Source organism: Clostridium sp. CTA-17 (assembly GCF_054767895.1).
The window spans coordinates 115344-173014 of sequence record NZ_BAAABF010000004.1 but is presented as its reverse complement, the minus strand read 5'-3'; the positions used below and the strand labels follow the sequence as shown (position 1 = coordinate 173014).

Annotated in this window: 44 protein-coding genes (1 of these 44 only partly in view); 35 read left to right on the top strand and 9 right to left on the bottom strand. The window is 28.2% G+C overall.

Going from position 1 to position 57671, the window contains the following annotated elements:
• Positions 1-133: 133 nt before the first annotated feature.
• Positions 134-994, bottom strand: a complete 861-nt coding sequence (locus ACYUCG_RS08925) for a 50S ribosomal protein L11 methyltransferase (RefSeq protein ID WP_208337523.1) — start codon at positions 992-994, stop codon at positions 134-136.
• Between the two features lie 261 nt (positions 995-1255).
• Here ACYUCG_RS08925 and ACYUCG_RS08920 point away from each other — a divergent pair, with 261 nt between their 5' ends.
• The 8 genes from ACYUCG_RS08920 to ACYUCG_RS08885 all read left to right on the top strand — a co-directional run bounded on the left by ACYUCG_RS08920 (position 1256) and on the right by ACYUCG_RS08885 (position 9334).
• On the top strand, positions 1256-3013 hold the full coding sequence (locus ACYUCG_RS08920) for an SUV3 family DEAD/DEAH box RNA helicase (protein ID WP_003451399.1): 1758 nt from the start codon (positions 1256-1258) through the stop codon (positions 3011-3013).
• Positions 3014-3024: 11 nt separating this feature from the next.
• Positions 3025-3315, top strand: coding sequence for a DUF503 domain-containing protein (locus ACYUCG_RS08915; protein WP_208337521.1), 291 nt, complete (start codon positions 3025-3027; stop codon positions 3313-3315).
• A 132-nt stretch (positions 3316-3447) separates the two neighbouring features.
• On the top strand, positions 3448-3843 hold the full coding sequence (locus tag ACYUCG_RS08910; protein WP_003482062.1) for a hypothetical protein: 396 nt from the start codon (positions 3448-3450) through the stop codon (positions 3841-3843).
• A gap of 201 nt (positions 3844-4044) precedes the next feature.
• A complete protein-coding gene (locus tag ACYUCG_RS08905; protein WP_025647521.1) occupies positions 4045-4743 on the top strand; it encodes a response regulator transcription factor in 699 nt (232 codons plus the stop codon).
• On the top strand, positions 4733-6181 hold the full coding sequence (locus ACYUCG_RS08900) for a sensor histidine kinase (protein ID WP_208337520.1): 1449 nt from the start codon (positions 4733-4735) through the stop codon (positions 6179-6181). The genes ACYUCG_RS08905 and ACYUCG_RS08900 overlap by 11 nt, the downstream gene beginning before the upstream one ends.
• 115 nt (positions 6182-6296) lie before the next feature.
• Positions 6297-7556 carry a hypothetical protein gene (locus ACYUCG_RS08895; RefSeq protein ID WP_460268461.1) on the top strand — a complete coding sequence of 420 codons (1260 nt, stop codon included), beginning with the start codon at positions 6297-6299 and terminating at the stop codon, positions 7554-7556.
• 18 nt (positions 7557-7574) lie between these two features.
• On the top strand, positions 7575-8396 hold the full coding sequence (locus ACYUCG_RS08890) for a hypothetical protein (protein ID WP_208337519.1): 822 nt from the start codon (positions 7575-7577) through the stop codon (positions 8394-8396).
• A gap of 521 nt (positions 8397-8917) precedes the next feature.
• Positions 8918-9334: a DUF86 domain-containing protein gene (locus ACYUCG_RS08885; protein WP_060794701.1), complete on the top strand. Its 417-nt coding sequence runs from the start codon at positions 8918-8920 to the stop codon at positions 9332-9334.
• 132 nt (positions 9335-9466) lie between these two features.
• On the opposite strand, the gene ACYUCG_RS08880 is transcribed toward ACYUCG_RS08885, so the two are convergent.
• On the bottom strand, positions 9467-10246 hold the full coding sequence (locus ACYUCG_RS08880) for an EFR1 family ferrodoxin (protein WP_283678176.1): 780 nt from the start codon (positions 10244-10246) through the stop codon (positions 9467-9469).
• Positions 10247-10418: 172 nt separating this feature from the next.
• Between ACYUCG_RS08880 and ACYUCG_RS08875 the strand changes: the two genes are divergently transcribed.
• Entirely contained in the window at positions 10419-11927 is a 1509-nt protein-coding gene (locus ACYUCG_RS08875; RefSeq protein WP_240298700.1) for an ABC transporter permease subunit, read from the top strand.
• 18 nt (positions 11928-11945) lie between these two features.
• Positions 11946-12683, top strand: coding sequence for an amino acid ABC transporter ATP-binding protein (locus ACYUCG_RS08870; protein ID WP_142710471.1), 738 nt, complete (start codon positions 11946-11948; stop codon positions 12681-12683).
• A 46-nt stretch (positions 12684-12729) separates the two neighbouring features.
• On the opposite strand, the gene ACYUCG_RS08865 is transcribed toward ACYUCG_RS08870, so the two are convergent.
• From ACYUCG_RS08865 to ACYUCG_RS08855, 3 genes are all read right to left on the bottom strand, one after another.
• A complete protein-coding gene (locus tag ACYUCG_RS08865) occupies positions 12730-13035 on the bottom strand; it encodes a PadR family transcriptional regulator (RefSeq protein WP_460268460.1) in 306 nt (101 codons plus the stop codon).
• Between the two features lie 361 nt (positions 13036-13396).
• A complete protein-coding gene (locus ACYUCG_RS08860) occupies positions 13397-14734 on the bottom strand; it encodes a lipid II:glycine glycyltransferase FemX (protein ID WP_003471016.1) in 1338 nt (445 codons plus the stop codon).
• 266 nt (positions 14735-15000) lie between these two features.
• Positions 15001-15678 (bottom strand): DUF624 domain-containing protein, encoded by a 678-nt coding sequence (locus ACYUCG_RS08855; RefSeq protein ID WP_283704763.1) that lies wholly within the window; start codon positions 15676-15678, stop codon positions 15001-15003.
• Between the two features lie 221 nt (positions 15679-15899).
• Here ACYUCG_RS08855 and ACYUCG_RS08850 point away from each other — a divergent pair, with 221 nt between their 5' ends.
• From ACYUCG_RS08850 to ACYUCG_RS08810, 9 genes are all read left to right on the top strand, one after another.
• Positions 15900-17636, top strand: a complete 1737-nt coding sequence (locus ACYUCG_RS08850; RefSeq protein WP_139933947.1) for a sensor histidine kinase — start codon at positions 15900-15902, stop codon at positions 17634-17636.
• A gap of 4 nt (positions 17637-17640) precedes the next feature.
• On the top strand, positions 17641-19164 hold the full coding sequence (locus ACYUCG_RS08845; protein WP_283704762.1) for a response regulator transcription factor: 1524 nt from the start codon (positions 17641-17643) through the stop codon (positions 19162-19164).
• A 290-nt stretch (positions 19165-19454) separates the two neighbouring features.
• Positions 19455-19946: a MogA/MoaB family molybdenum cofactor biosynthesis protein gene (locus ACYUCG_RS08840; RefSeq protein ID WP_060794707.1), complete on the top strand. Its 492-nt coding sequence runs from the start codon at positions 19455-19457 to the stop codon at positions 19944-19946.
• A complete protein-coding gene (gene modA, locus ACYUCG_RS08835) occupies positions 19931-20701 on the top strand; it encodes a molybdate ABC transporter substrate-binding protein (protein ID WP_060794708.1) in 771 nt (256 codons plus the stop codon). Before ACYUCG_RS08840 ends, modA begins: the two co-directional genes overlap by 16 nt.
• 3 nt (positions 20702-20704) lie before the next feature.
• The gene (gene modB / locus ACYUCG_RS08830) at positions 20705-21361 is read left to right on the top strand and encodes a molybdate ABC transporter permease subunit (protein WP_315647170.1); all 657 of its coding nucleotides are present in this window, start codon (positions 20705-20707) and stop codon (positions 21359-21361) included.
• A 36-nt stretch (positions 21362-21397) separates the two neighbouring features.
• Complete coding sequence (moaC, locus tag ACYUCG_RS08825; protein WP_460268459.1) at positions 21398-21874, top strand: cyclic pyranopterin monophosphate synthase MoaC; 477 nt, start codon at positions 21398-21400, stop codon at positions 21872-21874.
• Between the two features lie 230 nt (positions 21875-22104).
• Positions 22105-23073 (top strand): ABC transporter permease, encoded by a 969-nt coding sequence (locus ACYUCG_RS08820; protein WP_003454996.1) that lies wholly within the window; start codon positions 22105-22107, stop codon positions 23071-23073.
• Between the two features lie 17 nt (positions 23074-23090).
• On the top strand, positions 23091-24047 hold the full coding sequence (locus ACYUCG_RS08815; protein WP_060794711.1) for a carbohydrate ABC transporter permease: 957 nt from the start codon (positions 23091-23093) through the stop codon (positions 24045-24047).
• 317 nt (positions 24048-24364) lie between these two features.
• Positions 24365-27499, top strand: a complete 3135-nt coding sequence (locus ACYUCG_RS08810) for an alpha-mannosidase (protein WP_460268458.1) — start codon at positions 24365-24367, stop codon at positions 27497-27499.
• 66 nt (positions 27500-27565) lie between these two features.
• Here ACYUCG_RS08810 and ACYUCG_RS08805 read toward each other — a convergent pair whose 3' ends face one another.
• Positions 27566-28060, bottom strand: a complete 495-nt coding sequence (locus tag ACYUCG_RS08805) for an HdeD family acid-resistance protein (RefSeq protein ID WP_460268457.1) — start codon at positions 28058-28060, stop codon at positions 27566-27568.
• Positions 28061-28444: 384 nt separating this feature from the next.
• On the opposite strand from ACYUCG_RS08805, the gene ACYUCG_RS08800 reads away from it, so the two are divergent.
• From ACYUCG_RS08800 to fabV, 5 genes are all read left to right on the top strand, one after another.
• Positions 28445-29893 carry an ABC transporter substrate-binding protein gene (locus ACYUCG_RS08800; RefSeq protein ID WP_003482051.1) on the top strand — a complete coding sequence of 483 codons (1449 nt, stop codon included), beginning with the start codon at positions 28445-28447 and terminating at the stop codon, positions 29891-29893.
• A gap of 140 nt (positions 29894-30033) precedes the next feature.
• Positions 30034-30927: an ROK family protein gene (locus ACYUCG_RS08795; protein WP_060794714.1), complete on the top strand. Its 894-nt coding sequence runs from the start codon at positions 30034-30036 to the stop codon at positions 30925-30927.
• Between the two features lie 48 nt (positions 30928-30975).
• Positions 30976-33216, top strand: coding sequence for a glycoside hydrolase family 31 protein (locus tag ACYUCG_RS08790; RefSeq protein WP_460268456.1), 2241 nt, complete (start codon positions 30976-30978; stop codon positions 33214-33216).
• 273 nt (positions 33217-33489) lie between these two features.
• Positions 33490-34980, top strand: a complete 1491-nt coding sequence (locus tag ACYUCG_RS08785) for an amino acid permease (RefSeq protein WP_060795876.1) — start codon at positions 33490-33492, stop codon at positions 34978-34980.
• A gap of 236 nt (positions 34981-35216) precedes the next feature.
• A complete protein-coding gene (gene fabV, locus ACYUCG_RS08780; RefSeq protein ID WP_131336615.1) occupies positions 35217-36386 on the top strand; it encodes an enoyl-ACP reductase FabV in 1170 nt (389 codons plus the stop codon).
• A 168-nt stretch (positions 36387-36554) separates the two neighbouring features.
• Here fabV and ytaF read toward each other — a convergent pair whose 3' ends face one another.
• Together ytaF and uvsE are read right to left on the bottom strand one after the other, a co-directional pair.
• The gene (ytaF, locus tag ACYUCG_RS08775) at positions 36555-37163 is read right to left on the bottom strand and encodes a sporulation membrane protein YtaF (protein ID WP_004457690.1); all 609 of its coding nucleotides are present in this window, start codon (positions 37161-37163) and stop codon (positions 36555-36557) included.
• Between the two features lie 84 nt (positions 37164-37247).
• A complete protein-coding gene (uvsE, locus tag ACYUCG_RS08770; RefSeq protein ID WP_460268455.1) occupies positions 37248-38486 on the bottom strand; it encodes a UV DNA damage repair endonuclease UvsE in 1239 nt (412 codons plus the stop codon).
• A gap of 823 nt (positions 38487-39309) precedes the next feature.
• Between uvsE and ACYUCG_RS08765 the strand changes: the two genes are divergently transcribed.
• From ACYUCG_RS08765 to recJ, 7 genes are all read left to right on the top strand, one after another.
• Positions 39310-40710, top strand: a complete 1401-nt coding sequence (locus ACYUCG_RS08765) for a glycosyltransferase family 2 protein (RefSeq protein ID WP_060795878.1) — start codon at positions 39310-39312, stop codon at positions 40708-40710.
• 245 nt (positions 40711-40955) lie between these two features.
• Positions 40956-42026 (top strand): tRNA 2-selenouridine(34) synthase MnmH, encoded by a 1071-nt coding sequence (gene mnmH / locus ACYUCG_RS08760; RefSeq protein WP_240298689.1) that lies wholly within the window; start codon positions 40956-40958, stop codon positions 42024-42026.
• Entirely contained in the window at positions 42016-43962 is a 1947-nt protein-coding gene (locus ACYUCG_RS08755; RefSeq protein WP_460268454.1) for a DNA gyrase/topoisomerase IV subunit B, read from the top strand. Before mnmH ends, ACYUCG_RS08755 begins: the two co-directional genes overlap by 11 nt.
• A gap of 13 nt (positions 43963-43975) precedes the next feature.
• Positions 43976-46915 (top strand): DNA topoisomerase IV subunit A, encoded by a 2940-nt coding sequence (locus ACYUCG_RS08750; protein WP_460268453.1) that lies wholly within the window; start codon positions 43976-43978, stop codon positions 46913-46915.
• Between the two features lie 11 nt (positions 46916-46926).
• Positions 46927-47502: a DJ-1 family glyoxalase III gene (locus ACYUCG_RS08745; protein WP_139933925.1), complete on the top strand. Its 576-nt coding sequence runs from the start codon at positions 46927-46929 to the stop codon at positions 47500-47502.
• A gap of 213 nt (positions 47503-47715) precedes the next feature.
• Positions 47716-48927 carry a M16 family metallopeptidase gene (locus tag ACYUCG_RS08740; RefSeq protein ID WP_460268452.1) on the top strand — a complete coding sequence of 404 codons (1212 nt, stop codon included), beginning with the start codon at positions 47716-47718 and terminating at the stop codon, positions 48925-48927.
• 11 nt (positions 48928-48938) lie between these two features.
• Entirely contained in the window at positions 48939-50717 is a 1779-nt protein-coding gene (gene recJ / locus ACYUCG_RS08735; protein ID WP_460268451.1) for a single-stranded-DNA-specific exonuclease RecJ, read from the top strand.
• Positions 50718-50839: 122 nt separating this feature from the next.
• On the opposite strand, the gene ACYUCG_RS08730 is transcribed toward recJ, so the two are convergent.
• Complete coding sequence (locus tag ACYUCG_RS08730) at positions 50840-51016, bottom strand: alpha/beta-type small acid-soluble spore protein (protein ID WP_240298685.1); 177 nt, start codon at positions 51014-51016, stop codon at positions 50840-50842.
• A 162-nt stretch (positions 51017-51178) separates the two neighbouring features.
• Here ACYUCG_RS08730 and ACYUCG_RS08725 point away from each other — a divergent pair, with 162 nt between their 5' ends.
• The 4 genes from ACYUCG_RS08725 to gadC all read left to right on the top strand — a co-directional run.
• A complete protein-coding gene (locus ACYUCG_RS08725; RefSeq protein ID WP_283677992.1) occupies positions 51179-52252 on the top strand; it encodes an undecaprenyldiphospho-muramoylpentapeptide beta-N-acetylglucosaminyltransferase in 1074 nt (357 codons plus the stop codon).
• A 206-nt stretch (positions 52253-52458) separates the two neighbouring features.
• Positions 52459-52884: a flavodoxin gene (locus ACYUCG_RS08720; RefSeq protein ID WP_003451301.1), complete on the top strand. Its 426-nt coding sequence runs from the start codon at positions 52459-52461 to the stop codon at positions 52882-52884.
• Between the two features lie 110 nt (positions 52885-52994).
• Positions 52995-56504: a pyruvate:ferredoxin (flavodoxin) oxidoreductase gene (nifJ, locus tag ACYUCG_RS08715; RefSeq protein ID WP_025647475.1), complete on the top strand. Its 3510-nt coding sequence runs from the start codon at positions 52995-52997 to the stop codon at positions 56502-56504.
• Positions 56505-57170: 666 nt separating this feature from the next.
• Positions 57171-57671 carry the 5' portion of a glutamate:gamma-aminobutyrate antiporter gene (gadC, locus tag ACYUCG_RS08710; protein WP_460268450.1) on the top strand. Its footprint extends 918 nt past the window's final position, so the window shows 501 of its 1419 coding nt (coding positions 1-501); it begins with the start codon at positions 57171-57173; its stop codon lies beyond the right edge, outside the window.

Here is a 57671-nt window from a genome sequence, read left to right as displayed (position 1 = left end):
CATCCAGATATTCTCTTCATATTGTTTGTAAGCTTTATTAAAAGTTATTTGGATACACGCTAAATATAAAGTAAGATAGTAGATAATTTTCTGTAAAAGAAAAGATTATCTAATCTCTTTAAAGCTAGTTATTTTATTTTGAGAATATTGCAGTACACCATTCATTTGTTTGGAATTTTTTATTTAATTTAAAGCCTTTATTCTCAACTTTTTCTTTAACCCAATCAAAGCTCCACTCAACTAAGCCTGAAACTAGAAGTTTTCCAGTCTTTTCTATGTGTTCTTCAATAAAATCCATAAACATTGCAGTTTCTTCTCCTCCAATATTTATAAATATCCAATCAAATTTTTCATCTAATTTATAATCTTCATGAAGAACATTTCCAACTACTACTTCTATATTTTCTAGTTCATTTAAAGAAGCATTTAAAAGAACTTCATCTTCTACATCTCTTATATCTACTGCTACTATTTTTGAAGCACCTTTTACTCCAGCAGCTATAGAAAGTATTCCAGAACCTGTTCCTAAATCAAGAAGAGATTTTCCTTCAAAATCTTCTTCAACTATGAATTTTAATATATCTTGAGTAGTTTCATGTAATCCAGTTCCAAAGGCACCTTGAGGAGTAAAGAAAATTTCTTTTTTATTTTCAAAGTTATCAGTTGGAGCACATAAAACCCATTGATCATTTAAATGAATTGGATCAATATAAAATTCTTCAAATTCATTTTTTACTTCATCTATTGAAGAAGGACTTTCTTTAAGTAATGAAGAAACTTGAGATTTAAATTTTTCAAAGTCTTCTAGATTACCATCAAAGGCTACTTTTAAATCAACAATAACATTTTCCTTTTCTTTATAGCCATATCCAAACATATCTGTTGTTATGTCTAGTGGAGACTCATAATAAACATTAAATATATCATTGATTTGAAGTAATTCTATTTGTTCATCAACAAGTTCCTTTGGCATTTTATAAGTAATTATAAACATATATATGTATCTCCTTATATTAAGTTTTAATTATGTATAAGAAGATTATAGCATATTAAAATTAGTGAGGAGTTTTATTTAAGATAAGCTTTCAATAAAATAAATATTTACTTTTATAAAGGGACTAATATTAAAATATATTTTGAAGAAAATAAGAAAAGGGAGAGAAAAATTTTAACCGTTTGAGATATTTATAGAAAAAGATTACAATGAAAATATATAGGTTAAATCATTATAGAATTTTAACTTGGAGGAATTTTAATGAAAAAAAATGCGGCTCAAAGGGAGTATAAAAAATTATCAGGTCAAATAAATCAAATAGAAAACATAGTAAGACATTCAAAAGCAGGAGCACTTTTTGAACATGAATCAACCTTAAGAAAAAAAATATTGCAATTAAAAGAGATGAAAGATCAAGGGTTAAAAGGATATGAATCTCTTTATGATAGATATGAAGAATTATTAGAAGAGGTAGGAAAGAGAATTCTAGAAAATTATAATAAGAAAAATGATACTAATTTTGATTTTTATGAAGTCTTAAGAAACAATTACAATGTATTTCTTAATTCAGGAATTATGACTCTTCTTGTAAAACATCATATTCCAGAGTTAATATCTAAGGAGTTTGATGAGAAGTTTCCAGCAAATCCAAAGGATGAATATCTTCATACAAGAAGACTTAAAAGAAAGTTCTATCTGCATTTAGGAGAAACAAACACTGGAAAAACCTATACTGCTATGCAGAGACTTAAAGAGGTTAGAAAAGGTGTATATTTATCTCCTCTTAGAATTTTAGCCTTAGAAAACTTTGAAAGATTAAATAATGAGGGTGTTAAATGTAATCTTCTTACTGGAGAAGAAGAAATATTATTTGAAGATGCAACACATGTATCCTGTACCATAGAAAAAGCTAATATACATGAAAGATATGATGTGGCAGTTATAGATGAAATTCAAATGATAGATGATTCACAAAGAGGGTATGCTTGGACTAGAGCTTTACTTGGTTTATATTGTACTGAAATACATATATGTGGAGCCTTTAATGCTAAGAATATATTAAAAGAAATTATAGAAGATTGTGGAGATGACTATGAGATTATAGAATATCATAGAGATATTCCACTTATTGTAGAAGATGAAAGTTTTCATCCTAAAAATGTTCAAGAAGGAGATGCCTTAGTTTTATTTTCAAAGAAAAAAGTTCTTCAAATGGCTGAGCAATATTCACAGATGGGAATTAAATGCTCCATAATCTATGGAGATTTACCACCAGAGGTTAGAAAAAAGCAGTATGAAGAATTTATAACTGGAAAAAATAAAATTTTAATAACAACTGATGCCATTGGAATGGGAGTTAATCTTCCTATAAAGAGAATTATTTTCTTATCAATAAGCAAATTTGATGGAGAACAAATGAGAGAGTTAACTTCTCAGGAGGTTAAACAAATTGCAGGAAGAGCAGGAAGAAAAGGCATATATGATACTGGATATGTAGCTACCTATAGAGATAATAAGGAATTTATCGAAGAGAGATTAGAGGAAGAGGATATTAGTATAAAAAGAGCAGTTTTAGGACCTTCAGATGCAATATTAGAAATTGATAATCTTCCTTTAAATGAAAAATTAGCTTTATGGAGTACAAAGAAATGTGAAGTTCCATACTACAGAAAAATGGATATAAGTGAATATTTAATAATATTAGAAAGATTAAAATCATATAAACTTCTTGAAGAAATTCAATGGGAGCTTTTAAAAATTCCTTTTGATATATCTAAAGATGACTTAATGAATCAATTTTTAAATTTTGTTGATCAGCTATTTATAAATGATCAAGAAGAACTATTTAAACCTCAATGTTACTCAGGAACTTTATATGACTTAGAAACTTATTATCAAATGGTAAATATGTATTATTCTTTTAGCAAGAGATTTAATTTAAACTTTGACTTAGAGTGGATTGAAAATGAAAGACTTACTGTAAGTGAAGAAATAAACAATATTCTTATGAGAATTTAATAGGTGATTTTATGAGAGTTTTAAATTTAAAAATAACTTTAAGAGCATCTTGGGTACATTCTTTAAAAGAAAAAAGAATGGTGGTTAAGAGTATAGTTCAAAGATTAAAAAATAAATTTAATATTTCTGTAGGAGAAGTTCATGAGCAAGATATTCATCAGATTATAGTTATAGGAATTTCAGCAGTTTGTGGAGATCAAAAGCAAGTTGATTCAACCTTAGAGAATTTAATAGATTTTGTAGAAGAAAATACAGATGCAGAAATTATAAACATAGAAAGTGATAATTATATATTTAAATAAAGTTAAGAAAATAAATTTCAAACTTATAATATATGCTGAAAATGGAAAAGTATATTCCAAAACTATATAAGTATAAGGCTTTTAGGTGAGGGGAAACTAAAATAAAATAAACAAGAGTAGGAGGCGATTAGTATGAATCCATACGAAGCACCAGAAAATAACTATATTTTAGTTATGCCTGACGGAAGTGTAGTAGGCTTTGAAGAAAGTGATATGGCACAGGCATACATAAACAGATATTATCAAGAAAAAATCACTTCTTATTGTGATAAAGTAGATTATTCAGAATATGATATGACAGAGTGGAAATCAACAGAGAATATATGTACAGCTTTAGGAGCATATGAAGGTTTATGTATTTTATATAAGCTAGAAGACCTTATATCTAGTATTCAGCAATCATCAATATTTGAAGATGAAAAAAATGAATTAATAGCAAAATTAAGATGTAGAAATATAGATATAAATATAAATGATTATCAAATTGATGATATATTATCTAATATTGATGGAGTAATATATCAATAAAAGGATTAAAATTAAATTTAATAAAAGAGGCTTGTATCAAAAGCTAATAAAAAACTTACAAATAATATAAAGATAATGCTTTGTAAGTTTTTAAAATTTATTTGATACACGCCTTTTTTTTATTTTGGTAAAGAGTTGATAACAATTAAATTTGAAAAATATAGTAAAATTAATTTAACTATGTGGGTAGAGGAGAAAGATATGGAAGAAAAGATTTTAATAATTGAGGATGAACCAGATATACAAAATATTTTAAGATACTCCTTTATGAAAGAGGGATTTAAAGTTAGATGTGTTGATAAAGGAAGACAAGGTATAGATATCTTTAAAGAATTTAATCCTAGTTTAGTGATTTTAGATTTGATGTTACCTGATATTAGTGGATTTGATGTTTGTAGAGAGTTAAATAAATTAAATGCAAATATTATAATGCTTACAGCTAGAGATGATATTGTGGACAAGGTTCTAGGACTAGAGTTAGGAGCAGATGATTATATAACTAAACCCTTTGATATAAGAGAATGTGTAGCAAGAGTAAAGGTTGCATTAAGAAGAAAAGAGAAATTTTTAAAGGAAAGCAATAAAAGTACAGTTAAAGATGAATTCATAATTGGCCCTATTAAAATAAAAAGGCAGTCAAGAAAGGTTTATTTAAATGAAGAAGAGATAAGATTGAAGCCAAAAGAAATAGAACTATTACTATATTTTTTAGATAATCCTAATATAGCATTATCTAGAGATCAGATATTAGATGGGGTATGGGGAGATGAGTATTTTGGAGATTTTAGAACTGTTGATGTTCATGTAAGAAGACTAAGACAAAAGCTTAATAATGAAGAAATAATAGAAACTATTTTTGGATTAGGATATATGTTTAAAGGTGAAAAACATGAAAGTTAAACATAAATTCTCAGGAGGATTTTTAATAATATTTCTAATTGCCTTTATAATTTTAAACTGTTTTTTAGGTAAAGCTTTTATTAATTATCATGAAAATAAAATTAAAAATGAAATGGATTCTTTATATAAAAGTAGCTACAGTATTTTAAGGTTATATTTTCAAGTAAACAATTTGGAAGGAAACAAGGGAAATTTTAATAGATATATTCCTAAAATATCAAATGATATTAGTGAACAAGGAAAGTGCCAAATTGATGTTTTTAATGAAGCTTTAGAAAAGGAATATAGTTATTATTTAGATGATTTTTCCTTTGATTACGAAAAGGATGGGGGCTATGATGTTTTAAAAGAAGCAAATAAGAATAAGGCTGCATTAAACATTTATAGAGATGAAAATGCTGTTAAAGCATACTTAGCTTTTCCAGTTTATGTTGATGAGAGTTTTTTAGGAAATATACTTTTAAGCAAGGATTATTCAAAGGAATATTTAGAGTTAAGAGATTTAATGAGCAATATAAAATTCATTGTTTCAATAACATTTTTACTTATATTAATTTTCACATATTTTCTTTTTGAGAGAATAATAAATCCTTTAAATTATATAAAAAATTCTTTTAAAAGAATTGGTGATGGTGACTTTAAAATAAACTTAAAAGTTAATTCAAAGGATGAAATAGGAGATTTAGCCTGTGGAGTAAATAAAATGGCAAATAAAATTGAGGAACAAATTGAAAAAATAAATGAAGAAAAGGAAAAGGTTTTAACATTAGAAAAAACTAGAACAGAGTTTTTTAACAATATTACTCACGAGTTAAAAACTCCATTAACTAATATTTCAGGATATGCTCAAATTATGAGTGAAGAAGATTTTAATGATAATGATTTTAGAAAATTTGCTTTAGATAGAATAAACAAGGAAAGCAAAAGAATGCATGAACTTATAGTAAGTTTGATTGAAATTTCAAAAAACAAAAGTGATATAGAAAGTGGAGAAATAGAAAATGTAAACCTAAAAACATTAATAGAGGATTTATGTGAAGATTTTAAAGTTAAGGGAGATAAACAAGGGATATGTATTTCTAATAATTTAGAAGATATTGAGTTTATGTGTAGAGAAGACGAAATAAGGAGAGTTATTATAAATCTTTTAGATAATGCCATAAAGTATTCAATAAAGGGTAGTGAAATAAATATTAGTCTATTTAAAGATAAGGAAGAAAAACATATAGAGATAGAGAATTTTAGTGATGAGATTAGTAGTGAGGGGGTAGAAAAAATATTTGAGCCATTTTATAGAGAGAATACTAAAAAATCTAGAGAGTTAGGGGGAAATGGTTTAGGACTTTATATATGCTCAGAGCTAGTAAAAAAATATGGAGGAGATATTTCCTTTAGCTATTCTAACGGGAAGGTAAAGGTTAGTATTATTTTTAAATAATTTATATATTTAATTTTGGAAATATTTTGGCAATAAGATTTAATTTTTTAGAAAAAACTCCTGTGTAAAATAAAAGCAAATAGTAATTTTATAGAAGATTTTGAAAGGAGTATTTATGAAAAGGGGTAAAATTTTAATTTGGGTTTTAGCTGGGGTTATTACTATAGGACTTTTAATAAGTTCCTTTATAAGTTATAAAGATACTAATAAGTATGGAGGAGATTTATATATACTATCTAATAATGCTGCTGAGGATTCTGAAAATAATAAAATAAAGGTTATTAAAGAGCATGATTTTAAATTAGAAGAAGGACTATATGACTATGAAAGCTTATTAGTTAGGGATGAAAAACTTTATTTAGAAAGCAGAAATAGGGATGGAAAGCTTTTAAAAACAGAGGAAATTATTTTTGAAGGAAATAATTCTAAGCGGGTTGAAGTTGAAAAGCTAAAAGAAGCTCCAAATCTTAGAGATATTGAATTTATACTAGATAACTGTGAGTTTGAAGATTTAGGAAATAGTAAGTGGAAGGTTTTTAGTAAAGATTATGGAAAAGAGGAGATAGTTAATATAGAGAAGTTTAATAAAAATAATTTTGCAGAAGAGACCTTAAAAGAATCAGAAGAATATTATGTTTTAGAAGATTATTTGATTTTTTTTATAAATAGAAGATTTGATTTGGGGGAAGGAATTTGGGATAAAGATGGAGATTATAAAGAAATAAGATGGTATGACTTTAACAATGAACTTTGGGATAGTATTGAAGTACCTAAAGAAGTTTATTTAGATGGAACTTTAATAGGTGTAGTAGATAATAAAGTTTTTATCTTAGGAAATAGTATGAAGGGTGAACAATTTTCAAGTAAAATATATTCTTTAGATTTAAAAGAAAAAGTTTTAAAAGATGAAGTTGATTTATTAGAAGATGGAGGGGAAGCTTACTACGACTTAGCTTTTTTAAATGATGAAAAAATTTTATTTCATTGTGGAAGTAGTGAGGGAGAAAAAGTTAAAATGATAGATTTAAGAAATAAAGTCACCACAGAATTATATAAATCTAATCTAGACGTAGAAAGATTCTTTTTATCTCAGAAAGTAGCTCCTTCAGGAGATAAGATTTTTTATCTTTCTCAAAATGGAGGGAACATGGAGGTTAAGGCTTTAAAGATAGGGAATAACAAAACCATAGCTGAAGGAAAAGTTTATGATTATGAATATAATAAAGCTGATCTTATAAAGGAGTATGGAGAGGATTATATTGATCCAACACCACAGATTTTATGGAGTAATGATGGGAAATATTTAATTATAGGAGAAAAAGAAAAGGGAAGTATAAAAATATCAAATATAAAAGTTTTAGAATTAAGCCAGTAAAATTTGTGAGGGGATTTTATGAAAAAAAGAAAGGTTTTAGGTGGAGTTTTATTTAGTTTAGTACTAATAACATTAATTACTCTAATTATGTTTTTTAGAGAAAATACTATTAGTAAATTTGTAAATTCTGAAACCATAAAAGAATTTACTAGTGAATGTAAGACTAAAAATGAATTGAATTTTAAAGCAGAAGATGAGGAATATTTTCCTTGTGAATTAGTTATTAATGATGAAAAATTATACCTACAAAAAAGAAATGATGATGATAAAGTTGTGGATAAGTATGAAATAGTATTTGAAAAGGATGAAGTTAAAAAAATAAAGTGTAATAATTTAAAAGATGAAAGTATAAGAGATGAAAGTACAAAAGAGGATATAGATGAAAGGGAATATGTTAATGGCTATAAATATGAGGATTTAGGAAATGGAAAAGGGCAGTTTTTTGATTTAGCATATAATAAAGAGTTTAAAGTTGATTTAGACAAATTTAATAAGGATGATATGGCTAAAAAAACTTATGGAGAATATAGTTATAGCAAGATAGTTAAAGATAAAATTTTCTTTTTTATTAGGAGAGATCCAGGAAAAATAAAGTGGTTTTCAGAGGAGCATAGTAGATATAAGGAACTAAGATGGTATGATTTTAATGAAGAAATTTGGGAGAGTGTGAATCTTTCAAAAAATCAACATGTTCAAAGTATTATAGGAATTGTAGATAATAAGATTTATTTAACTGGAACTGAAGAGTGGGGCAGTCAGTATCCAAGTAAAATCTATAGTGTAGATTTAAAGAAAAAGAAAGTAAAAGAAGAAATAAAATTAAAAGATTTATGTATATAAATTAATAAAAAGGACAATATAATAATGTAACGTGGAGGAGATAACTTAAAAATTTCTACCGAAAGTTACATTTTAAAAATTTTAGTGTATGGCAAGGTAAGAATTAATTTTCTTACGGAAGTGGCGTAACTAAAATTTTAGAATATAAATCTTAATCAGAAGAGATAATTACTTTTACTGAACTAAGATTAAATATTCTAATAAAAAGCTCTTTGATGGCTTATAGTAATCTTAGAGTTTTATCTTAAATAAAGGTATTAGGTAATTTAATTTACATGAGTTTGTTTAAATTATTAGGTATTTTTATTTAAGAGAAGGGATAAGTTGTTTGTTTACCAACTTATCCCTTTTTGATTTTAAAGTTATTCTAAAATTAATATTCACTTAAATTAGTGGACAAAATAAATATAGATTAATAAAAATTTTTGCGATGAAAGTTTCAATATTAATTATTTATAAAATAAATTTTAGGTTTATGATATATAATATATTTAATAAATACAAATGAGTAGGTGAAATACATGTCAGTAGATAAAAATAGAATAAATCAAGATTTAAAGTTTATTTGTGAAAATATTAAAAAGTTAGAAATATTAAATAGACTAGGAGAAGAGGAGTTTTTAAAAGATTTTAAAAATGTGGATAGTACAAAGTACTTAATAAGAAGTTCTATTGAAGCTGTTTTAGATTTATCAAACTATGCTGTTATTTCTAATGGATGGGATATGCCAGAGAATATAGAGAAAACTTTTAAAGTTCTTAGTGAAAAAAATATAATAAGAGATTTTGAATTTGAAGAATATATGGAGCTTGTGAATTTAAAGGATAAACTTACCTTTATGTATGCTTCTATAGAAGATGAATTCATATTTAATGAGTTAAAAAAGATAATAATAAAGTTGAAAAATATAAAAAAATCTCTAGATAATTTAAAATAAAATTATATTTAAAATAAATATTGATTTCTAGACAGAGTTAGAATTAACTTAATTTTTTATAGTTTTTATTCTTTATTAAGAAATTTTCTTAGCCTTATCTAGAAATCAATATGAGCTTAAGAGATTTATTTGTTACTTTCTAAGAAGCTCAGAGGTTAATATATATGGATTTTTATATCTATTCTTCTTTTTAGTTTTATTTCCTATATTTATACACTTATGAGGACAGTTATTTATACATCCCATACAATCACAACAATTTCCTTTCCATTTAGGGCGTTCATCTATAATTTCTATATTTTTATTTGGGCAGATTTTAGCACAAATTCCACAAGCAGTACAAAATTCATTGGTGTTAAAATTCTTATCTTTATTTTTAAAACCATCTTTCCAAAGTTTATATAAAAGTAAATTAATTCTAGTATGTTTTTCCTTTAAATTTTTAGATTCTTTATTTAGTATTGAGAGAGTAAAATTTTCTATTTTAAACTTGTTTGAATCAATTACTTTTTTTGCATCTTCTCCCACCTTAGGATTTCTACCCATTCTTATATAATTTGAGTTCAGTAAAAACTTTTCGCCATTAGATAAACTTAAGTTCTTAGGATAAAGTAATTCATTTATCATGGAGAAGGTTATGCCTTTTCCGCCACCAGTACATTCAGCTGCAAAAATATATGAATCTTTATTTAATTGCAATTTAGAGATAAATTCACTTACCATAGGAGGAAGGCCTCCAGCATAAATAGGATATACAAAGCCTATAGTTTCTGCTTCATATTTAAACTCTTTTTTATAGAAAGCATCTACTATGGAGATTATTTCTGCATCCCTTAGATGTTTAGCTATTTCCTTAGCCGTGTAAAGTGAATTACCTGAGGTTGAAAAATAAAATATTAAATTTTTCTTCATATAATACCCATCCTTATTAAAAAATAATTCATTATATTCATTTTAATATTAAAAATACATAATTTCTATATAAAGGCTAAATATAATTAATACGAAATAAAAATCAAAGTTGACAATTTTGATGGGAATTAATATAATTGGAACTATATTAAAATGGAAAGAGGTTAATCTAATGAAGAAAAAATTAATGTTATTATTTCTAACAATAAGTATTTTAATGATGGTATTAGTTGGTTGTAGCACTAATAGCAATAACATTCAAAAAAATAGCACTAATAAAGAAAAAATAACAGTAGCAACTTCAGGAACATATTATCCATTTACTTTTCTAGAGGGTGGAGAACTTAAGGGGTTTGAAGTTGATGTATGGAATGAAATAGGAAAGAGATTAGGGTATGATGTTGAGTTTAAAACAGCTTCTTTCAGTGGATTATTTGGAATGCTTGAAAGTGGAAAGGTTAATACAATAGCTAACCAAATAACTGTAACTCCAGAAAGAGAAGAAAAGTATTATTTCTCAGAGCCATATGTATATAGTGGGGCTCAAATAATAGTTAAAAAAGGCAATGATTCCATTAAATCTTTTGAAGATTTAAAGGGCAAAAAAGTTGGAGTTGACCTTGGAAGTAACTATGAGCAAATAGTTAAGGATAAAGATAAAAATAATGAGATAAAAATATTAACTTATCAAAATACAGATGCTGCTTTCAATGAGCTTTTACTTGGAAGAATAGATGCTGTAGTAATAGATAGGGTGTCAGCTATAGCTGCCATAAAAGAAAAAGATTTAAATTTACAATTGGCTGGAGAACCAATAGATAAAATAGAAAATGCCTATCCATTTGTTAAGGATGAAAAAGGCAAAGATATATCAGAAAATGTTAATAAAGCCTTAGATGAAATGAAGAAAGATGGAACTCTTAAAGCTATTTCTGAAAAATGGTTAGGAATGAATGTAAGTGTTCCTAATAACCAAGAAAATAGTAATAATATTATAGATAATAATAAAAATAATAGTATAGGTTTTGATTTTATGTACTCATTAGATTTAATACCTATGTTATTAAAGGCTATTAATGTAACTATATCTTTATCAGTATTTGGTATGATATTAGGATTAATAGTTGGTATAGCTCTTGCTATGATAAGAGTTTATAAAATTCCTGTACTAAAGCAAATAGCTGAGGTTTACATATCATTCTTTAGAGGAACACCTCTTTTAGTACAATTATTTTTACTTTATTTTGGTGTGCCACAGGTAATACCTTCACTTCAAAATATGAGTGCATTTACTGCGGCATTAATAGGTTTAGGACTTAATGCATCAGCTTACATAGCAGAAATATTAAGATCATCAATAGATGCTATAGATAAAGGGCAAATGGAAGCATGTTTATCATTAGGTATGACAAGGGCTCAAGCTTTAAAAAGAGTAGTTTTACCACAAGCATTTAGAATAGCAATACCTCCTTTAGGTAATATATTTGTAGATACAGTAAAAGGATCTTCATTAGCATTTACTTTAGGAGTTGTGGAATTATTAGCTAAGGCTCAAATGGAGGCAGCAGCTAGTTATAAATTCTTTGAAAGTTATGTGGTAGTTGCAATTATGTACTGGATAATCATAGGCTTCTTTAATTACCTACAAAAGATTTTAGAGAAAAAACTTTCAGTTTATTAATATGGGAGGAGAGAAGTCATGATAAAGGTTAAAAATCTTAAAAAGAGCTATAAAAATTTAGAAGTTTTAAAAGATGTTAACATAGAAGTTAAACAGGGTGAGGTAGTTGTTATAATAGGACCTTCAGGGTCAGGTAAGTCAACTTTCCTAAGATGTTTAAATTATTTAGAATCACCAGATAAGGGAGAAATCCAAGTTGGTGATGTGAAAGTAAATGCTGAAAAAATAAGTAAAAAAGAAATTAATGATTTAAGAAAACAATCAGCAATGGTATTTCAGCATTATAATTTATTCAACAACAAAACAGTTCTACAAAATGTTACGGAAGCATTGATTGTAGTAGAAAAAATGGATAAGAAAAAGGCAGAAGAAATTGCTTTAGAAAATTTAAAGAAGGTAGGTATGGTTGATAAAAAAGATAATTATCCAAATACCTTGTCAGGAGGACAAAAACAAAGAGTTAGTATAGCAAGAGCTATGGCTGTAAATCCCAATGTTACCCTTTTTGATGAACCTACATCGGCATTAGATCCAGAATTAGTAGCAGAAGTATTAGCTGTTATAAAAGATTTAGCTAAGGAACATAAAACAATGATAATAGTTACCCATGAAATGAGTTTTGCAAGGGATGTGGCAGATAGAGTTATATTTATGGATGGAGGAATAGTTTTAGAAGAAGGTACTCCAGAGGAAATTTTTAAAAATCCTAAAAATAAAAGGACAAAACAGTTTCTTGAAAGATTTATAGTTAATTAAAAAAACTATAGTGGTATAGGTTAATTTTCTATACCACTATAGTTTTTTATTTTATTTCTTTAAATAATTCAAATGCTTTACTTTTAGCTTCTTCTAATATCTCATTACCTTCTGATGTAATACTATAATATTTTCTTATTTTACCATATATTAATCTATCTTTTCTTAATAGTAAACCATCTCTCTCCATATTATGAAGTATTGGATATAAAGTTCCTGGACTCATAGAATATCCATGTTCCCTAAGTTCTTCAATCATTTTTGATCCGAAAAAAGGTTCAACTTTTGCATGGTGTAATATATGGATATGTATAAAACCTAAAAATAATTTTCTTAAAACTTTTTCTTGCATGGGGTCATCTCCTATAACAAATAAATATATATATAAATACGATATCGAAAATAGATTGCTGTTAATGCTTTCTATTATATTATACTCCTTAATTCTTTCAAATCAAAAGATTAATATATGGTATTATGCTTAAAATTTAATGTAAAATGGTCTTGTAGTTTAATTAGATTATATAAAGTTAACTATAAGGAGTATTTGTTATAAATAGTTAAAATATTGATTAAAAGGTAGGGTTATACTAGGGAAAAGAATGAAATTAGGAAATAAAAATTATTTAATTTTAAGTATGTATAGAAGCTTTTTTAGAGAAATTTTTTATATAAAGTTTTTAAATAAAAAAAGAATGCATAAGCATTCTTTTTTATTGTTTCTTATTCATTATAGCATTTCTTATTTTTTTGAATTGTGGGAAAGCTTTTTTATAAAGTGTGTATATTCCATTATCAACAACAATATCAAACTCTCCTATAAATTCTACGAAGTTTCCGTTAAATCCTTTTTTGAATTTATAAAGTCCATATAGTGGATTTTCAGGATTTAAGTCTCCAGAAACACCTCTAAAGTCATATACATCACAACCTAGATCAATAGAGTCACAAATCATTGACCATTGCATAGCAAAGTTAGGCATTGTATCTCTTAATATATTTTCTGAAGCTCCGTAAAGATACCATGCTTTGTTTCCGTAGTATAAGTATATTGATCCTGAAAGATATATTTCTTGACCTTTGAAAGGTTCTATATCAGATATTTTCTTTTTAAATCCTTCTATTTGTCTTTCAGCTTCTTTAAGTCTCTTATCTTGGTCATTTAATTTCTTTTCAATTCTTGATTTCTTATCTTCATCAGTTTCAGCATCAAGCTTTACTTTAAGTTCTTCTATTTTGTTAATAGCCTTAGTTTTAGCTTCTTCTTGCTTGTTTAATTTTTCTGATAATCTGTTGAAGTCATTTTCGTAGCTATACTTAACCATGTATAATCTACAATGTGGATATAAGTAATCTATCATGTCCTTAAAATATTCTCTATGTCTTACTAAGAAGTTATCTCTCTTACCAGTTGTAACCATGATTTCATGGAATCTGTCTAATACATCTTCATTTAAAGTTTCTTTATCATAAACTTCAACTGATAATCCTCTTTCCTCAGCAACTTTTATATTATATCTAGTTTTACTAGAGAATTTTTTAAATACAGCCTTCTTAATATCCATTTTATTCCCTTCAGTTGGAAGTGGAAGTCTAAATACAAAGTTTGGTTGTATAGCTTCAAAGTTTTTACTATCTGTGTTTTTGTAACCTAAACTCTTAAGGAAGTTCTTTATTTCAGTACCTTCTGAAAGAGCCTCTTCATTTTCTTTTAAATGGATATCTGGATCTATTGTTATAAAGCTTATATTATTCTTTTTAGCAAACTCTCTTAGATATTCAGTAAATTCTATTAGTAATTTTTTATTGTTGTAGTCACATGTAAAACTTCTTGGAATATATCCCATATATTTATTTATGTATGGTGCTTTTCTTAAAAGTATAGTAGCTGTGATAACCATATTATTATCATTATCATATCCTGCTATAAATTTCTTCTTCCAATCTTTTTTTAATTCAGCCCAATAAGATGTTTGGAATATGTGACCCTTTCTATCAGATTCATTAAATTTATCAATTTCTGATGAATTTATTTCTACAAATTTATACAATTTAGTTTCCTCCTTAAACTTCATCAGTTCTAAACATATATATACATTAAGACATAATAAGTATATTGTAATATGAAATAATTTTCTGTTCAAGTGTAACATTGCTATTATACAGGAATATTAGGGCTTTATGTAAGCTTTGTAAAAAATAAAGATGCCATATCAAAAGCTAATAATAAAACTTACAAATGTATCAGGAAATTACTAGAGATTTCTTAATACTATTTGCAAGTTTTATTAAAAGTTATTTTGATATAACATCTTTTTTAAGCTTGTGAACTCTTGGTTTCTAAACTTTCTAAAAGATTTTTATTTAAAAACATTATTAAATAAGATACTATGCTTGCCATAAAAATTACTGTTGTTCCAGGACTAATTTCAAATAGCATAAGTGAAAATAAAAATATAACTATATTTCCAATAGAAACTACTGGTTTAGTAAATGTTAAAATTACACTAGCTCTTAAAATATCCATTGAACCCATAGAAAATCTTGAGATTAATACAAAAATATATGTTGTAGTTAATAGTGTTAATACCATTAATACTATAAACACACAAGTAAGAGGTAAACTGTAGTAAACAGTTGAAAATATTCTTAAGTTAAAACTTAAAAGGAATATTAAAAATAATTCTCCACACCATATTAAGGTAGATTGTTTCCAATTATATTTTAAACCCTTAATAAAGTCGCTAAATAAATCTAAATCTTTGTATTTTACTAATTTTCTCATACAGTAAAGTAGTGCTGTAAAACTTGCTCCAAAAGGAATTAGAGAAACTAAAAATAAAGGTAAATATGTTGTTATATTACTAAGTCCTACAAACAAGAAGAACAAGATTACAGGTATATTTAATATAGAAAAAAATATATTAAGCATAAAAAACCAAAAGATATAATTAAAAAAATTAAGTAGTTTTTCAAGATTAAAAAATTCACTCATTTTTATCACTCCATAAAATAATGTAATGGTTTAACTAATTTGTAATTATAGTTTAAGATAATTAGAAGGTAAAAACAATTTAAATATGCATTAAATTTAAATGAAACCATAAAAAATGCATAAAAACAATAAAATATCATAATTTGATAAGCTTTTCAGATAGGGTAGAATATGATTTAATAAAAATTGACTAAGGTAATGTGGGTGAAGAGGGGAATTAAATGAAGTTTAGTAAGTCAAATCTTTATAAAAGATTATTTATAACATATACAATAGTTATATTATCCGTAGTTGGTATTTTATGTATTTATTTTTTAAGTAAAACCTCTGAAGAGATTAAGAGAAATACTCTTTATATAAATGATAAAATACTGCAAGATGTAAATGAAACACTAGAGTATAATAGCAGCACATCAAGAAGAATAATGAATATGCTTTATGAAGATGAGTTTAGATTAAATGATGTTATAAAGTATTTAAATTCAGATTTAGTTGATTACATAAAAGGAAAATTAGATTATTATAGTGCAAGTGATAAACTTTATTATAATGGTATAGAAAGTTTTGTTAAAAGTTCATTTCAATTGAATAATTTTTTAAAAAATATATCTTTTATAAGTTATTCTAGAAATGAAATATCAGTTTTTAATAGAAAAGGAGAAATAAAGACCTATCCTTTTAATTCAAATGAACTATTAGATAAAGAAGAAATTGAATATGCAATCTATAATAAAAATGAGGTTAGTATAAGCAATGAAATAAGAGATGCGGCTTCTTTAAAGCCAGAAGGAATGCTTATGACTACTTATGATGTAGGCGTAATTAGTGATGTTATAAAAAAATATAAGGATACAAATTCAGAGGTTCTTATATTAAATAAAGAAGGAATGATTTTATATGATTCAGAAAATAAATATGAATATGAGTATTTTCCTTATTTTGATAAGCTTAAAATAGGTAGACATGAGGTTTCCTTAGAAGATGATTATTATGTAGATATGTTACCAGATAATAATGGATTAATATCTGTAGTTAGAATAAAAGTAAGTAATGCTACAAAAGTACCTCTTCTTTTTAAGGTTTCAGCATTCTTAGTTAGTTTATTCTTATTTATAATTGCAGAGTGTGTTCTTTATATAAAATTTAAAAATTTGAGCAAGAGAATGGATTCCCTTGTTTTAGCCATGGAAAAGGTTGAAAAAGGGGATATAGATGTGCATATTCCTTTAAGTAATGATAGAGATGAAATAACATTCATTGCAGATAATTTTAATAAAATGTGTGAGAAGTTAAATGATCATATAAGGAAAAGTTATCTAGCAGAATTACGACAAAGAGAAGCTGAGATTGTAGCACTTCAGAATCAAATTAATCCACATTTTCTTTATAATACCTTAGAGTCAATAAGGATGAAGGCTATATGCAATGGAGATAAAGAAGTAGGAAAAATGCTTTATAGTTTAGCATTTTTATTTAGAAGTCAAGTAAAAGGAAATCTTATAGTTTCAATAGATCAGGAAATAAAATACTGTAATAAATATTTGGAACTATTTAAATTTAGATATGATGAGAAGTTTAAGTTTAAAATAGAATGTGAAGAGGATTTATATGATAAAGGAATCGTTAAATTCACTCTTCAACCTTTAATTGAGAACTATTTTGTTCATGGTATAAGGTTAGAAAGAGATGATAATGAATTAAAAATATATATCTATAAACATTTAGAAGATATAGTTGTGGAAGTAATAGACAATGGTAGGGGAATTCCTAAGGACAAATTGGATGATATAAATAGAAGAATTAGGGAATGCGATCATTCTGGTAAATCAATAGGGATGCTAAATGTTCATGAAAGGATTAAAATTAAATATGGGGAACCTTATGGGTTAACTGTTACTAGTGAAGAGAATAAGGGAACTAATATGATTTTAAGATTCCCGCTTAGAGAGGTGGAGTAGTAATATGTACAAGGTTATGCTAGCTGATGATGAGAATTTAATTTTACAAGGACTTGAGAATATAATTGAATGGGAAGAACTGGGGTTGGAAATTGTAAATAAGGCAAGTAATGGACAAGAAGCCATAGATAAATTTAATGAAAATCCAGTTGATATAGTGGTAACTGATATTAACATGCCACAGGTTACTGGATTAGAGTTATTAAAGGAATTAAAGAAAATTAATTCTGATGTTAAGTTTATAATATTAAGTGGATATGATGATTTTTCTTATGCTAAGAAAGCAATAGAATTAGGTGTTGAAAATTATATATTGAAGCCTATAGATGAAGAAGAATTAGAAAAAACTTTGAAAAATACAATAAATAAAATAAAACAAGAAAAAGAAGAAAATAAATCAAGTTTAGGAAAACATAATCTACTTATTAAACTTATTAAGGGTAAATTAGCTCAAGGCGAAATAGAGGAAAATGAAGATAGTTTTTATATGAATTTAAATTCAGAAAGATATTCTCTATGTATCATAAATACTAGAAGTAGATATGATAGTGAGGAAATGTTACATAACATAGTTAATGTAATTAAGGAAAATACTCAAAATAAATTTGAAATAATATACACTTTAGATGAGGAACTTATTTTAATAAACTCTTGGGATGAAGTCGTAAGTAAAAAAGAGATTAAAAAATATTATGATAAATTAAAAGAACAAATAATAAATGAGTATGGAATAGACGTATTTTTAAGTGTTGGAGAGCCTGTTGATGATCCTTATAAAATTAGTTCAAGTTATAAGGAAGCAAATAACTTAAAAAAATATGTTCTTACTTTAGGATATAATAAGTGTATAACAACAGAAGATGTTAAGGATATAAATGAGAAGAATATAAACTTTAGTGGAGTTTTAGATAAATTAAATAAGAGAATAATTGCTAAAGATATAGAAGGAGCAGAAAAAATTATTGAGGAAACGGTTGAGGATAAAAATTTAAATCCAAGAAATATATATGATTTATCTGTAAAAATACTATTTTTATTGGATGGTATAGTTGAAGAATTTAAAGTTGAAAAACAATACACAGGAAATAGTTTAGGAGAGGAAATAGTTGCTCTTTGTAGTGAAGATACAAGGGAAGATATTAAAACTTTATTATGTAGTGAGATTAGGGAAGTTATAGAACTTATGCACCCAACAACTATAAAATATAGCCCTGTAATTCAACAAATTATAAGTTATGTAAATGAAAACTATTATGAAGAGGTAAGTCTTAAGACTTTAGCTCAAAAATATCATATAAATACATCTTATTTAGGTCAAGTATTTACAAAAGAAGTGGGATGTTCATTTTCTGAGTATTTAAATAAAACCAAAAATATGAAAGCTAAGGAGCTTATATTAAATACAAATATGAAGATAAATGATATAGCTAAAAAAGTAGGATATCTAGATACTAGTTATTTCTATAGAAAATTTAAGAAGTACTATGGAGTTTGTCCATCAACCTTAAGAAATATAAAAAATTACTAATTATAAAGCTATGGAATATTAAGCTGTATTCAAAGATAAAATTTGAGTACAGCTTTTTTTATAAAACTTTGTTAAAAAAATAATATTTAAAATAAGAATTAAGCAAATAATAATTAAAAGTAATATAATATTTAATTATAACTCTTCTTAAGTTTTATATATTGTGTGATAAAAATCACATTTTCCAAAGTTTTGGAATGATAAAATTTAAACAATTGAAGAAAGTTATTATATTAATAATAGTTAAAATAGACTTTTTTATTAAAATTAAAAGGTAGGTGTTTTAGAGTATGTATAAATTAGGAATAATAACTAGTAGTGATAAAGGATATTCAGGAGAAAGAAAGGATGAAAGTGGATTAGTAATAGCTGATATTGCTAAGGGAAAAGGATTTAAGGTAGAAAAATATATAGTATTACCAGATGAAAGAGAAATGCTTAGAGATGAGATGATTAATATGGCTGATAACTTAGGCGTTGACCTTATACTTACAACTGGTGGTACTGGATTTAGTAAAAGAGATGTTACTCCAGAGGCAACTAAGGATGTTATAGAAAAGGAAGCCTTAGGAATACCAGAAGCTATAAGAAGTTATAGTATGACAATAACTAAAAGAGCCATGCTTTCTAGAGCTACTGCTGGTATAAGAAAAGATACTCTTATTGTTAATATGCCTGGAAGTCCAAAAGCTTGTAGAGAAGTTATGGACTATATTTTAGATGATTTAAAACATGGAATAGATATTTTGAAGGGAGATGCTAGAGAATGCGCAAGAAAATAAGCCTATCTATAATAATGGCAATAGGAATGTTATCATTATTATTTGTAGGATGTACTAATAATAAGGAAGAGAAAACTTTAACAGTTAGCATTGCTGCAAGTCTTCAAAAACCTATGGAAAAAATTGCTTCTAATTTTGAAAAGGAAAATGGAGTAAAAATTCAATATAATGTAGGTGGATCAGGAACCTTAAAAAAACAAATTAGTGATGGGGCTGATGTAGATTTATTTTTCTCAGCAAATACTAAATATGCTAAAGAGCTTATAGATGAAGGCCTTGTAAATAAGGATGAATCTTATAAGATTTTAAATAACCAATTAGTTTTAATTGAAAACAATGATTATAATAAACCTATAAATTCTTTAGAAGACTTAAAAAATGTAGAGGGTAAAATTGCAATTGGTGAAATCTCAACAGTTCCAGCAGGACAATATGCTAAAGAAAGCCTAGAAAAAGTAGGGGTTTATAAAGAGATTGAAGATAAATTAGTTTTTGCTAGAAGTGTAACAAATGTTAAGACATATGTTGAAAATGGGGAAGCTAATTTAGGATTTGTATATAAGACAGATGCGTTAGATTTAAAAAATAGCAAAATAGTTTATGAGGTACCTAATGATTATCATAAACCTATAGAATATGAACTATGTTTATTAAAAAATAGTAAAAATAATAAAGAAGCAAAGAAGCTTATTGAGTACTTAAAAGGTAAAGAAAGTAAAAAGATATTTAGTGAGTATGGTTTTGAGGTGAACTAAAAAATGATATGGGAAGCCTTATTAATATCCTTAAAAGTTGTATTAGTATCAGTATTTTTAAGCTGTATTTTAGGAATATTACTTGGCTATTTTATGGTGGAAAAAGATTTTAAGTTTAAATATATAATTGAAACAATAATAATATTCCCTATGTTTTTACCTCCTTCTGCTGTAGGATATTTAATTCTTTTAATATTAGGCAAGAAGGGAGTAATAGGTGAATTTCTATATAATAACTTTGACATGAGTATTATATTTACTTGGATAGGTGCTGTTATAGTAGGGATAGTTGTTTCAATACCTATTATGTATCAGAGTTTAAAGACATCATTACTTAGTGTTAATGAAGATGTAAAAAATGCTGCTAGGGAAATGGGAGCAATAAACTTTAAACTTTATAGACTTATAAGTTTACCTCTTTCTAAAAAAGGATTATATACAGGCATTGTACTTAGTATAGCTAGAGTTTTTGGAGAATTTGGAGCTACTATTCTAGTTGCTGGGAATATTCAAGGTAAAACTCAAACAATACCTATGGCTATGTATTATGCTATTGAGAATGGTGATTCAGGTTTAGCAAATAAGATATTAATACTTATAGTTTTAATATCAGTGATTTTAACTTTTTCTTATAATAAAATAATTAAGAGAATAAAATAGGATTTTTAAAATTTAGAGAAGAGGAGAGTAACATATATGGATAATAAACTTACTCATTTCGATAATAAAGGAAATGCAGTTATGGTAGATGTAAGCAATAAAAATGAAACTGAAAGAATAGCTATTGCAACAGGAACTGTAAAGGCATCAAGTGAAACTATAGAATTAATAAAATTAGGTCAAATAGGAAAGGGAGATGTTTTAGGGGTTGCTAGAGTTGCAGGTATAATGGCGATGAAAAATACTAGTAATTTAATACCTATGTGTCATCCTGTTATGATTACAGGATCTAGTATTGATTTTGAAATTGATTCTGAAAAAAATGAAATAAGGATAACAGCTACTTCAAAGGTAGTTCATAAAACAGGAGTTGAAATGGAGGCTCTTACAGGAGTATCTATTGCAGCCCTTACTATTTATGATATGTGCAAAGCTGTAGATAAAAGAATGGTTATAGGAGATATACATTTAGTAAAAAAACTAGGTGGAAAAAGTGGAGAGTTTAATTTTTAAATTATTAATATGAAAAAGTGAGTTAGATTTTATGGTCTAACTCTTTTTTTATTATAAAAATGAGGCATATAAATTATATATTTTATGGACTTTCTATTGTTATTGAACTTTTTTAATATTTGTAATTGAAATTTATACAGTAAAACTAAATATTTTCAACTTTTCCCAAAACTCATATAATGATAATATTTTAATTGTAAGAAACGTTTACAACAAAAGGGGGAAGAAGTGTGAAGAGTAAAGCTAAAAAGCTTCCAAAAGAGAAGCTTACAATGAAAGATAGAATGAAACGTTTTAAAAACAATAAAGAATTATTACTACTTACTATACCAGGGGCAATATGGTTTTTAGTATTTGCTTACTTGCCAATGTTTGGAGTAATTGTAGCATTTAAAAGATGGAGAATCCATGGAGGCTTCTTTGAAAGTTTAATGAATAGTAAATGGGTTGGGTTTGATAACTTCAAATTCCTATTCCAAAGTAGTGATGCTTGGCTAATAACTAAAAATACAGTTTTATATAATATTGTATTTATAATTTTAGGAATAGTACTTCCAGTAACATTAGCAATTTTATTAAATGAATTATTAAATAAAAAGTTAGCTAAGTTCTATCAAAGTAGTATGTTCTTACCTTATTTCTTATCATGGGTTGTTGTAAGTTATTGTTTATATGCATTCTTAAGCCCAGAAAAAGGATATGTTAATGGTATTTTACAATCTATGGGTGGAAAAGGAATTTCATGGTATACAGAGCCAAAATATTGGCCATTTATCATAATTTTCATGAGTCAATGGAAAGCAGTTGGATACGGAACAGTTGTTTATTTAGCTTCTATATGTGGTATAGATAAGAGTTACTATGAAGCAGCAATGATAGATGGAGCAAGTAAGTTCCAACAAATAAAATATATAACAGTTCCATTATTAAAACCTGTAATGATCATAATGTTCATAACTTCAATTGGTGGTATGTTCAGAGGAGATTTAGGTCTATTCTATCAATTACCAAAAGATTCAGGTGCTTTATATCCAGTAACAAATGTAATCGATACTTATGTATATAGAGGTCTTATGAACTTAGGAGATATTGGTATGAGTTCTGCAGCAAGTTTATATCAATCATTTGTAGGATTAATACTTATAGTAACTTCTAACGCTATAGTAAGAAAAGTAGATGAAGAAAACGCATTCTTCTAAAAAAGGTGGTGTAATGTGTGTTAGAAACTATTAAACAAAAAAGACTTCAGAAAAAAGCTGAACCAAAAGAAGAAGTAAGCAAGTTTAATGCTGTCTCAAAAAAGAGTAACTTTTTATTAAATGTTTTATTCGCAATATTAGCTTTCTTAGCAATAATGCCATTCGTATTTGTTATAGCTATATCATTAACAAATGAGCAATCATTACAATTAAATGGATATAGATTTATACCAGAAGAGTGGAGCCTTGAAGCTTATAAATATATATTCTCATCAGGTAGTCAAATTTTAACATCATATGGAGTTACAATTATAGTTACAATTTTAGGTACTTTAATTGGACTAGCTATAATGTCAATGTATGGATATGCTTTATCAAGAAAGAGCTTTGCTTATAGAAAATTCTTTACTAAAGTAATCTTTGTACCAATGTTATTCTCAGGTGGTATGGTTGCTTCATACTTAGTAGTTACAAGATTCTTAAACTTAAAGAATACAATATGGGCACTTATACTTCCAATGTGTGTAAGTTCATTCCACATAATTATTTTAAGAACATTCTTTAAGACATCAGTACCAGACGCTATCATAGAATCAGCTAAGATAGATGGAGCATCAGAGTGGAGATTATTCTTAAGAATAGTATTACCAATATCTCTTCCTGGTATAGCTACAATAGGATTATTCTTAACTTTAGGATACTGGAATGATTGGTTCAATGCTATGTTATATATTGATGAACCAAACTTAATACCATTACAGTACTTATTAATAAGACTTGAAAACTCAATGGAGTTCTTAGCAAATAATGCAACATCACTTGGTGCAAATGCTATAGAGGCTACTAAGAACATGCCAAAAGATACTGCTAAGATGGCTATAGTTGTTATTTCAACTTTACCAATAATATTTGCTTATCCATTCTTCCAAAGATACTTTGTAAATGGATTAACAATTGGAGCAGTTAAAGAGTAATTAAATAGAATGATATTTTAAAGGGTTGTATCAATAGCAACTTAAAATAAAACTTATAAATATATTTCGAGAATTATTGGATTTCGCTAAGAATTTATAGTCATTACTCCGAAGAATTTACTAAAGTTTCGAAACTTGCTTCGCTTCGGACAGTCTCAACTTTTTAACGTAAACTCTTCTACGTAATGGCTTAAATTCTAAAGCTTATCCAAATATTCTCTTCATACTATTTATAAGTTTTATTATTTTAAGTTTTGATACAACCTTTTTATTAAAGTTTGAGGTTTGTAGAAAATAAGGATAAGGAGAAAATTAGTATGAGATTTATATCAGAAAGAATAAGAAAAACTTATGAAGAAATAGGAAGATATGTTTATTCTAATACTTTAAACATAGATAATTATAAATTTATAGCAGGAAAATATGATAATATAGATGAAATAAAAAATGCACCTGAAGAAGGATGGATAGATTTTAAAACAGGAGATCTTTGGGGAGAGGAAAGTCATGGATGGTTTAAAACTTCTGTTAAGGTTCCTGATGAATTTGCAGGACAAACTATTGCTTTAAGCTTCCACACTTTCTTAGGAGATTGGGATAATACTACAAATCCACAGTTTATCCTTTATGTAAATGGAGAACATATTCAAGGATTAGATGTAAATCATCAGGAGACAATACTAACTCACAATGCTGTGGCAGGAGAAGTTTATGATATAGACTTACATGCACATATAGGAAGAATTGAGGGCAAAAAATCAACTTTACATGGTAAGCTAGTAACAATAGACGAAGAAGCTAGAAAATTATACTTTAATTTAAGTGTTCCTCACATAGTAGCAACTAAATTACATGAGGAAGATAAGAGAAGAATAGATATGTTAAATGTGTTAAATGACACAATAAACTTAATTGATTTAAGAAGACCATTTACTAAAGAGTATAATGAAAGCCTAAAAGTTGCTAATAAATATATAGAAGAAAATTTCTATGATAAAATGTGTGGACATGAAGATATGGTAGCTACTTGTGTTGGTCATACTCATATAGATGTGGCTTGGCTTTGGACTGTAGCTCAAACAAGAGAAAAGGTTGCAAGAAGTTTCTCAACGGTATTAAAGCTTATGGAGGAATATCCAGAATATATATTCATGTCTTCTCAACCTCAACTTTATAAATTCTTAAAAGAAGATCATCCAAAGGTTTATGATAAAGTTAAAGAAAAAGTAAGAGAAGGGGTTTGGGAACCAGAAGGAGCAATGTGGCTTGAGGCTGATTGTAATGTAACTTCAGGAGAATCCTTAATAAGACAAATATTACATGGAAAAAGATTCTTTAAAGAAGAATTTAATGTGGATAATGAAATACTTTGGCTTCCAGATGTTTTTGGATATTCAGCAGCACTTCCTCAAATATTAAAGAAGGCAGATGTTAATTATTTTATGACAACTAAGATTTCATGGAACCAAATTAATAAAATGCCTTATGACACTTTTATGTGGAAAGGAATAGATGGAACAGAAATATTAACTCATTTTATAACTACAACTTACCCAGATCAAGATCCATTTAAGGAAACTATGACAACATACTGTGGAAATATTCATCCAGGTTCAATAATGGGAGCATGGAATAGATATCAACAAAAAAATATAAATAATGATGTTTTAGTTGCCTTTGGATTTGGAGATGGTGGCGGTGGTGCTACTTATGAAATGCTTGAAAATGGAAAGAGACTTTCTAAGGGAATCCCAGGAGCACCTAAGGTTAAAATAGGTAAGGCTAAGGATTACTTTAAGAAATTAGAGGAAACTGTAAAAGATAATAATAAACTTCCAAAGTGGGTTGGAGAATTATATCTTGAGTATCATAGAGGAACTTATACTTCAATGGGAAGAAATAAGAGAGATAATAGAGTATGTGAAAATCTATATACTTCAGCAGAGAAATTTAACTCAATGGCTATGTTGTTAGGCAAAAACTATCCTTTAGCTGATTTAAATGCTGCTTGGGAAACAATACTTTTAAATCAATTCCATGATATTTTACCAGGTTCATCAATTAAAGAGGTTTATGATGTAACTAAGGAAGAGTATAAGGATTTAATTGAAAAAGGAAATAACTTTGTAGGTTCAGCTTTAGATAATATAACATCAGAAATAAACTTAAAGGAAAGAAGTGTTGTTGTATTTAACTCTCTAGGATTTGAAAGAGATGATATAGCTACTTTTGATATTCCAGAAGATATAGAAAATCCAGCTGTATTAGATGGAGAGGAAGAAATTATTTGCCAAAGAATAGATGATGGTAAAAAAGCAATTTTCTTTGCTAAAGGAATACCTGCAAATGGATATAAAAGCTTTAAAATAATAGAATCTACCAATAAAGAAGTAGAGAATGTATCTCTAAGTGAAAAAGAAGCTGAAAATGACTTCTTAAGAATTAAATTTAATGAAGAAGGAAATATAGTTTCATTATTTGATAAGAGAGCAGAAAGAGAAGTATTAAAAGAAGGAACTTTAGGAAATAGAATTCAGGCTTTTGAAGATAAGCCTATGGAATATAGCAACTGGGATATAGATATATATTATAAAGAAAAAATGTGGAATGTTGATGATGTTCAAAGTATTGAAGTGGTGGAAGAAGGCCCAGTAAGAAGCACATTAAGAATTGAAAGAAAATTCTTAGAGTCTACTATAGTTCAAAATATTTATATTTATAGAGATTTAGATAGAATAGATTTTAATTCATATGTTGATTGGAAAGAACATGAAGTATTATTAAAGACTTCATTCCCAATAGATTTAAATGCTACAGAAGCTACTTATGAAATTCAATATGGTAATGTTAAGAGACCAACTCATAGTAATACATCATGGGATGAAGCTAGATTTGAAGTTTGTGGCCAAAAGTGGGCTGATCTTTCAGAGGGAGATTTTGGAGTATCCTTATTAAATAACTGTAAGTATGGTCATGATATACAAGATGGTGATATGCGATTAACCTTATTAAAATCAGGAACACATCCATGGACTGAAACAGATCAAGAGGAGCATTTCTTTACTTATTCTATTTATCCTCATATGGGTACATGGAAAGAGGCTCATACAGTTCAAAAAGCTTATGAATTAAATCAACCTTTATATACAAAGGTTTGTGAAAAACATGAGGGGATATTAGAGGATACTTTAGGCTTAGTAAAAGTGAATAAAGATAATATAATGATTGAGGTTATTAAAAAAGCTGAAGATACAGATCATTTAATAATTAGAATGTATGAATTCTTTAATAGTAGAACCAAGGCTACTTTAGAATTCTCAAGGGAAATAGAAGAAGCCTTTGAATGCAACTTAATGGAAAGAAACTTAGAAGAAGCTAAATCTGAAGGAGAAAAAATAGAGTTTACTATAAATCCATTTGAAATAAAAACATTTAAGGTTAAATTAAAATAATAAAAAAAGAGGCTATATCAAAATGAAGTTAGTTCATTTTTGATATAGCCTCTTTCTATGCTTATTTTATAGCTTGAAGCCTAAGTAAATTTCAAATACAGCGATTATAATAAAGTAAATACCTATTATAAATGGTGTAGCAATTAAGAATGAGATTGGCTCAAATAATATTAATAATCCTAATATTATTAATAATATAGAATAAAGTGTTGTAGCATTGAAACCAAAGCTTTTATAAGTAAACTCACCAACAAGTAAGAATATACCGTTAACTAATGCCCAAGAACCATAGAATATAACTAATACGTCAATACTTTCTAGTGGAACAAAACATAGCATTAAACCAAATAATATTGATATTATACCTGTAAAAATATATAAGCCTTTTCTTGAAGATTTAAAAGCTTTAATTATTGTAAATATACCTGAACCAATTATTAATATACCTGCTACTATTGTGAAATATAGTAATGAGTCCATTGGTTTAATAAAGAATAAGATACCTACAATTGCCATTAGAATTCCTTCTAATATACAAAATATTTGTGCACTTTTTTCCATTTAAATCACTCCTTAATTTTTTAAAAAGTTTGTTATCTAGAAATTTAAGAAATATTACTATAAGTAAATAATAACATTTGTTTAAAAAATGTTCATATTTTAAATTTAACATATATTTTTAAATTGGCATATAAATTTGATACTTTTCAATTAAAGCAATAAAAAAAGTAATAATATTTCTGATGAAAAGGTATTTATTAGAAAAAATATGAAATGTTTTAAGGGAGATAATAAAGTATATAATTTCATTAAATTTATAAATAGAGAATGTCAAATAAATATAAAAAAACTCCACTATGAAAATGTTTAGATGGGCTATATAATAAACCTGTAAACGATATTAAGGGATTTGAAAAACAAAGGTTTAATAGGGAGGAAAACATAATGTTAAAATTCAAGAAACTAATAGCTTTAACAGCTTGTGCAATGTTAACTACTTCAGTAGCATTAACTGGATGTGGAGCAGACAAAACAGCAAATGCTGGAGAGGGAGAAACAGTAAAACTTACTTGGTATACAATTGGACAAACACCAAAAGATTTAGATATGGTTCAAGAAAAAGCTAATGAATATTTAAAAGATAAAATCAATGCTACTATTGATATGAAATTTATTGATTACGGTGATTACACTCAAAAAATGGGAGTTATAATAAATTCAGGAGAACCATATGATTTAGCATTTACTTGTTCATGGGCTAACCCATATTTAGAAAATGCTAGAAAAGGAGCTTTCTTAGAAATAGACGATTTATTAGAAAGTAAGGGAAAAGAAATGAAGTCTGTTATAGATGAAAGATTCTGGGAAGGTGCTAAAATAGATGGTAAAACATATGCAGTTCCAAACCAAAAGGAAATAGGAGTTGCACCTATGTGGGTATTCACTAAGGAATATGTTGATAAATACAACATACCATATCAAGATATCCATACTTTAGAAGATTTAGAGCCATGGTTAAAAGTTATACATGAAAATGAGCCAGATGTTACACCTTTATATATAACAAAAGGATTCTCAGCACCAGCTTACTTCGATCAATTAGTTGATCCAGTAGGAGTTGAATATGGTGATGAAAGCTTAAAAATTAAAAATATGTTTGAAACAGATAAAATGAAGAGCGAATTAGAAACTTTACAAAAGTACTATGATGCTGGATATATAAATGCTGACTCAGCTACAGCTAAGGATGATAAAGCAGTTAAGAGATTTGTAACTAAAGCTGATGGACAACCATATGCTGAGGGATTATGGTCAAAGGATCTAGGATATGAAGTAGTTGCATCACCAATAATGGATACTCATATTACTAATGGTTCAACTACAGGTTCAATGATAGCTATTTCTAAGACTTCAGAGCATCCAGAAAAAGCTATGGAATTCTTAAACTTATTAAATACTGACGTATATTTAAGAAACTTACTTAACTATGGTATAGAAGATATTCACTATGAAAAAACTGGTGATACTCAAATAAAATTAACTGATAAAGCTAAAGACTACTCAGTTGGATACTATACTTTAGGTAACTTATTCATAACTTATACTTTAGATAATGAACCAGTTGATAAATGGAAAGAATTCGAAGCATTCAATGATGCATCAGTTGAGTCACCTGCTTTAGGATTCAAATTCAACACTGAAAAAGTAAGTAATCAAATAGCTGCTATAAACAACGTTCTTGAAGAGTTTAAATCAACTATATACAGTGGATCAGTTAATGAAGCTGAATATTTAGATAAAATGAACAAGAAATTAAAAGAAGTTGGAATAGACGAAGTAATTTCAGAAATGCAAAGTCAAATAGATGCATGGAAAGCTGAGAATGGAAAATAATATAATTTAAAAATAAGTGTAAACTCTATGCCAAGCATAGAGTTTACTTTTATAAAAATATAAATAAAAAATTAGGAAAGTATTCTTACATAATCTAAGGAGTAGATTATAAGTATATGCATAGCGGGGGATGATTTTATATGAAAAAATATGTTGTTATTGATATAGGAGGCACAAGTATAAAACATGCTTTGATGACTGAAAGTGGAGATATTTTAGAAAAGGGAAGCATGAAAACTGAAGGGGATAATATAAATCTTTTTATTGAATCCATAGGAAAAGTTGTTGATTCATATAAAGAAAAAAATGAGGTTTTTGGATTAGCATGTAGTTCGCCAGGTGCCGTAGATGTTAAAACAGGATTTATAGGGGGAGGAAGTGCAATTCCGTGCATACATGGTCCAAATATAAAAGAGCTTTTAGAAAAAAGATGTGGTTTAAAAGTTTCTATAGAAAATGATGCAAATTGCGCTGGATTAGCAGAAGGATGGCTTGGATCAGCTAAAGGAGTAGAAAATTATGCATGTATTGTAATTGGCACAGGAATAGGTGGATGCATAGTTATAAATGGAAGAATTTTAAGAGGAAAGCATCTTCATGGGGGAGAATTTGGTTATATGTTTACTAGAGATAGTGAAGGATTAACAGATAGAATTTGGAGTGAAGTTTCCTCTACAAATGCTTTAGTTACAAGGGTATCTAAATTAAAAGGAATAGAAAAATCAGAACTTGATGGCAAGAAAGTTTTTGAAATGGCTAAAGATGGAGACGAGGAAGTTAATAAGGAAATAGAATCATGGTATATGGACCTTGCAAGAGGAATATACAATATTCAATATATAGTTGACCCTGAAAAAATTGTTATTGGTGGAGCTATAAGTGCTAGGGATGGATTTGATAAGAAAATAAATGAAAAACTTGCTTTACTAAAAAGTGATATAGCAACTTTAGATATAAGTGTTGAAAAATGCAAATTTCAAAATGATTCAAATTTAATAGGAGCATTATATAACTTTCTTTTTGTTAGAAAATAAATCTTATTATTTAAAGAAAAATCATATAGATAAAAAGGGGAGAATATTATGACGCAATTAAATTACAGAGAGAATTTAAATATGAAATTTAAAGCTTATAATGGTGGATTAAGAGTTTTTAAAAATTATGAGATTAATGATAATAATATAAATATTTATTTTTCAAATATTAAAATAACTCTTACTATATTTGAAAATGATATAGTTAAAGTTTTTATTGGAGACAAATACGAGGAAAGCATTTCAACTAATGGTGTAGTAGGTGATTTAGGAAAAGGTGAATTTATAGTAGAAGAGGATTCAAACTTTTTAGTTATAAAGGGAAAAAAGGTTTTAACCTTTGTAGATAAAAATACTACAGAGATAAGTTTTAGAGACTTAGAGGGAAATATAATAAATGAAGATTTTCAGCCAAGTTTTAAAGATGAGAAAGGAAATGTGTACATATCAAAGGTAAATGATTGTTTAGCATATTATGGACTTGGAGAAAAGGGTGGAGATTTAAATAAAAAGGGATGTTATACAGAAAATTTTAATACTGATGATCCAGAGACTGATGATGATTCCGTAACTTATTACAAGACAATTCCTTTTTATGTTGCCTTAAAAGAAGAAGCTACCTATGGAATATTCTTTGATAATAGCTTTAGAAGTTATTTTGATATGGGAAAGGAAATGGGAGATAGGATTTTCTTTGGAGCAATAGGAGGACAAATTCAATATTACTTTATTCCAGGAGAAAATATTAAAGAGGTAGTTAAGAATTATACTGCTTTGACAGGAAGAATGGAGATGCCACCTCTTTGGAGCTTAGGATATCAACAATGTAGATTTAGTTATTTTAGCCAAGAGGAAGTAAGAGAGTTAGTAAAAACCTTTGAAGAAAAAGATATTCCCTTAGATGTAGTTTATTTAGATATAGATTACATGGATGGATTTAGGGTTATGACTTTTAAAACTCCTAATTTTGATGATGCAGCTGGTCTTATTAGTGATTTAAAAGAAAAAGGAATAAGAACTATTACTATTATTGACCCTGGTGTTAAGGTAGATGAAGAGTACCTTGTATTTAAAAGAGGTAAAGAAGGGAATCATTTTACTAAAAAGCTAGATGGAGAAATGTTTATTGGGGCAGTTTGGCCAGGTGATAGTGCTTTCCCCGACTTTTCAAATAAGTATTGTAGAGAATGGTGGAAAAGTGAACTTAAAAAATTCATAAGTGAACATGGCATTGATGGAATTTGGAATGATATGAATGAACCTTGTGTCTTTAATAATGACCATAAAACAATGTTAGAAAGCTGTCTTCATAATAGTGATAATGGAGTTATAGAACATAAGGAGTTTCATAATAGATATGGCTTTGAGATGAGCAGATGTTCTAAGGAAGCACAAGAAGAATTACATCCTAATGAAAGAGGATTTTCAATGACTAGAGCTACCTATGCTGGTGGACAAAGATATTCCTCAGTTTGGACTGGAGATAATATGAGCCTTTGGAGCCAAATGAGAATGTCAATATCAATGAATGCTAATTTAGGAATCAGTGGATTTTCCTTTGTTGGAAATGATGTTTCAGGTTTTGGATTAGATTCAAGTGAAGAATTATTTATAAGATGGATGGAAATGGGGCCATTTATTCCTATATTCAGAAATCACTCAAATATGTACACTAGAAGACAAGAACCATGGGCTTTTGGACCAAGAGCTGAAAAAATAGCAAAGAAATCTATTGAATTAAGATATGAGTTACTTCCATATATTTATGATTTATATTATATATCACATAAAGAAGGACTTCCTATATTTAGACCTATGATAATGGAATATGAGAAAGATATGAATCTTTTAAATATGAGAGAACAATTTATGTTAGGTGAAAATATGATTGTTGCACCAGTATTATATGAAGGGGAAAGAAGCAAAACTGTATATTTACCAAAGGGAAGTTGGTTTAATTATTTTACAATGGAGAAGTTACAAGGAGGAAAGTGGTATAAGCTTCCTTGTGAATTAGATGAAATTTTAGTTTTTGTTAAAGAAGGATCAATAATACCAACATATAATAAGAAATTTAGAAATGTTAAAGAAAGACCAAACAATATACTTCTTAAGGTTTTTGGAGAGAATGCTAAGGGATTCCACTATAATGATGATGGACATACTATGGAATATTTAGAGGGGAAATATACTTATATGGACATAGAGTTTGTAGATGGAAAAGAAGAATTTAAGTATATTCACAATGATTATAGAGGAGAAAATATAGAAGTTCAGGTAATAAAATAGTTTATTTCGAGTTATTTTTTATAATTAGAGAAATAATTGCATTAATTTAACATAATAAAGGATATATGGCCACTAATACTTAAAAATATTAGTGGTCATACTTATTACTCTATATTGCTTTAATTTTAATAGGATGTTAAAATTAATGGGTAATATTTAACGTTAAAATAATTTATAACAGATTTTCTATGAATTCTTTTAAATATGGACAAGTATTTTTAAGAAAATTTATAGGGGAATTATTGTGAAAATAATTATTAGGAGGGAAAAGATATGGGCAATAGCAATGATGGAAAGAAGCTTATGTGGTATAACCTTGGTCTAATGGCATTCGTGTCAGTTTGGGGCTTTGGTAATGTAGTAAATAACTTTGCAACTCAAGGGTTAACCGTAGTAACTTCATGGATATTAATAATAGCTTTATACTTCGTACCATATGCGCTTATGGTTGGAGAATTAGGCTCAACTTTTAGAGATAGTAAAGGTGGCGTAAGTTCATGGATAGGTAAAACAATGGGACCTACATTAGCTTACTTAGCAGGTTGGACTTATTGGGTAGTACATGTACCTTATTTAGCACAAAAACCACAAGCTGTACTTGTTTCATTAGGATGGGCAGTATTCCAAGATGGAAGTACTATAAAAACTATAGATCCTAAAATTACTCAAGTAGTATGTTTAATAATATTCTTATTCTTTGTGTGGATTGCTTCAAGAGGAGTAAATTCATTAGGTAAAATAGGTACTGTAGCAGGAACAGCAATGTTCGTTATGTCTATTCTTTATATAGTACTTATGTTAACAGCTCCAGCTATTACAGGAACTCATATAGCAAGTCCAAATATGACTTCAATAAAAACCTATATACCAAAATTTGATTTTGCGTATTTTACCACTATAGCTATGTTAGTATTCTCAGTTGGAGGAGCTGAAAAGATATCTCCATATGTTAATAACATGAAAGATTCTAAAAAAGGTTTCTCAAAAGGTATGATAGCCTTAGCTATAATGGTTGCAGTTACAGCACTTCTTGGATCAGTAGCAATGGGAATGATGTTTGATGCAAATAATGTTCCTGATGATTTAATGTTAAATGGTGCTTACTATGCATTCCAAAAGTTAGGCAATTACTATGGAATAGGAAATTCTTTATTAATATTATATGCATTAGCAAACTTTGCAGCTCAAGTTTCAGCATTAGTATTCTCAATAGATGCTCCATTAAAAGTTTTATTAGCAGATACTGATGCAAGATACGTTCCAATATCATTAACTAAGACTAATAAGAATGGAGCTCCAATAAACGGATATATAATGACTTCTATTTTAGTTGGTATATTAATAATAGTACCAGCTTTAGGAATTGGAAACTTCAATGCATTATTTACTTGGTTATTAAAATTAAATGCTGTTGTTATGCCAATGAGATATTTATGGGTATTCCTAGCTTACATAATGCTAAGAAAAGCTATAAAAGGCCAATTCAAGTCAGATTACAAATTTGTTAAAAATGATAAATTTGCAATGTTAATAGGTACTTGGTGTTTTGTATTTACAGCATTTGCTTGTATATTAGGTATGTTCCCAACAGATGTTGAAGCATTCTCTGGAGAATGGATTTTCAGAGTAGGAATGAATATTGGTACACCTTTAGTATTAATAGGCTTAGGTTTAATCTTACCTAAGATAGCTAAGAGAACTAATGGAAAAGCATATGATGATGCAGTAAGAGAAGCTGCGACAACAAAATTAGAAAATAAATAGTAAAAAGGCACTCTTAGAGTGTCTTTTTTTATATATTTATGCCCTTATATTTAGTAAAGTTTATTAGATTAATTATAATGACAAAATATATGAAATATGATAATATGATAATTACAATATATTTTGATAATCAAACAAAATGTTTCTTAGAAATTAAAAAGAGAATAGAAAAAGCTCTAAAGAAATATGAGAGTTTAAAAATAATAAATGGAAAAGAAGAAGGGAGAGAAATCTTAATGATAGTAGAACCAAAGTTTAGAGGATTTATATGTACTACATCACATCCTACAGGTTGCAAAAAAAATGTTGAAAATCAAATAGATTATGTAAAAGAAAAGGGAAAGATAGAGGGCGCTAAAAGAGTACTTGTACTAGGGGCTTCCACTGGATATGGATTAGCAAGTGCTATTGTGGCTTCAGAAGCATGTGATGCGGAAGTTTTAGGAGTTTCATTTGAGAGAGAGGCAAAAGGTAAAAGAACAGCTTCAGCAGGATGGTATAACATAGAGTCACTAAAGAAATTTGCAGAAAGTGAAGGTAAAAAGTTTATATCAGTAAATGGAGATGCCTTTTCTAATGAAGTTAAAAATGAAGTTATAGACTTAATAAAAGAAAATATGGGGAAAGTAGATTTGGTTATATACTCCTTAGCAGCTCCAAAGAGAAAGGATCCAGTTTCAGGAGAAGTTTATAGTTCTTGTTTAAAAACTGTAGGAGCTCCATTTACTAGTAAAACTTTGGATTTCCACACAGGAGAAATACATGATATCACTATTAATCCAGCTACAGAGGAGGAAATAGAAGGTACTAGAAAAGTAATGGGTGGAGAAGATTGGATGCTATGGATTGAAGCCTTAAAGGAAGCTAATGTCTTAGAAAATGGCGTTAAAACAATAGCCTATTCATATATTGGGCCAGAAGTTACATATCCAATATATAGAGAAGGGACTATAGGAAGAGCTAAAAATGATTTAGAAAAAACTGCAGGAGAGATAACTGAAGTATTAAAATCATTAAGTGGTGAAGGATATGTATCAGTAAATAAAGCTTTAGTAACACAAGCTAGTTCAGCTATTCCAATAGTATCTTTATATATTTCAATTCTTTATAAAGTTATGAAAGAAAAAGGTACTCATGAGGGTTGCATTGAGCAAATATACAGAATGTTTAAAGAGCTTTACGAAGGAAAATTAAATTTAGATTCAGAAAATAGAATTAGAATAGACGATTTAGAAATGGCTGAGGATGTACAAAAGGCTATTGAGGAAATATGGCCACAAATAACTAGTGAGAATGTTTTTGAATTAAGTGATGCAGAAGATTTTAAAAAGGAATTTTTCAAGTTATTCGGATTTGGATTAGAGGGAGTAGATTATTCAGAGGATGTTGATATAACAACAGTTTAGTGTAAAAATATTATTTGATTAATCTAAAAAATATGAAAAGGTCATACTTTAGTTAAGCTACTAGAGTAAGGCCTTTTATATTTTATTTAAAGTTACTTTATTTAAGAATTTATAGTTGTTTTTTGTATGGCAATGTATTTTTATATTTTGAATAAAACTTAATTGTATCTAAAAAATAATAAATAGTGATAATATGATGATTATTATTCCTGCAATTAAGTTACTATTTTTTGAAATATTTTTACTTTTTATTGTTTTTGATAAATAGAAGCCTAAAGATATAAATATCAATGAAATAATAAAGGTTGATATTGTTGTAAAGGCAATATTAAGTCCAGAAATGCTGGCTCCTATTCCTAAACCAAAGTTGTTTAAAGCTAGGGCCAAGGATAAGGCTAGAGATTCCTTAAAATCAATATTACCAGACTTATCTTTATCTGCAACTTCTGGGTTTTCTAATATAAAGGTAGGAGAGGAATTGTTCTCACTATTATGTGAGGTTAGGATTTTTTTCTCTTTAAAATAAGAATATATAGAATAAAAACCTAATGCAAGAAGAACTAAACCACCTATAATATCTCCTAATTTAACAGGAATTAAATCCACCAAAAATTGTCCTAATATCATTGAAATAAAAGTTCCTAAAGCAGATATGGATGCTATGACAAGAGTACTTGAAAAATTTATTTTTATGTCTTTTAAACCATATGCTAAAGAAACAACAAGTATATCTAAACTTGCAGCAATTACAAAAAGAAGTATACTTAAAAAGCTCACTTTTTCTGCCTCCAAAATTTTACTGTTAATTCCAATATATTTTATTAATATATAAATTGTGACAATTTTGGAGTGTGAGTAAGTTTAAGACTGAGAAATATAATAAGATAATTCCTTAGGTGGAAACTCTAATTTTTTTACTAGCTTTGTTAAATAAACTTTAGCTTTTTCATATTCTTTTTCATTAATTAGCTTTTTAAAATATAGTGCTTCTCTATTACTTATATGATCTTTTAAAATATTAAAAGCTAGTTCTAAAGAGTATTTAAATCCTATTATCTCCTTAGGAGATAATAATAATTTATCCAAATAAGTATAGAATTCTATTAATCCATTAGAAAAGGAGTTAAGTTTTTTTTGAAAGTCTTTATCATATTGAAGCAAAAGTAATTTATAATTTTCTAGCTCTTCCATATAAGCTTTATGATCTAAAGTTTTATTTATTTCTTTTAAGGCGTTTATGCACTTAATTGAAGAAATATCCTTATCTTTAACTTCTAACATTATATCTGGGGAAAACTCTTTAACTTCCTCATAATATTCTAAAAAACTATTTATAGAAATTGAATGAGAGTGGGAACCTTTCTTTTTAAAAATATCCTGCTCACTATAATGTACTTTCATATTTCCATCTAACTCTTTATTCCATGTTTTGATAACAAATGAGTAAATTTCTTTTAAACTATAGGAATTATCCCCATAGCATATATTATGTAAATTATCAAATATAACAGGAATCTTTATTTTACTAGAAATATCTAATACATCATCTAGGGAAAAATTTCTTTCATCATTTTCTATGACTAATCGCTTTTTAGAAGAGTCTGAAAGTTTATTAAATCCCTTTAAAAAATTTTCCTTTGCTAATTTTTTATCGCCATATACCCCTCCTATATGAAGTATTATTTTATTTTTATAATCTACATTTAATGAGTCTAAAAACTCACAGTGATACTCAATATCCTTTATAGATTTATATAAAACCTCATCTTTAGGGGCATTTATTACTGTATATTGACCAGGATGCATAGAAACTCTAATGTTATTATTCTTAATAAAAGTTCCTATATCTTCTAACTTATCTTTAAATTCTTTTTGCCAGCTTATATTATTTATTTCATGGGAACCTAAGGGGATAATATCTGAGCCTATTCTAAATAAGTAAATATTATTTTTAATATTCCATTCTAATATTTTTTGTAAATCATTTAAATTTTGTTTTGTAATAGAAAGGAATTTATCCTTAGAAAAGTCCTTTAGTAATATTCTACGATTTGTTCTAGCATTTGTTGTTATTGGAGTGCAAGCATAACCTATTTTCATATATAATCAATCCTTTTCAAAATATTAATTATATATTTTGCATTTAAATAAAAAATAAAACAAAAAGCTTTAGAAATATATTATCTTTTTAAAATATAAATAGTAAAATTATTTTAAATTAATAAATCTAAAATTATAGTAATCATTGTTTTTATTTATAAATTAATAATTTTGTAATAATTCATAAGGTGGTTATATGGCAAAATTATATTATGAAAAAGATATATATTTAGATTTAAGAAAGTATAAGAAGTTTGTAGATTTAGTTTATTATGATTAAATATATAAATTAAAATTAAATCTAAAGGACAGTGATGTTAATGTAACTATAGGGGTATATAAAAAATCTTTGTAAAAGGTTTAAAAGATGGGGCTAAGTTCTAGACTTAGATTAATACACTGAAAACATGATGATTATATGGTTAGTAAAAGAAAAATAATAAATGCTTATGAGAAAGAAATTTAAAAATTTCTTAGGAAAATTCAAGAGGAACCTTTGAAAAAGAATGGTTGTTTAAAATAAAGAGATAAAGCAATTATTTCAAGAAAATATGAGACTAAATTTTTAGGAATTTAAAACATATTAAATAGATAAATAGTAACATTTTAAATTTTGGTGCAATTGATTCATAAAATATATTTTGTTTTATGAATCAATTGCTATGAAAATTTTACGATGATATTTATTCTAAATTGATGATTTTATTCCATTTATCATGTTTTTTTGATAATTTATTAAAAAATAACAAAAAATATATTTTACAAAATATATGAACAACTGTTATAATGTCAGAGGTTAATTTAAATTATAGGAGTGGAATTTATGGAAAAGTATATATTTTGGGTAACAGCTATTTTTCAAATAGGCGTATTTGCTCTAATGCTATACTATTTATTCATAGCGTTATTTGGATTCTATAAGAAAAAAGATACAAAGACTTTTGAGCCTCAAAAGAAATTTGCAATGCTTGTAGCAGCCCATAATGAAGAAGTAGTTATAGAAAATCTAGTTGAAAGTTTAAAACATTTAGATTATCCAAAAGAATTATATGATATATTTGTTATTGCAGATAACTGTACTGATAATACTGCTAAGATTGCTAGAGCAGCAGGGGCAAATGTATTTGAAAGATTTAATAAAGAGAAGAGAGGTAAGGGGTTCGCATTAGAATGGATGTTTGATAAAATATTCAAAATGGATACTCATTACGATGGAATAGCAGTTTTTGATGCTGATAACTTAGTTGATAAAAATTTCTTAAAAGAAATGAATAATAAAATGTGTGAAGGATTTAAGGTTGTTCAAGGATATATAGATTCTAAGAATCCACAGGATTCATGGATAACAGAATCTTATGCTATAGCATTTACATCAGCTAATAGAATGCTTCAATTAGCTAAAAGTAATATAGGTTTATCAGCTCAAATAGGTGGAACAGGATTCGTTATAGATACTGCAACTCTTAAAAAATTAGGCTGGGGAGCTACTTGCTTAACAGAAGACTTAGAATTTAGTTGTAAGCTTATATTAAATGGAGAAAAAGTAGGTTGGGCACATGATGCCATAATATATGATGAAAAACCATTAACTTTAAAAGCTTCATGGAATCAAAGAAAGAGATGGATGCAAGGATTTGCTGATGTTGCTACTAGATATGGAATGAAACTTTTAAAGAAATCTATAAAAGATAGAAGCTTAGTTGCTTTTGACTGTACATTATATGTAATGCAACCATTTGTTACTTTAGCAACTGGATTAGCTGGTCTATTAACTTTTGTACAAATAAGAGCAGTAGATGGTCTTGGAATATTTGTTATAAGTTATTTATTCAATGCCACAGCATGGCAATTATTCTGTGTATTCCAGTTCTTATTAACACCATTTGCCTTACTATTTGACAAGAAGATGAGCGGAAAGTTATTCGTAGTATTAGGACTATATGCATGTAACGTATTTATACAACCATACTTAATAAATCAATTAGGTATATTAGACAATATAATGTTATTAACATTATTTAATGTGGCTTATATAGGAATATTCTTAATAGGAACATTATTATTCCTAGGAAAGAGAAATTTCCAAATATTCTATAGATATTTAATTTATCCATTATATATATTAACTTGGATACCAATAACAATCCAAGGTATAATCGATAAAGATAAAAAAGAATGGTCACATACTAAACACGTTAGACAAATTGGAATATATGAAGTTTAATTATGATAAGACATCCATTAATGGATGTCTTATATTTTTGCTGTAAAAGTGATTATGAGAATATAAAGTTGACAATATTATTAGAAGATATTTATTTAAATAACGTAAATTTTTGTATTTTAAAATCTTTTGATATAATTAATAATCGTGAAGTACTATAAAGATATGTTCGATGGGAACAAATGTTTGACAATGTATTTTTTAAGAATTATACTATTTTAGTAAATTGAAAGGATGATATATAAATGTTTGGATTAATAAGTTATGAGGAGATATATGGACATGAGGACGAGTATATCTTTATAGATGTTAGAAGTCAAAAGGAAGCTTTTGAAGAGCCTATGATAGGATCTGTAAATATTCCTGTGCTTTTAAATGAAGAGAGAGATGTAGTCGGAACTTTATATGTTAGAGAGAGTGCAGAGGCTGCAAAAGAGCAAGGAATAGAATTCATCTCTAGAAGATTGCCTGAAATATTTAAACAAGTTCAAGAGCTTTATAGAAATAAGCATGGTAAAAAACTTGTTATTTTTTGTGCAAGAGGTGGGATGAGAAGTGGAAGTTTACATTCATTACTAAATAGTTTAGGAATAAATTGTTATAAATTAGAAGGCGGATATAAATCATACAGAAGTTTTATAATAAATAAAATAGAAGAATTCTCAAAGGAAATTGATTTTATAGTATTATACGGAAATACTGGTGTAGGAAAAACAGAAATGTTATATAAATTAGAAGAAAAGGGATATGATGTTTTAGATTTAGAAGGATGTGCAAATCATAGGGGTTCAATTCTAGGAGGAGTTGGATTAGGAGATTGCAACACTCAGAAGAGATTTGATGCATTAGTTTATGATAAACTTAGACATAGAAATTCTAATATTGTATTCATTGAAGGAGAGAGTAAAAGAATAGGAAGAATTTTAATACCAGATCCTTTATTTGAAAAGATGTATGAAGGTGCAAAACTTAAAATAAGTGCTGATCCAGAAGTGAGAGCAGAGAGATTAGTTAGAGAATATACTGCCTTTGAAAATGTAAATGAACAATTAGATGAAGCTTTAGGAGTTCTTAAGAAGCATATAAGTCCAGAAAGAGTGGAACAATATAAAGACTTAGTAGCCAAAGGTGACTATAAGAAAGTAGCCTTAGAACTTATGGAAAAATATTATGATCCTAGATATGGAACAAGTGCAAAGAAAAAAACATTTAGAAATGAATTAGAGATAAATGACATAGAAAATGAATTATTTAAATTAGAAGAAATATATAAAGAGATTTCAGAGGAATTAAGGGAGGATTTATATGAGCAATAGAAATAACAATTATGATGTTACCTCTTTAACTTCTTTAGAAAAGTTAGAACCAGTAAGAGTAAGACCAGGAATGTACATAGGCTCTACAGGAAGCAAGGGACTTCATCATTGTATATGGGAAATATTAGATAACTCTATAGACGAAATATCAAATGGATATGGAAATAAGGCTAAGGTTATTTTAAATAAAGATAAAAGTGTAACTGTAATAGATAATGGAAGAGGAATTCCTACGGGAATGCATCCAATAAAGAAAAAAACTGGTGTTGAGATGGTATTTACAGAGCTTCACACTGGTGGTAAGTTTAATAACCAAAACTATAAGACTTCTGGAGGTCTTCATGGAGTTGGGGCAGCCGTTGTTAATGCCTTATCAAGATGGCTAGAAGTTGAAGTAAAACAAAATGGAAAAATATATAGACAAAGATTTGAATATGCTTATGACAAAGAGCTTAAAAAAGATATGCCAGGAACACCAGTAACTCCATTAGAAGTAGTAGGAGAATCTAAGGAAACTGGAACAAAGGTTACTTTTTTACCAGATAGAGAAGTATTTTCAACATCAGATTTTAAATTTGACATAATAGATGAAAGATTACAAGAATTAGCTTTCCAAAATAAAGGAATAAGATTAGAACTTATTGATAATAGAAAAGAAGAAAGCGTAAGTAAAGAATATTACTCTGAAAGAGGACTTTTAGACTTTATAGATTATTTAAATGAAAGTAAAACCCCTCTTCATCCAACTCCTGTTTTATTTGAAGGAGAAAAAGAAGTAAATAACATACAAATGTATGGAGAGATATGTCTTCAATTTACTGATTCAACAACAGAGAATATAGTTAGTTACGTAAATAATATTCCTACTACAGAGGCTGGTACTCATGAGACTGGTTTTAAAACAGGAATGACTCGTGCTTTTAAGGAATGGGCTAAAAAGCTTAACCTTATAAAAGAAAAAGATAAGGAATTTGAAGGTGATGATTTAAGAGAAGGTATGACAGCTATTGTCAGAATAAAAATCACAAATCCAGTCTTTGAAGGTCAAACAAAAACTAAGCTTGGAAATAATGAAGCTTACACAATGATGAATGATTTAGCTTACACTAAGTTTGGTCATTGGATAGAGGATAATAAAGAAGTTGCAACTATGATTATAAATAATGCCTTAGATGCAGCTGCTAGAAGAGAAAAAATTAAAAAGATTAATGATGCAGAGAGAAAGAAAATAGGAAAAGGAACAGCACCTTTAGCAGGAAAGGTTGCAGTATGCACATTAAAAAATAAAGAAGCTAATGAATTCATAGTAGTTGAGGGAGATTCTGCAGGTGGATCAGCTAAGCAAGCTAGAGATAGAAGATTCCAAACAATAATGCCTTCAAAAGGTAAAATAATGAATACAGAAAAACAAAAGTTAGAAAATGTTATAGCTTCTGAGGAATTAAAAATCTTTAACACTGCCATAGGTACAGGAATTTTAGATAATTATAATGAAGAAGATTTAAAATATGACAAAATAATAATAATGAGTGATGCTGACGTAGATGGATATCATATAAGAACTCTTTGGATGACATATATCTATAGATACATGAGACCTCTTATAGCTAATGGTCATCTTTATTTAGCACAACCACCTCTTTATAAAGTTGCTAAATCAGGTAAAGGTAAAGATAAGATTCTTTATGCTTATAGTGATGATGAATTAGAAGAAGTTAAAAAGAAGGTAGGAAAGGGAGCAACTATTCAAAGATTTAAAGGACTTGGAGAAATGAATCCAGACCAATTATGGGAGACAACTTTAAATCCAGAAACAAGAACTTTAGTACAAGTTACTATAGAAGATGCCGCTAAGGCTGAAAAAATGGTTTCTTTATTAATGGGTGATGTTGTTCAGCCTAGAAAGAACTATATGTATAAGTATGCTGAGTTCTAAAGGAGGAGATTAAATGGCTAAGAAGAATATTGAAATACCTAAGGATAATAATATTATCAGAATGCCTCTTGAAGAGGTTATGCCTGATAACTATTTACCTTATGCAGTAGAAGTTGCTAAAGATAGAGCACTTCCAGATGTAAGAGATGGATTAAAGCCTGTACACAGAAGAATTTTATATGGTGCATATATGTTAAAGGCTTTTCCAGATAAACCTTATTACAAATCAGCTAGAATAGTAGGGGATATACTAGGTAAATATCACCCACATGGAGATAGTTCAGTTTATGATGCTATGGTAATTCTAGCTCAAAATTTTAGTACAAGAGCTCCCCTTATTGATGGACACGGAAACTGGGGAAGTATAGATGGAGATGGAGCAGCGGCTATGAGATATACAGAGGCTAGACTTTCTAGTATATCTATGGAGATGCTTAGAGATATAGAAAAAAATGTAGTAGATATGGTTCCAAACTACTCAGATTCTGAAATGGAACCTAAGGTATTACCAGCTAGATATCCAAACCTTTTAGTAAATGGTACTTTTGGTATAGCAGTTGGACTTTCAACTAATATACCACCACATAATTTAAGAGAAGTTATAGATGGTACCTTAGCTTATATAGATAATAATGAAATTACTACTAGAGAATTAATGAACTATATAAAAGGGCCAGACCTTCCAACAGGAGGAGTTTTAATTGGTGAGAAAACTCTATTATCTGCTTATGAAACTGGAGAAGGAAAAGTAACTTTAAGAGCTAAGGCTAAAATTGAAACTTTAGAAAATGGAAGACTTGGAATAGTAATAACTGAATTCCCTTATAGAAGAAATAAGGCTAGAATACTTCAAACAATATCAGATATGACTGGTGACAAGAGACATGCTAAAGCTTTAGATGGAATAGTGGATATTAGAGATGAATCAGATAGAACTGGTATAAGAGCTGTAATAGAATTTAAGAAGGCTGTAGATCACGATATGGCTGATAAGGTTCTTAAGTATCTTTATAAGAAAACTGATCTTCAAGGTAATATAAGCTTTAATATGGTTGCCTTAGCGGATGGAAAACCAGAGACTATGGGATTAAAAACAATAATATCTCATTATGTAAACCATCAAAAGGATGTTGTTACAAGAAGAACAAAAAGAGAGTTAGAAGTAGCAGAAAAGAGATTCCACATAGTTGAAGGTTTCATAAAGGCTATAGGAATAATGGATGAAGTTATAGCTACAATTAGAGCTTCAAAATCAAAGAAAGATGCTCATGAGAATTTAGTTTTAAAATTTGGATTTACTGACTTACAGGCAGAGGCAATTCTAGAATTAATGCTTTATAGATTAACTGGATTAGAGATAAAAGTATTCCAAAAAGAGCATAAAGAATTATCAAAGAAAATAAAAGCACTTAGAAAAATTTTAGAAAATGAGTCAGTTCTTTTAGGTGTTATAAAAGATGAGTTAAAAGAAGTGGCTGAAGTCTATGGTGATGAAAGAAGAACTGCTTTAATAGAAGATGAAAGCGAAGCTAAGATAGATCTAGAAGAGTTAATAGTGGCAGAAGATGTTATGGTTACTCTATCAAATGAAGGATTTATAAAGAAGATTCCTCTTAAGACTTATAATCGTTCAAATGTTGATGAAAATGAAATCGAATATAGAGAAGGAGACTATTTAAAATTCCTTATTAAATCAAATACTAAGGATACTTTAGCTATATTCACTGATAAAGGAACTGTTTATCAAATAAAATGTAATTCTGTAGCAGATAAGAAATGGAAAGACAAAGGAGAAAGACTTGAGGATTTAATAAGAGGATTAAGTTTAGAAGATGAGAAAATTATTGCTCTTGAATCAATTGAAAATTTCCTTCCAAACAAATGCTTTAAGTTTATAACTGCTAATGGATTAATAAAGAAGACCACTTTAGATAAATTTGTTACTGCTTACTCAAAGCTTATGGCTATAAAGCTTAAGAATGACGATTTATTAGCAAGTGTATCTTTAATAGATTCACAGGATGAAGAAAGATTTGTTGAAATTGAAACAACTAATGGATTAAACTTTGTTGTTTCAGAACCAGAATTAGAGTTTACAGATAGAAATATACTAGGAGTTCAATTAGTACCATTAAAAAGTGGTAACCAAATTAAGAGTATAAGATTTGTAGATAACTATGAATATAAAGAATTCATCATAGGAATAAATAAAAAGGGAAATATAAAAACTTTCAGTAATATGAATAGCAATTCTTATGAAAAGGTAAAAGTTAATTCCTTTAGAAACATAATTGCTTTCTCAAATAAAGGAAAGGTATTTAAATTCCCAGCATACTTACTTCAAAATACAGAAGAAAGTAATATTTCAGACCTAGTAGATGGATTTGAAAAAGATGAACTTATAATAAAAGTAGCTCCTATGAATGAATTTGGAAAAATAGGTGAAGATTTATTTGTTTACTTCTTCTCAAGAGAAGGATTAGTTAAAAAGACATCTTTAAGAGAGTTCTTAGGAGAATTTAATAATCAAATAGCTTATAAGTTTAAAACTCCAAAGGATGAGTTAGTAAATGTAGATATAAATTTTGAAAATGCTACAATAATCTTAGTAACTAAGAATGGTATGGGAATTAAGTTCTCAGCTACAGCTATTAATCCAATGGGAAGAGTGGCTTCAGGGGTAACAGGAATAAGCTTAAAAGATGATAATAAAGTCATATTTGGTAAGGTTATACCACCAACTGAAGGTATTGATGATAAAACTTTAGAGGCGTATAATGACTATAAAAAAGAATTAACTAGTAATTATGAAAAACTTGTTTTAGAGTCTAAGCAGAAGGAAAAGGCTGAAGTCAATATTGAAGATATTAAACTACAAAATAGAGCGGGAAGAGGAAGTAGTTTAATGATTTTAGTATTGGAAGACTACATCAAGGACGTAATTATTAAGTAGGAGGTATGGTCATGAAAAAAGTATTAGTATTTTTAGCAGAAGGTTTTGAGACTATAGAAGCATTATCTGTTGTAGATGTTTGTAATAGGGCTAAGGTAACATGTCATGCATGTAGCCTTACAGAAAATAGAACTGTTAATAGTGCTCATGGAACAATTGTGCTTTGTGATAAATTAATATCAGATGATGATTTAGAAACTTATGATGCAATTGTACTTCCAGGTGGAATGCCAGGATCAACAAATCTTAGAGATAATGAAAGAGTACAATCATTAATAAAGAAATATAATGAAGAAAATAAAATTGTAGCTGCAATATGTGCTGCTCCAATAGCTTTAGCTAAGGCTGGAGTTATTGAAGGAAAGAAGGTTACAAGTTATCCAGGGTTTAAAGAGGAACTTGGAAATGTTAATTATGTAGAAGAGGACACAGTAGTTGTGGATGGAAACATAATAACTAGTAGAGGGCCTGCAACTGCCTTAGTATTTGGATTAGAAATATTAAAAAAGCTAGGATATGAAAAAGAAGCAGAGGAAATAAGAGAAGGAATGCTTATTAACTTTTTCTTAGAAAAAGAAGGTAAGTAGAAATTTTATAACTTAAAGAGAGTTGTATCAAAATAACTTAAAAATAAAATTTATAAACATATTTGGAAAATTACTTAGTTAATCTAAGAAGTTTATAGTAAATATTCCATTTATAAATTTTGTTTTGAGTTTTGATACGGCTCTTTTTATTTTTTACAAGTTTATTAGGTATGTTAAAATATAATAAGATTTAATATATTTGGAGGAAAATATATGCAAAAAATAATTTTAAATAATGGTGTTAGATTATTATATAAATTTAAAGATATAGAACATACATCTTTTTGCATAAGCTTAGAGAGCGGAGCTAATGCAGAAAATAAAGATGAAATAGGAATGGCACATGCCCTAGAACATATTTTATTTAAAGGAAATGAGAATCTTAAGGAAGATGAAATAAATGAAAAATTAGATGATTTATTTGGATTTAATAATGCTATGACTAATTTTCCTTATGTTATTTATTATGGAACTACTGCAAAGGAAGATTTTGAAGAAGGATTTTCTTTATATTCAGATATAGTTTTAAATTCAAATCTTCAGGAATTTGGTTTTTCAGAAGAATTAAATGTTATAAAACAAGAAAGTGATGAGTGGAAAGAAGATTTAGAGCAACATGTAGAGGACCTTGCTTTAATGAATGGCTTACCAGATGAAAGAATAGGAAACTTAATAATAGGAGAAAAAAATCATATAGAAGCTATAAGTTTTCAAGGGTTAAAAGATTTTTATGAAAAAAACTATTTAAGTGAAAATATGGTTATCTCAGTTGTTTCTTCTCTTCCTTTAGAAAAAGTAAAAGAGATTGTAGAGAAAAATTTTAATAGAGCAAAAAGTGGAAAAATATCTAAAGATAATTTAGAAAGAAATATTAATTGTGGCATATTCTCTAAAAAGATAGAGGGTAATACTGGGGCAAAAATATGTTGTTTATTTGATATAAATGATTTAAGTATGGAAGAGGTAACTTTACTTAAGGTATTTAATCTTTGGTTTGGTGAAGGGGTAAGCTCCGTATTATATGATGAAATTAGAACTAAAAATGGACTAGCTTATGAAGTTTATAGTGAAGTTAAGTATGAAAAGGGAATAAGATTATTTAAAATTTATTTAGGAACCTCTAAGGAAAAGGAAGAAGAGGCCTTAGGACTTATTGAAAAGTGTATATCAAAGGCTATGGATATAGAAAATTATTTAAGTGAAGAGGGATTAAATAAACTAATAAAGAGATTTAAACTTAAAAATTCATTGGATTTAGAAAAAAGTATAGTTCTTGCTAATAGAATGGCTATATATGAAACTATGTTTAATAGAGGAGAATATATTTTTGAAGAATTAAACTTAGTTAAAAATTTAAGTTTAAAAGATATGAAAAATTTAATTAAAAGAGTTTTAAAGAAATCCATTGTGCAAATAATTAACTAAGAGGTGATGGCGTGAGAGAGCAGTGGCTACTTAAACAAAGAAAAAGAGATGAAATAGAAAGTTTAAAAGAAGAATTAAATATAGATTTATTAACATCTATTCTTTTGGTGAATAGAAATATAAAAGATGAAAAAGATGCACGTGAATTTTTATTTGGTGGAATTGAAAATTTAAATAACCCTTATCTTATGAAAGATATGGAGAAAGGGGTTAAAAGGGTAAAAGAAGCCATAGAAAATGGTAATAAAATAACCATATATGGAGACTATGATTGCGACGGTGTATCAAGTACTTCAATTTTTTATAAAGGGTTAAAAAGATGCAATGCTAACTTTAATTATCATATTCCAGATAGGGAAGATGAAGGGTATGGTATGAACTCTAACAGAGTTAAAATTTTAAAGGAAGAAGGTACTGAGATAATTTTAACTTGTGACAATGGAATTGCAGCCTTTGAAGAAATAGATTTAGCACAGAAATTAGGCATGGATGTAATATTAACAGATCATCACGATATTCCTTTAGTTAAAGATGAAAATGGAGAGATAAATAAAGAAGTTCCAAAGGCCTATGCTGTTATAAATCCTAAACAAGAAGATTGTAATTATCCATTTAAATCCCTATGTGGAGCAGGAATTGCCTTTAAATTTATATGTGCATTATATAAAGAACTAGGGATTCCACAGAAGGAAGCTTTAGAATTATTAGAAATTTGTGCTATTGCTACTGTTTGCGATGTAGTTGATTTATTAGGAGAAAACAGAATAATAGTAAAAAATGGATTAGAAATGCTTAATAATACTAAAAATAAGGGATTAATAGCCTTAAAGAAATATACAGGTCTTGAAGGCAAAGAAATGGCACAATATCACTTAGGATTTGTTATAGGCCCTTGTATAAATGCCACTGGAAGACTTGAAACAGCTGACTTATCTGTTGAATTGCTTTTAGCTGAAGATGATGAAAGAGCAGATACTTTAGCTAAGGAGCTTTTTGAGCTTAATCAAAGAAGACAGGAATTAACTAAAGACAGTGTTGATATGGTAATAAAGCAAATAGAAGATAATAATATGGAAAATGACAAGGTTATTTTAGTTTATAATCCTTATATACATGAAAGTATTGCTGGAATTGTAGCAGGGAGAATAAAAGAAAAATATAATGTTCCTACAATAATAATGACTAAGGGAAAAGATATGCCTAAGGGATCTGCAAGATCTATAGAGGAATATAATATTTTTGAAGAATTATCAAAATGTAAAGAGTTCATAAGCAAATTTGGAGGTCATCCAATGGCTGCTGGTTTATCTGTGGAAGAAAAAAACATACCTATATTAAGAAATATGTTATTAGAAAACTGTAAATTAACAGATTATGATATAATACCAAAGGTTAGAATAGATGTTAAGTTACCTTTAGAAAGTTTAAATTATGGATTAGTAGATAGTTTAGATAAGTTAGAACCCTTTGGAAAAGGAAATTCTAGCCCGCTTTTTGGAGAGAAAGATGTTAAAGTAAGCAGGGTTTGGATAATGGGAAAAGAGCAGAATGTAATTAAATTTAGATGCAAATTAAAGAATAGTTATAAAACAATAGATGCCATAGCCTTTGGAAATAAGGTTGAGGAATTTAAAGAAGATTTTGCTAATAAATATGGAGAAGAGGAACTATTAAGAGTATTAGATGGTGGAAACTGCAACTTTAGTATTGATTTAATTTATTACCCAAATATAAATGAGTTTAATGGAAATAAATCTATTCAAGCTAATGTAAAATACTTTAGATTATAAAATTAAAGGAGCAATATTTTAAAAATATTGCTCCAATGTTTTGTATATAATTAGGCATAAATTAATTATATACACTATAAATATTTAATTTTATTTATATAGTAGATTTTAATTGTTTTAGGTTAAATTCCTTTTTCGTATTGTTCTACCATTCTTTTAACCATTTCTCCACCAACGCTTCCACATTGTTTAGAGCTTAAATCTCCATTGTAGTCTGAGAATGGTACTCCCATTTCAGATGCTACCTCATTTTTAAATTTTGCTAATCCGTTTTTTGCTTCTGGAACTAATTGTGCCATTTTGAATTCCTCCTTAGTTATTAATTGAGTTTGCATTTATATATTGTGCAGAATAGAGTAAAATATGAGAGGGAATTATAGGAGTTATTACAAAAAAATATTTATAAAACCATAGTTTATTAAAATATAATAAAATCACATTTTATTAAGGGAGTTGATTTTTTGAAAAAGTATAAAATAATTATGACTGGTGGAGGTTCTGCAGGTCATGTTACCCCAAATTTAGCTTTAGTTCCTAAATTAAAAGAGTTAGGTTTTGAAATAAAATATATAGGAAGTAAAAATGGTATAGAAAAAGAAATAATAACTAAGGAGAATATACCTTATTTTTCAATATCATCAGGTAAGCTTAGAAGATATTTTGATATAAAAAACTTTACAGATCCATTTAAAGTATTAAAAGGTGTTATGGATGCCTCAAGAATACTTTCAAAAGAAAAACCAGATGTTATATTTTCAAAGGGTGGATTTGTAACAGTACCTGTAGTAATAGCAGCCTCAATGAAAAAAATTCCTGTGGTATCTCATGAATCAGATTTAACCCCTGGATTAGCAAATAAAATAGCATCACCATTTTGTGATACCTTGTGTGTTACATTCCCAGAAAGTCTAAAATATATAAAAGATAATAAAGGTGAATTAACAGGAACACCAATAAGAGAGGAACTTTTAAAGGGAGACAAAGAAAGAGGAAGAAAATTCTGTAACTTCAAAGAAAATAAAAAAGTTCTTATGATAGTTGGTGGTAGTTTAGGCTCAAAAGTTATAAATGAAAGTGTTAGAAAAATTTTAAATGAGATATTAAAAGAATATAATGTTATACATTTATGTGGAAAAGGAAACCTAGATGAATCATTAAAGAACTTAGATGGATATAGACAATATGAGTATATATCAGAGGAACTTCCAGATTTAATGGCTTTAGCAGATTTAGTTATATCTAGAGCAGGAGCAAATACAATATTTGAGTTACTAGCTCTTAGAAAGTTGAATATATTAATACCTCTATCAGCTAATGCTTCAAGAGGAGATCAAGTTTTAAATGCTAACTCTTTTGAAAAGAGTGGATATTCTATGGTCATAAAAGAAGAGGAACTTAATTCAGAAGTATTATTAAAATCAATAAATGAAGTAGAAAAAAGTAGAGAAAAGTACTTAAATTCCATGAAAATGAGTAAAATAGGCAATGGTGTTAATAATATCATAGATATAATAAAAAAATCGGCACATATGTAAATTTTTATAGATAATTCTTAGCATATGGTAGATGTTTTACAAGAATTAAGAATAAACTATTAAAATATGTTTCAAAATATCGGAATATGAAACTTGAAAAATTTCTATCAAAGAGTATAATTATTAATGTCGAGTAAAATTAGTTTTGTATCAAATAATATTGGGCTTTAAGATAAAATATATTATCAAGTATAAGAGGTGTTTTTATGAGTAAAGTATCAGTAATATATTGGAGCAATGGTGGGAATGTTGAAGTATTAGCAAACACTATTGCAGATGAGTTAACAGATTTAGGAGCAGAGGTTTTAATAAAACATGTTTCAAACGCTAAAGTAGAAGATGTGCTAGAAGCCGATGCAGTAGCTTTAGGCAGCCCTTCAATGGATAATAATAGAATAGAACAATACGATATGGAACCATTTGTTAATCAATTCAAATTAACTCCAAATAACAATAAGAAAATGATCTTATTTGGATCATATGGTTGGGATAATGGAGAGTTCATGGTTGAATGGGTTAAAAGAATGAAAGATTATGGATTCGACGTTGTTGGTAGCTTAGCTGTAAATGAATCACCAAACGATGATGAAATTAATTCAGCAAAAGAATTAGCAAAAAAATTAATAAAATAATGCTTATGCTAATAAGTAATTTTAATTAATTACTTTAAATATATTATAATTTTTAAGATTTTAATTTATATATCTACAAAATTAATGAAAGAGAGGTCATCTCAATGGCAATGAGAAAAATGAAAACTATGGATGGTAACACAGCTGCCGCTTATATATCATATGCGTTCACTGATGTTGCAGCAATATTCCCTATCACTCCATCATCACCAATGGCAGAGTGGGTTGATGAAAACAGTGCAAGAGGATTAAAGAACATATTTGGTCAACCTGTAAAAGTAATGGAAATGCAATCAGAAGCAGGTGCTGCTGGAGCAGTTCACGGTTCATTACAAGCTGGAGCTTTAACTACTACTTACACAGCTTCACAAGGTTTATTATTAATGATACCAAACATGTACAAAATAGCTGGTGAATTATTACCATCAGTATTCCATGTATCAGCTAGAGCATTAGCTACTTCAGCATTAAACATCTTCGGTGATCACCAAGACGTTATGGCTGCAAGACAAACTGGATTCGCTATGTTAGCAGAAGGATCAGTTCAAGAGGTTATGGATTTATCAGCAGTTGCTCACTTAGCAGCTCTTAAAGCTAGAATACCTTTCGTAAACTTCTTCGATGGATTCAGAACATCACATGAAATACAAAAAGTTGAACTTTTACAATACGATGAATTAAAAGAATTAGTAGATATGGAAGCTGTAGAAGAGTTCAGAAGAAGAGCTCTTAACCCTAACAAGCCTGTTACAAGAGGTACAGCTCAAAACCCAGACATCTACTTCCAAGAAAGAGAAGCAGTAAACAAATTCTACGATGCAGTTCCAGAAATAGTTGAGAGCTACATGAAAGAAATCACTAAGTTAACTGGTAGAGAGTACAACTGTTTCGATTACTATGGAGCAGCAGATGCTGAAAGAGTTATCGTAGCTATGGGATCAGTTACTGACTTAATAGAAGAAACTGTAGACTACTTAAACGCTAAAGGAGAAAAAGTTGGTTTAATCAAAGTAAGATTATTCAGACCATTCTCAAATGAAAGATTAATAAAAGCAATGCCAAAAACTGTTAAAAAGGTTGCTGTTTTAGATAGAACTAAAGAACCAGGTGCTGCAGGAGAACCTCTATACTTAGAAGTTAAGAATGCATTCTACGGATTAGAAAATGCTCCTGTAATAGTTGGTGGTAGATTCGGATTAGGATCAAAAGATACTGTACCAGCTGATATCGTTGCTGTTTACGAAAACTTAAATAAAGAGGATGCTAAAAATGGATTCACTTTATCAATAGTTGATGACGTAACTAACACTTCATTAGAACCAGTTGGAGATATAGATACTACTCCAGAAGGAACTAAAGCTTGTAAGTTCTGGGGATTAGGATCAGACGGAACAGTTGGAGCTAACAAGAGTGCTATCAAAATCATCGGAGACCATACTGACATGTATGCTCAAGGATACTTTGCATATGACTCTAAAAAATCAGGTGGGGTTACAATTTCTCACTTAAGATTCGGTAAACAACCAATAAAATCACCTTACTTAATAAACAAAGCTGATTTCGTTGCTTGTCATAACCAATCATATGTTAACAAATACTTCGTTTTAGATGGATTAAAGAAAAACGGAACATTCTTATTAAACACTATCTGGACTCCAGAAGAAGTTGCTGAACATTTACCAGCAAGCTATAAGAGATTCTTAGCTGAAAACAACATTAAGTTCTACACTTTAAATGCTGTTAAGATAGCTCAAGAAGTTGGATTAGGTGGAAGAATCAACATGATCATGCAATCAGCATTCTTCAAACTAGCTAACATAATACCAGTAGAAGACGCAGTTAAATACTTAAAAGACGCTGTTGTAACTTCATACGGTAAAAAAGGTGAAAAAGTTGTTAACATGAACCACGCTGCTATAGACAAAGGAATCGACGCTATCGTTGAAATCACTGTTCCAGCTGAGTGGGCTAACGCTAAAGATGAAGTTGTTGAAGCTAAAGAAGTTCCAGCATTCATCAAAAACATTGTTGAACCAATGAACAGATTAGAAGGAGATAAACTTCCTGTATCAGCATTCAACGGAATGGAAGATGGTACTTTCGAACCAGGTACTGCTGCATACGAAAAGAGAGGAATCGGTATAAACATACCAGAATGGATAGCAGACAACTGTATCCAATGTAACCAATGTGCTTACGTTTGTCCTCATGCTACAATAAGACCATTCTTATTAACTGAGGAAGAAGCTAAAAATGCTCCTGCTTCAACTAAGTTAGTTGCTGCTAAAGCATTAAAAACTGAAGAGCCAATGCAATTCACTATGGCTGTAAGTACTTTAGACTGTACTGGATGTGGAAACTGTGCTCAAGTTTGTCCTGCTAAGGAAAAAGCTTTAGTTATGAAACCACAACATACTCAAGAAGATCAAATAGAAGCTTGGGATTACTGTGTAAATGATGTTGCACCTAAGAAAAACCCAATGAACAAAAACACAGTTAAAGGTAGCCAATTCGAGCAACCATTATTCGAGTTCTCAGGAGCTTGTGCTGGATGTGGAGAAACTCCATATGCTAAACTTATAACTCAATTATTCGGAGATAGAATGATGATAGCTAACGCTACTGGATGTTCATCAATCTGGGGTGGATCAGCTCCTTCAACTCCATACACAACTAACCACAATGGTCATGGACCAGCTTGGGCTAACTCATTATTCGAGGACAACGCTGAATTCGGATTAGGTATGTTCTTAGGAGTTAAAGCTATAAGAGAAAGATTAGTTGATCTTGCTGGAAAAGCAATTGAAGCTGGTGTTAAACCAGAAGCTAAAGAAGCTTTAGAAGCTTGGATAGCTGAAGTTGACAACGGAGAAGGAACTAGAGATAGAGCTGATGCTGTTGTAGCTGCATTACAAGGTGAAACTAACGAGTTCGCTAAAGAAATATTAAAAGACCAAGACTACTTAGCTAAGAGATCACAATGGATCTTCGGTGGAGACGGATGGGCTTACGACATCGGTTACGGTGGAGTTGACCACGTTTTAGCTAGTGGAGAAGATGTAAACATACTTGTTATGGATACAGAAATCTACTCAAATACTGGTGGTCAGGCTTCTAAATCAACTCCAACTGCTGCTATCGCTAAATTCGCTGCTGCAGGTAAGAGAACTAAGAAGAAAGATTTAGGAATGATGGCTATGAGCTATGGTTATGTATATGTTGCTCAAATAGCTATGGGTGCAGATAAGAACCAAACTCTTAAAGCTATAGCTGAAGCTGAAGCATACAAAGGACCATCATTAATAATAGCTTACGCTCCATGTATCAGCCACGGATTAAAAGCTGGTATGGGTAACTCTCAATTAGAAGAGAAGAGAGCTGTTGAATGCGGATACTGGGCTATGTACAGATTCAACCCAATGTTAAAAGAAACTGGTAAGAATCCATTCTCATTAGACTCTAAAGAACCAACTGGTGATTTCAGAGAATTCATAATGGGAGAAGTTAGATACGCTGCATTAGCAAAAGCATTCCCAGAAGCTGCTGAAGCTTTATTCGAAAAGACTGAAAGAGATGCTAAAGAAAGATTAGAAAACTACAAAAAACTTGCTGCTAACTAGTAAGTAGTAGATAACTAATTACGTTTGATATATTGATTGAAGTATAAAATAAGATAAGAGTTAGAGTATTATGCTCTAACTCTTATTTTTTTATTTCTATATGGAGAAAAATATATTTTTATATATAAGTAAAAAAACTAATTTTATTAAAATTCAAAATAGTTAATATATTAAGTTTTTATAAAAAATAAAAGCATAGATATAAGTGTAAAATAAAAAATTAAATAATTTATTATAAATATTAATAAATTTTTAATAAAGATTTATTATATGTTTAATTATGCAAAATAAAATTTTAAATAAATAAATATGTTTTTCTATGTTTGTTTAATGATTTTTTTAATAAAGTGTTAATAAAATAAAGCTATAAATGATATTAAGTTAAATGCTGAGTAAATTTAAAAAAATAGAAGTATTTTGAAGAAAAGTCTTGATTAATAGTGTATTTTGATAAGTAATAAAGATAAATAAAAGAATGGAACTTTTGAATAAATTGTTAACGAGGTTTATTATTTAAATATAGTTGGTAGCTATTATTCAAGACAAAAATTTAGAGCATAGTAAATTTTTGTCTTAGGTAATAGTTGTTAATTGTTGAAGCTTATTTAATAAAATTAAGTTTCTAAAATTATAATTTAAACAATAACAACAGAGGAGGCGTTTATTATGCCAAGTAAATCAAGTGCAAATGCAAAAACACTTACTTTGTTTGGGTTCTTTGCTATGACAGCATCAATGGTAATGACAGTGTATGAATACCCTACATTTGCAACATCAGGATTTCATTTAGTATTTTTCTTAATCGTAGGCGGACTTTTATGGTTCTTACCAGTTGCATTATGTGCAGCAGAAATGGCAACTGTAGATGGATGGGAAGAAGGCGGTATCTTTGCTTGGGTAGGTAATACTTTAGGTGAAAGATGGGGATTCGCAGCGATCTTCTTCCAATGGTTCCAAATAACAGTTGGATTTGTTACAATGATTTATTTTATATTAGGGGCTCTATCTTATGTGCTAAATTGGCCAGCATTAAATAGTAATCCATTAATAAAATTTATAGGCGTTTTAATCATATTCTGGGGATTAACTTTCTCACAATTTGGAGGGACTAAAAATACAGCTAAAATAGCTAAAGCAGGATTTGTTTTCGGAGTTGTAGTTCCAGCA

What these genes read in the sequence shown, in the direction of transcription:
- ACYUCG_RS08905 (WP_025647521.1), top strand. Translation starts at nt 4,045, where the DNA reads ATGGAAGAAAAGATTTTAATAATTGAGGATGAACCAGATATACAAAAT.
- ACYUCG_RS08915 (WP_208337521.1), top strand. Translation starts at nt 3,025, where the DNA reads ATGAGAGTTTTAAATTTAAAAATAACTTTAAGAGCATCTTGGGTACAT.
- ACYUCG_RS08865 (WP_460268460.1), bottom strand. Translation starts at nt 13,035, where the DNA reads ATGCAAGAAAAAGTTTTAAGAAAATTATTTTTAGGTTTTATACATATC.
- ACYUCG_RS08720 (WP_003451301.1), top strand. Translation starts at nt 52,459, where the DNA reads ATGAGTAAAGTATCAGTAATATATTGGAGCAATGGTGGGAATGTTGAA.
- modB (WP_315647170.1), top strand. Translation starts at nt 20,705, where the DNA reads ATGATATGGGAAGCCTTATTAATATCCTTAAAAGTTGTATTAGTATCA.
- ACYUCG_RS08805 (WP_460268457.1), bottom strand. Translation starts at nt 28,060, where the DNA reads ATGGAAAAAAGTGCACAAATATTTTGTATATTAGAAGGAATTCTAATG.
- ACYUCG_RS08750 (WP_460268453.1), top strand. Translation starts at nt 43,976, where the DNA reads ATGGCTAAGAAGAATATTGAAATACCTAAGGATAATAATATTATCAGA.
- ACYUCG_RS08900 (WP_208337520.1), top strand. Translation starts at nt 4,733, where the DNA reads ATGAAAGTTAAACATAAATTCTCAGGAGGATTTTTAATAATATTTCTA.
- ACYUCG_RS08840 (WP_060794707.1), top strand. Translation starts at nt 19,455, where the DNA reads ATGTATAAATTAGGAATAATAACTAGTAGTGATAAAGGATATTCAGGA.
- ACYUCG_RS08895 (WP_460268461.1), top strand. Translation starts at nt 6,297, where the DNA reads ATGAAAAGGGGTAAAATTTTAATTTGGGTTTTAGCTGGGGTTATTACT.
- ACYUCG_RS08925 (WP_208337523.1), bottom strand. Translation starts at nt 994, where the DNA reads ATGTTTATAATTACTTATAAAATGCCAAAGGAACTTGTTGATGAACAA.
- ACYUCG_RS08800 (WP_003482051.1), top strand. Translation starts at nt 28,445, where the DNA reads ATGTTAAAATTCAAGAAACTAATAGCTTTAACAGCTTGTGCAATGTTA.
- modA (WP_060794708.1), top strand. Translation starts at nt 19,931, where the DNA reads ATGCGCAAGAAAATAAGCCTATCTATAATAATGGCAATAGGAATGTTA.
- ACYUCG_RS08845 (WP_283704762.1), top strand. Translation starts at nt 17,641, where the DNA reads ATGTACAAGGTTATGCTAGCTGATGATGAGAATTTAATTTTACAAGGA.
- ACYUCG_RS08745 (WP_139933925.1), top strand. Translation starts at nt 46,927, where the DNA reads ATGAAAAAAGTATTAGTATTTTTAGCAGAAGGTTTTGAGACTATAGAA.
- ACYUCG_RS08755 (WP_460268454.1), top strand. Translation starts at nt 42,016, where the DNA reads ATGAGCAATAGAAATAACAATTATGATGTTACCTCTTTAACTTCTTTA.
- mnmH (WP_240298689.1), top strand. Translation starts at nt 40,956, where the DNA reads ATGTTTGGATTAATAAGTTATGAGGAGATATATGGACATGAGGACGAG.
- ACYUCG_RS08740 (WP_460268452.1), top strand. Translation starts at nt 47,716, where the DNA reads ATGCAAAAAATAATTTTAAATAATGGTGTTAGATTATTATATAAATTT.
- ACYUCG_RS08810 (WP_460268458.1), top strand. Translation starts at nt 24,365, where the DNA reads ATGAGATTTATATCAGAAAGAATAAGAAAAACTTATGAAGAAATAGGA.
- ACYUCG_RS08765 (WP_060795878.1), top strand. Translation starts at nt 39,310, where the DNA reads ATGGAAAAGTATATATTTTGGGTAACAGCTATTTTTCAAATAGGCGTA.
- ACYUCG_RS08920 (WP_003451399.1), top strand. Translation starts at nt 1,256, where the DNA reads ATGAAAAAAAATGCGGCTCAAAGGGAGTATAAAAAATTATCAGGTCAA.
- ACYUCG_RS08785 (WP_060795876.1), top strand. Translation starts at nt 33,490, where the DNA reads ATGGGCAATAGCAATGATGGAAAGAAGCTTATGTGGTATAACCTTGGT.
- ACYUCG_RS08870 (WP_142710471.1), top strand. Translation starts at nt 11,946, where the DNA reads ATGATAAAGGTTAAAAATCTTAAAAAGAGCTATAAAAATTTAGAAGTT.
- nifJ (WP_025647475.1), top strand. Translation starts at nt 52,995, where the DNA reads ATGAGAAAAATGAAAACTATGGATGGTAACACAGCTGCCGCTTATATA.
- ACYUCG_RS08880 (WP_283678176.1), bottom strand. Translation starts at nt 10,246, where the DNA reads ATGAAGAAAAATTTAATATTTTATTTTTCAACCTCAGGTAATTCACTT.
- ACYUCG_RS08910 (WP_003482062.1), top strand. Translation starts at nt 3,448, where the DNA reads ATGAATCCATACGAAGCACCAGAAAATAACTATATTTTAGTTATGCCT.
- ACYUCG_RS08855 (WP_283704763.1), bottom strand. Translation starts at nt 15,678, where the DNA reads ATGAGTGAATTTTTTAATCTTGAAAAACTACTTAATTTTTTTAATTAT.
- ACYUCG_RS08790 (WP_460268456.1), top strand. Translation starts at nt 30,976, where the DNA reads ATGACGCAATTAAATTACAGAGAGAATTTAAATATGAAATTTAAAGCT.
- uvsE (WP_460268455.1), bottom strand. Translation starts at nt 38,486, where the DNA reads ATGAAAATAGGTTATGCTTGCACTCCAATAACAACAAATGCTAGAACA.
- ACYUCG_RS08850 (WP_139933947.1), top strand. Translation starts at nt 15,900, where the DNA reads ATGAAGTTTAGTAAGTCAAATCTTTATAAAAGATTATTTATAACATAT.
- ACYUCG_RS08795 (WP_060794714.1), top strand. Translation starts at nt 30,034, where the DNA reads ATGAAAAAATATGTTGTTATTGATATAGGAGGCACAAGTATAAAACAT.
- fabV (WP_131336615.1), top strand. Translation starts at nt 35,217, where the DNA reads ATGATAGTAGAACCAAAGTTTAGAGGATTTATATGTACTACATCACAT.
- ACYUCG_RS08885 (WP_060794701.1), top strand. Translation starts at nt 8,918, where the DNA reads ATGTCAGTAGATAAAAATAGAATAAATCAAGATTTAAAGTTTATTTGT.
- ACYUCG_RS08875 (WP_240298700.1), top strand. Translation starts at nt 10,419, where the DNA reads ATGAAGAAAAAATTAATGTTATTATTTCTAACAATAAGTATTTTAATG.
- ACYUCG_RS08890 (WP_208337519.1), top strand. Translation starts at nt 7,575, where the DNA reads ATGAAAAAAAGAAAGGTTTTAGGTGGAGTTTTATTTAGTTTAGTACTA.
- ACYUCG_RS08730 (WP_240298685.1), bottom strand. Translation starts at nt 51,016, where the DNA reads ATGGCACAATTAGTTCCAGAAGCAAAAAACGGATTAGCAAAATTTAAA.
- moaC (WP_460268459.1), top strand. Translation starts at nt 21,398, where the DNA reads ATGGATAATAAACTTACTCATTTCGATAATAAAGGAAATGCAGTTATG.